Here is a 57671-nt window from a genome sequence, read left to right as displayed (position 1 = left end):
TGGTCCGGCCGGCGAGGGAACCTGCTGCCCTGTACGGGCTTTCAGAAGCATGCAAAGCATCGTCGCTTGAAGTCATGGGACCACTGTAGCCCAAACAAGTTACTCGTGAGTAACATAGAAGAGCGGTTGTTGGAACGGCAGAAAATTGTAGGTTCCCTACAGCTGCGGGCGCCCGAAGCGTCACTAGACTTGCCACCAGGGCTCGTCTTTTGTGTGGAAGCTACTTAAAGCTCCACGCAGCACGGGCGGCCAGCCAACAGAACTGACCTGCTACAGAGCCGGAGACACTTGATGAGCCACGATCTGACAACGACAGCGGGAAAGATTGCCGATTTCCGCGACCGCCAGGCGCGCGCCGAACAGCCCTCCGGCCCTGAAGCCATCGAAAAACAGCACGCACGCGGCAAGAACACTGCCCGCGAGCGCATCGCCATGCTGCTGGACGAAGACTCCTTTGTTGAATTCGACGCCCTGGCCGTGCACCGCTCCACCGCCTTCGGGATGGAAAAGAAGAAGCCGCTCGGCGACGGCCTGGTCTCCGGCTACGGCACGGTGGACGGACGGCTGGTGGCTGTCTACTCCCAGGACTTCACGGTCTACGGCGGCTCGCTCAGCCAGGTCAACGGCGAAAAGATCGTGAAGGTCCAGGAGTTTGCGCTCCGCAACGGCTGCCCCGTCGTCGGCATCCTGGACGGTGGCGGCGCCCGCATCCAGGAAGGCGTGGCCTCGCTGGCCATGTTCGCTGACATTTTCCGCAACAACGTCCACGCCAGCGGCGTGGTGCCACAGATCTCGCTCATCATGGGTCCGTCCGCCGGCGGGGCGGCCTACTCCCCCGCCCTCACGGACTACGTGGTGATGGTGGACAAGACCTCGCACATGTTCATCACCGGCCCCGACGTCATCAAGACGGTCACCGGTGAAGACGTGGACATGGAAACCCTCGGCGGCGCCCGCCAGCACAACGCCACCACCGGAACTTCCACCTACCTGGCCTCGGATGAAACCGACGCCATCGAGTTCGTGCGCGAACTGCTGGACTTCCTCCCCTCCAACAACCTCGCAGAGGCCCCCGTCCTGGGCCACCAGCAGGAGCTGGAGATCGACGACGACGACCTCGCCCTGGACACGCTGGTTCCGGATTCCGCCAACCAGCCCTACGACATGCGTGCCGTAGTGGAGCAGATCGTGGACGACGGGCACTTCCTGGAAATGCAGGCCCTGTACGCCCCCAACGTGATGATCGGCTACGGACGCGTGGAAGGCCACACCGTAGGCATCGTGGCAAACCAGCCCCTGCAGTTCGCCGGGACCCTGGACATCGCCGCCTCGGAAAAAGCGGCCCGGTTCGTGCGCCACTGCGACGCGTTCAACATCCCCATCATCACCCTGGTGGACGTCCCCGGCTTCCTCCCCGGGAAGGACCAGGAGTTCCAGGGAATCATCCGCCGCGGCGCCAAACTCCTCTACGCCTACGCCGAGGCCACCGTCCCCAAGCTCACCGTGATTACCCGCAAGGCCTACGGCGGCGCCTACATCGTCATGGGCTCCAAGAAGCTCGGCGCCGACCTGAACCTGGCCTGGCCCACGGCCCAGATCGGCGTCATGGGCGCACAGGGCGCCGTCAACATCCTCTACCGGCGCGACCTCGCCACGGTCGCCCAGGACGGCGGCGATGTCGAAGCCCGCCGCGCCGAGGTGATCCGGCAGTACGAGGAAGAACTCCTCAACCCCTACCAGGCGGCCGAACTTGGCTACGTGGACGCCGTGATCGCCCCCTCGGACACCCGACTCCAGATCATCAAGGGGTTGCGCGCCCTGCGTGACAAACGCGCCAGCCTCCCCGCCAAGAAGCATGGGAACATCCCGCTGTGACCCCGAGCCCAGATGCGCCTGAGGCCGCCGAAACTCCCGCCGATCCCCTGCTCTCTGTTGTCAAAGGGCAGCCGAACGCCGAGGAACTGGCTGCACTGACCGCCGTCGTCCTCTCCCTGGGCGTCGAAAGCTCTGCCCCGGCACGGACTCCGGGCGTGCGGCACTGGGTGCGGCGGCAGCAGCTCCGGCTTGCCCCGGCCCCCGGGCCGGGCGCCTGGAAGCGCAGCCAGGGCTGACCCTCCCCACCCACCCACCCGGTCGGCCGGGTAGGCTCGGGATGTGACTACCGACACTGCACCCGCCACTCGTCCGCACACCCGCATCGACGCCGTCGCGGACACCTACACCGACACCCTGATCCGGCTCAACCCGACGTTCGCCACCACCCTTGGCCTGCCCGGACATGAAACGGAGTACCAGGACTTCTCCCCGGCCGGCATCGCAGGGTTCGCAGAGGCAGCACGCGATACCCTGGCCGCCCTGGAGGGCCTGGAGCCGGAGGACGACGTGGACGTGGTCACCCTGGACGCCATGCGGGAACGGCTTGGCCTCCAGCTCCTCATCCACGCCTCCGGCTGGGAGTACGCGGAGCTGAACAACATAGCCTCCCCGGCCCAGGACATCAGGGCCATCTTCGACCTCATGGCCACCGGCACCGAGCAGGACTGGGAGCACATCGCCGGGCGCGCGCACAACGTGCCGGCCGCCATCAGCGGCTACACCGAGTCCCTGCGCCTGGCCAAGGACGCCGGCAAGGTGGCCGCCGCCCGCCAGGTGCGGATCGTCATCGAACAGGTGACCAAGTACGCCGCCGAAGACGGCTTCTTCGCCAAGCTGGCGGCGGAAGCCTCCACGGCCTCCGGAGCGTTGCCGCCTGCCCTGCAGGAAAAACTCGACGCCGGTGCTGACGCCGCCCGGCGTGCCTACACCGGGCTGGCCGGATTCCTGCGCACCGAACTGCTCCCCGCCGCGCCCGAAAAGGACGCCGTCGGCCGGGCCCGATACGCACTGGCCTCACGGTCCTTCCTCGGCGCCGAGGTGGACCTCGAGGAAACCTACGCGTGGGGCGTGCAGGAACTCGACCGCCTCATCGCAGAGCAGGAAGAGGTGGCGGCCACCATCAAGGCAGGAGCCTCGATCGCCGAGGCCAAGGAAATCCTCAACAACGATCCCGCGCGCCAGCTCAAGGGCACCGAGGCGCTGCGGGAATGGATGCAGCGCCTATCCGACAAAGCCGTTGCCGAACTCGCCGGAGTTCACTTCGACATCCCCGACGTGATGAAGAAACTCGAGTGCAGGATCGCGCCCACGGACGAAGGCGGCATCTACTACACCGGCCCCTCCGACGACTTCAGCCGCCCCGGCCGCATGTGGTGGTCCGTCCCCGCCGGCGAAGATACCTTCACCACGTGGGCGGAGACCACCACGGTGTACCACGAGGGCGTCCCCGGCCACCACCTCCAGGTAGCCACCGCCACCTACCGCCGCGAACTGCTGAACAAATGGCGCCGCAACGTCTGCTGGACTTCCGGCCACGGCGAAGGATGGGCGCTCTACGCGGAAAAGCTCATGCAGGAACTGGGCTACCTCAGCGACCCCGGCGACCACATGGGCATGCTGGACATGCAGCGCATGCGCGCCGCCCGCGTTGTCTTCGACATCGGCGTCCACCTCGAACTCGAAGTACCGGAACGCTGGGGCTCTGGCACCTGGACCGCCGACAAGGGCTATGCCTTCCTCAAGGAAAACCTCCCCATCAGCGAAGGCCAGCTCAACTTCGAGTTCACCCGCTACCTTGGCTGGCCCGGGCAGGCGCCCTCCTACAAGGTGGGGCAGCGGCTCTGGGAACAGATCCGCGCCGAACTCGAAGCCAGGCCTGGATTCGACCTCAAAGAGTTCCACACGAAAGCCCTCAACATCGGCTCGGTTGGACTGGACACCCTCCGCCGGGCGCTGTTGGGATAGCCCGCCCCTGGAGGGCGGGAGGGCAACATCCTCTGCGTGCTGCTCGTTCCTCGCGGCTGGGCCCACGCCGGCAGGTTCCCTGGCCGAGCTTGCGAGGCTAGGGTGCCGGTGGGGAGCAAGCTGCCGGAAGGCACTTGCGTCGGGCCTTTATCCAAGGAACTAGGGAGATGTTAAGCACACTGGCATCGGGAATAACTTAACAATCACCACCGCATCCCTTGCGATTACAGGGTTCTTATTCGTTGGACTCAATCCAGCGCGCGTAATATTTCTCAATATTCTTTCGACGTGGTATTGCGACGAGGTCTAGCTTGTTCTGGTGAGCACTCAGACAAGCACCCCGTCCCCCGCAGGGAAGACCGGATTCCAGCTGCCCAAGTGGGCGGGCTCCTTCGGCTTCCAGATCATCGCCGCCCTCATCGTGGGCCTTGGCCTCGGCCTGCTGGCGAAGTACACCGGCAGCACCAAGGCGAACCCCAACGCGCTCGGCGCCACGCTGCAGACCATTGGTTCCAGCTACGTGTCCCTGCTGCAGACCGCCGTCGTGCCGTTGATCTTCACCGCCGTGGTCAGCTCCATCTCCAACCTGCGCCAGGTATCCAACGCCGCCAGGCTGGCCTGGAACACGCTGCTGTGGTTCGCCATCACCTCCCTGATCGCCGTGCTGATCGGCATGGGCCTGGGCGTGCTGCTGCAGCCCGGCGCCAACACCGGCATCACCGGGGACGCCAAGTACACCGGCAAGTCCGGTGACTGGTGGGCATTCCTCGTGGGCCTCTTCCCCAAGAACTTCCTGGGCCTGGGTGCAAGCTCCACCGTCGGCGACGCCGGCGCCGTCACCACCTCGATCAGCTTCAACGTCCTGCAGATCCTGGTCATCGCCATCGCCGTGGGCGTCGCGGCCCTCAAGGTCGGCAAGGCGGCGGAGCCGTTCCTGAACCTCAACGCCTCAGCCCTCGCCGTGATCCAGAAGGTCCTCTGGTGGATCATCCGCATCGCACCGCTGGGCACCATCGGCCTGATCGGCAACGCCGTCGCCGTCTACGGCTGGGACACCATCGGCTCGCTTGGCAAGTTCACCGTGGCCATCTATGCCGGCCTGGCGCTGGTGCTGTTCGTGGTCTACCCCGTCCTGATCCGCAGCCACGGCCTCTCCATCAAGCAGTACTTCTCCGGCGTTTGGCCTGCCGTCCAGCTGGCCTTCGTGTCCCGCTCCTCCGTGGGAACGCTGCCGCTGACCCAGCGCGTCACCGAGCGCAGCCTGGGCGTCCCCCGCGCCTACGCCTCCTTCGCCGTGCCCCTGGGCGCCACCACCAAGATGGACGGCTGCGCGGCCATCTACCCCGCAGTCTCGGCAATCTTCGTGGCCCAGTTCTTCGGCATCCACCTGGACTTCAGCCAGTACCTGCTGATCGCGCTGGTCTCCGTCCTCGGTTCCGCGGCAACCGCGGGCACCACCGGCGCCGTGGTGATGCTCACCCTGACGCTCTCCACGCTGGGACTGCCGCTGGCCGGCGTCGGGCTCCTGCTGGCCATTGATCCGATCCTGGACATGGGCCGCACCGCAGTGAACGTTGCGGGCCAGGCTCTTGTCCCCACCATCGTGGCCAAGCGCCAGGGCATCCTGGATGAGACGCTGTACAACGCCCCCCGCAACGGCACCCCGTTCGTCGAGGAGGAAGCTGTGGACGGCGAAAACGCCACCGACGGCACCACAGCCGACACCGCACCCCGCGAACTGCAGGACGCAAAGGCGTAACACCCAAATAACCAAGAGAACGTCCCCGGGAAGCCTTCCCGGGGACGTTCTCTTGGTTAAGGACGGCCTGCGGCTGCACCGCAGCCGACAGCTGCCTGGTTAGCGGCCCCCGCCCCCGATAACGCCGTTCTGGACGGCCTTGGTCACGGCGTCGGCTTCCGCCTGGGTGAGCTTTCCGTCGGTGACGGCCTTGTCCAGGCGCGTCTTCAGCGCTGCTGCCCGCTCGGACTGCTCCCCGCTGCGGATCTCCTGCAGCGCTGCCGTTACCTTGGCTTCATCAATACCCAGCGACTGGGCAAGCGATTTGGCCAGGGCCGCTTCGCGTGCGGCGCGGTCCGGCTTCTGACCCTCAGCGGGCGGAGTAGTGGGCTTGTTGGCGTCACGGAAGGACTTCAGGGCGTCGGCAACCTTGGCCTCGTCCACTCCGAGCTTGGCCGCCAGCGCCGACGCCTGCTCCATGCCCTGGCCGCCGCGGCCGCCGTGCCTTCCCATGTGCTCCTGGTCGGTGCCGGTGTTTCCGCCGGCTGAAGCGCTTGAGCTCGCACTGGGGGTGGGAGTGGGCGTTGTGGTGGTGGCCGAAGCCATTCCGGCAACGCCGATTCCGGCACCAAGCGCCAGCGCTGCCGCTGACAAGCCCAGGGTCATCTTCTTCGTGCGTGTCATCTCTTGTCTCCTGATTCGCCGCCATGGGGACGGCTGCTCGTGTTGTGCCTCTTGGCGAGACATACCAAGCTTCGCCGCCAATGTTCAGGAAAGGCTGTTGTGAACCTTTCGTTCACCTGTGAGTGTTAGTTGCATGCAGTGCAAACTTGCACATAGTGTAAGTACGTGAGCGCGCTCGATTCCCCTGCTGATGCCGACCCCGCGCCTTCCCGGCGGGAGCTGAACAAGGCCGCCACCCGGCAGGCCATCACTGACGCCGCCCTGGCCCTCCTTCGCGGCAAGGGCCCGGGCAACTTCACGGTGGAGGACATCGCAGAGGCAGCGGGCATTTCCCGCCGCACGTTCTTTAACTACTTCAGCAGCACCGACGCGGCCCTGGCCTCAATCGTCCACGGATTCCTGGACAACGCCATCCAGCAGCTCCGCCTCAGGCCGGCGGACGAACCTTTGCTCGAGTCCGCCCAGGCCGCCCTCGTGGCCCTCGCCGGTCCCAAAGCCGTGGCTCCGCTCGCTGAACTGTTCTCGCTGACCCAGCAGAGCCCCCTCATGGCCCACACCGAACTCGAGGCCTGGGACCACTGCCGGGCGCAGGTATTCATGGTTGCCCGCGAGCGCCTGGCCGGTACGCCCAGTGAGGAGGACGAGCTGTACGTCCACGCCCTGGCCGGTTCCGTCATGTCCTGCGGAAAGGCCGCCATGGAGGTCTGGTTCAACCGCCGGGGGCCGGACCTGTCGCCTGCCTCCCTGGGCGAGCTCCGGCAACTGCTCATTGACGCCATGGCCCTGCTGGGCGCCGGCTTCACCACCCCTGCACCATCCACGTCCCGCTCCTCCTGACAAGATCGGTATCCCGCATGGCACTCCTCCTCTACCGCCTCGGCAAGTTTTCCTACCGCCGGCGCTGGCTTGTCATCTCACTGTGGCTTGCCGTGCTGGTGGCCGTTGGTGGCTCGGCTGCGGCCTTCCACGGCACCCTTTCCAACAACTTCCAGATTCCGGGCACCGAAACGCAGCGGATCGCGGACAAGCTCAAGCAGGAGCTGCCCTCAGCCTCCGGCGGCAGCGCCACCATCGTCTTCGAAGCGCCCGACGGCGGCTTCACGGACCAGAGCCGGGCGGCCGTGACGGACGCGCTCAAGAAGCTCCTGGCCCTCCCCGACGTCCGCGGCACCGTGGATCCGTTCGCCACCCAGGCCCAGCTGGACCAGGCAGGCAAGGCCATCACCGATGGCGAACAGCAGTTGGCCGCCGGGCAGGCCCAGCTTGACGCCTCCCGCGCCCAGCTGGAAGCCGGTAAGGCCCAGCTTGCGGCCGCCGAGCAGCAGCTCACCGCTGCCGGCGCCCCGGCGGCGGTGATCGAGGCCCAGCTAGGACAGCAGAAGGCAGCGCTGGCGCAGGGCCAGGCAAAGCTCGACGCCGGCACCCAGGAACTGGCGGCCAACAAGGCAAAGCTGGAACTTGGCAAACGCCAGGCCCAGGCGGCCTCGGCCATCCGCTTCGTCTCCGAAGACAACAAGGCCGCCGTGGCGCAGGTGCAGTTCAACACCTCCATCAACGGGCTGGCTCCGGCTGTCCGCAAACAGGTGCAGCAAATCGCGCACGAGACGTCCTCAGCCGGCGTCAAGGCCTTTGCCAGCAAGGAAATCACCGAGGACATTTCAGCTCTCTTCGGCACGGCGGAAATCGTCGGCATCGCCGTGGCGGCACTGGTGCTCATCCTGATGCTGGGCACGCTGGTCGCCGCGGGTCTGCCGCTGCTGATGGCCATCATGGGCGTCGGTGTGGGCGTCGGCATCACGTTCGCGCTCTCCGGCCTGTTCGACATGAGCTCCATCTCCCCCATGCTGGCCCTCATGCTGGGCCTGGCGGTGGGCATCGACTACTCGTTGTTCATCGTCAACCGGCACCGGACCCAGCTCCTGGCCGGCATGGACCCTGAGGAGTCCGTGGCCAGGGCCAACGGCACCTCCGGCAACGCCGTGGTCTTCGCGGGCCTTACCGTGATCATCGCCCTCGCCGCCCTGGTGGTCCCGGGGCTCCCGTTCCTCACGGTCATGGGCCTCGCTGCGGCGGGAACCGTAGCAGTCGCCGTCCTCGTGGCCATCACCCTGACACCGGCCATGCTGTCCCTGATCGGCCGGCGCATCATCTCCAAGCGGGCCTGGGCCAAGGCTGACGCGCACAACGCCCAGCCGGACCACGAGGCCGCGGACCTTGCCGTTGACCAGGAACGCAGCACCCGTGGCTGGGGCGGCCTGGTCACCAGGCACCCGTGGGTGGCCCTCGTTGCCGGCGTGCTCCTGCTGGGCACTTTGGCCCTTCCCGCCACCCAGCTGCAACTCGCCCTGCCCGACGGCGGCTCGGAGCCCGTGGAGTCCGAGGCCTACCAGGCCTACGACCTGACCGCGCGCAGCTTCGGCGAAGGCGTCACCGGCCCTATCGTGGCCGTGGGCGAGTTCCCCGCGAACCTGGACGCAGCACAGGCACAGAAGCTGCAGTACGACATCGCGGACAAGCTCCGCGCCGTGGACAACGTGGTGGCCGCCGTTCCAGTTGCCCTCAGCGAGGACCGCCGCACCGCCGTTTTCCAGGTCATCCCCAAGGAGGGCCCGGCAAGCGCCAGCACCGTCAAGGTGGTCTCCGACCTGCGTGGCCTCAACGGCGAAATCAAGGCCGACTTTGACGTCACCATGGGCCTGACCGGGCAGACCGCCGGCAACGTGGACGTCTCCACCAAGCTCGGCGACGCCCTGCCGCCTTACCTGGCGATCGTCGTCGGACTTTCCCTGATCCTGCTGTTGCTCGTGTTCCGCTCCATCGTGGTCCCGCTGCTGGCAACAGGCGGATTCCTGCTGTCCCTGTCCGCTGCCTTCGGCGCCGTGGTTGCCGTCTACCAATGGGGCTGGCTGGGGAACGTCTTCGACGTGGCCAACCCAGGCGCGGTGCTGAGCTTCCTTCCGATCATCCTGATCGGCGTGCTGTTCGGGCTGGCCATGGACTACCAGGTGTTCATTGCCTCGGGCATGCGCGAGGCCTACATGCACGGTTCACCGGCCAAGGAAGCCGTGCGGGTGGGCTTCCGGCACGCGGCCGCCGTGGTCAGCGCGGCCGCGATCATCATGGTCAGTGTGTTCTCCGGCTTCATCTTCAGCCACCTCACCATGGTCCGGCCGCTCGGCTTCGCGATGGCCTTCGGCGTGCTGTTCGACGCGTTCGTGGTCCGCATGACCATCGTGCCCGCCGTGATGTACCTGCTGGGCGCCAAGTCCTGGTGGCTGCCGCGGTGGCTGGACCGGATCCTGCCGGACGTGGACGTGGAGGGTGCCAAGCTCAACCGCGGCCAGGCCGCAACCGCTCCGGGCGAACTGGTCCACTAGGCTGAAGCCGTGCTGCATCTGATTCTCGCCTCCCAGTCCCCCGCCCGCACCAAACTCCTGGCGGAAGCCGGCATCCGGCACACCGTGCTGGTGTCCGACGTCGACGAGGATGCCGTCCAGGCGAAGTACGGCGTCACCGACCCGCACGACACGGCGCTGCTGCTGGCCAGGGCCAAGGCGGAGGCCGTTGCGTCGTTGCCGGAAGCGGAAGGCGCCCTGGTGTTGGGCTGCGACTCGGTCTTCGAGTTCGGCGGCGAAGCGCACGGCAAGCCGTACACCGCCGAGGTTGCCCGCGAACGCATGCTCAGGATGAGCGGCAGCGCCGGGGTGCTGCACACAGGGCACTGGCTGGTGGACTGCAGGGACACGGACGACGACGGCGGCGCGGGCCGCGGCTCGGGCGCCACGCTGGGGGCGGTGGCCTCCGCCGAGGTTTCCTTCCAGGACATGGACCCGGAAGAGATCGACGCCTACATCGCCACCGGCGAGCCCCTGCACTGCGCCGGATCCTTCACCATCGACGGCCTCGGCGGGGCCTTCATCCGGAAGGTCGACGGCGACCCGCACGCCGTCGTCGGCCTTTCCGTCTCCACCCTCAGAGGCCTGCTCGCCGCCGCCAACGTGCGCATCACGGACCTCTGGCCGCCGCGGTAAAGCACTCCATTTACTGCCCTCCTTGTAGCTTCCCTACAAAGGAGGGCTGCTTTACACGCGGATTCCGCAAGTAATATCGGCGGAACCCTCAAAACCGCGCTAGGCTCCCTGAAGGAAAGAAGGAGACGCCTTGTCAGCAAATTTGGAGCAGTCCGCAGGAACCACGCAGCCGAGCCTCACAAAGGTGCTGATCGCCAACCGCGGCGAAATCGCCGTGCGGATCATCCGGGCGGCCCGGGATGAGGGCCTTACGTCCGTCGCCGTCTATGCAGACCCGGACCGCGACGCACTGCACGTCCGGCTCGCTGACGAGGCCTACGCCCTGGGCGGCACCACCGCCGCCGAGTCCTACCTGGTCATGGACAAGATCATCGACGCCGCCCGCCAGTCCGGCGCCGATGCCATCCACCCCGGCTACGGCTTCCTCGCCGAGAACGCCGAATTCGCCGCCAAGGTGATTGCCGCAGGCATCACCTGGATTGGCCCCTCCCCCGAAGCTATCTCCGCCCTGGGCGACAAGGTCCAGGCCCGGCACATCGCGGAAAAGGTGGGCGCTCCGCTGGTGCCCGGCACCGCCGACCCCGTCGAATCCGCTGACGAGGTCCTGGATTTCGTGGACCAGTACGGGCTTCCGGTGGCCATCAAGGCCGCCTTCGGCGGCGGCGGACGCGGCATCAAGGTGGCCCGCACCCGCGAGGAAATTCCCGAACTGTACGAATCCGCGGTGCGTGAGGCCACTGCTGCCTTCGGCCGCGGCGAATGCTTCATCGAACGCTTCCTGGACGCCCCGCGCCACGTGGAAACCCAGTGCCTGGCGGACGCCCACGGCAACGTGGTGGTGGTGTCCACCCGTGACTGCTCGCTCCAGCGGCGCAACCAGAAACTCGTGGAGGAGGCCCCGGCACCGTTCCTCACCGAGGACCAGAACCGCCGGCTGTACGAATCCTCCAAGGCCATCCTGAAGGAGGCCGGCTACCTCGGTGCCGGTACCTGCGAATTCCTGGTGGGCCAGGACGGGACCATTTCCTTCCTTGAGGTCAACACCCGCCTGCAGGTGGAGCACTGCGTCTCCGAGGAAGTCACCGGCATCGACCTGGTCCGCGAGCAGTTCCGGCTGGCACGCGGCGAGGAACTGGGCTACGGCGACCCCGAAGTGCGCGGACACTCCATCGAATTCCGCATCACCGGCGAGGACCCGGGCCGGAACTTCCTGCCCGCCCCCGGTACGCTCCGCGTCCTGAAGAACCCCACCGGCCCCGGCGTCCGCGTGGACTCCGGCGTGGAGCAGGGCGACGTGATCAGCGGGAACTTCGACTCCATGCTTTCCAAGCTCATCATCACCGGCGCAAGCCGCCCGCAGGCCCTGCAGCGCGCCCGCCGCGCACTCGAGGAAATGGTGGTGGAAGGCATTCCCACCGTCATCCCGTTCGACCTCGCAGTGGTCTCCGACCCCGCGTTTGCGCCCGCCGAAGGCCCGTTCACAGTCCACACCCGCTGGATCGAAACCGAATTCACCAACAACCTTCCCGCGTGGACTCCGGAGGGCACCGCTGATGCCGACGGTACTGCCGGGGACCGCCAGCGCGTGGTGGTTGAAGTGGGCGGCAAGCGCCTTGAAGTGGTCCTCCCGGCGTCCCTGGGCACGCCTGGCGCCGCAGCAGCCGGCAAGCCGGCCAAGTCCAAGAAGCGCTCCCGTTCGGCAGGCCCCGCCGCCGCCACTGGCAACGCCCTGACCTCCCCCATGCAGGGAACCATCGTCAAGGTGGCCGTTTCCCACGGCGATGTGGTGACCGAAGGTGACCTTGTTGTGGTCCTGGAGGCCATGAAGATGGAGCAGCCGCTCACCGCACACCGTTCCGGCACCATCACCGGACTGACAGCAACCGCAGGCGAAACGGTGTCGGCAGGCGCCATCATCGCCACCATCGAAGACTAGAAAGCGGCCCGGCCAGCCATGCTCGCACCAAGTTTCCAGGAAGAAGTGGACCGCTACCACCAGGCGGTCCCCGAGATCACCCGGGGCAACCCGGCACCCATCAAGGACCTGTACTCCCGGCTGGATGACGTCACCCTTGCCAATCCGTTCGGCGGCATTGCCCGCGGCTGGGCCCAGGTGGAAGCACGGCTGGACCAGGCCGCCCGGCAGTTCCGGGACGGCGAAATGCTGGGCTTCGATACCGTGGTCTCCTATACCGCCCGTGACACCGCCTACCTGGTGGAGACCGAACACTTCCGGGCACGGCTGGACCAGGCGGCCGCCACCGAGGAATTCGCGCTCCGCGTGACCAGCATCTTCCGGCGCGAGGAAGGCTACTGGAAGCTGGTGCACCGCCACGCGGACCCGGCAGCCCGGCCACAGTCCCGCCGGTCGCTGATGCAGCCGCCTGCCTGAGACCGCGCCCTGCCGCCTGCCGCCTGGCTTGGGGCCCGCCTGCCGTGTGCTGGCGGCCGGCTGCGCCAGGAGGCAGACTTAGCACATGCTGCCTTTCCTGCTCCTGGCCTCCCGGGCGGAGGATGCGGCCGCCGAGGACGAGTACGCCGCGTACCTGAGGTACGGCGGACTGGAAGAGCGGGAGCTGCACCGGGTCCGGCTCGAAGCCGCGCCCCTGCCGGCCCTGGACCTGTCACAGTACTCCGGCGTGATCGTGGGCGGCAGCCCGTTCACTTCCAGCGACCCGCCGGAGCATAAGAGCCTGGTCCAGCACCGTGTGGAACGCGAGTTGTCCGCCCTCCTGGACCAGCTGGTCGCCCTGGACTTCCCGTTCCTGGGCGCCTGCTACGGGGTGGGCACGCTCGGCAGCCACCAGGGCGCCGTGATTGACCGCACCTATGGCGAGCCGCTGGGCGCCGTGGAGGTGGAACTGACCGAAGAAGGACTGCAGGACCCCGTCCTGCAGGGGATGCCACAGACCTTCACGGCGTTGACCGGACACAAGGAGGCTGTGACTTTGCTGCCCAGGCACGCGGTACTGCTGGCCAGCTCCGCCACCTGCCCGGTCCACATGTTCCGCATCAGGACCAACCTGTACGCCACCCAGTTCCACCCGGAGCTGGACACTGACGGCCTGGTGACGCGCATAGACATTTACCGGCACGCCGGGTATTTTCCGCCCGAGTCCGCGGAGGAACTGATGGCCAACGCCCGCAGGTTTACGGTCACCGAACCGATGACGGTGTTGAAGAACTTCGTGGCCCGCTACGCCCGCTGAACACAAAAATGCCCGGCAGGCCACCAGGGTCCGCCGGGCATTTTCCAGGGGCGTCAGGCCACGTTGTTCTCGTAGTCGACGTCGCGGGTTTCACGGGTGAGGAACAGCGCGATCAGGGTCAGCACCGCCATGGCGGTCAGGTAGACACCCACCAGGAAGGGGCTTCCCTTTGCCTGCTCCCACAGGGCCACGGCGATGAACGGGGCCACCGCGGCACCCAGGATGCTGGAGAAGTTGTAGCTGATGGCCGAACCGGTGTAGCGGACGTTCGTGGGGAACAGTTCCGGCAGCAATGCTCCCATGGGCCCGAAAGTGAGGCCCATGAGCGAGAACCCAAGGATCAGCAGGCCCATGGTGCCTGCGAAGCCGCCGCTGAACAGCGGGACGAACAGCAGGCCAAAGACGAAGATGCCGGCGGTGACGGCGATCAGCATCTTGCGGCGGCCGTACTTCTCGGCCAGGGGCCCGGAGACCAGGGTGAAGATGCCGAAGAAGACGACGCCGGCGATCAGCATCCAGAGGAAGTCGTTGCGGCTGTAACCCAGGCCGGGAACGAACGCGGCCGCAGCGGCCTCGGTCATGGGCTTCCCTGCCTTTTCGGCTGCCGCCTTGGCGCCTTCCAGGGTGGGCTTGGTGCCGTAGGTCAGCGTGAACGTGGTCATCAGGTAGAAGAGCACATAGGTGGCCAGCATAATGAAGGTGCCCAGGATCAGCTGGCGCCAGCTGGTCCTGAAGACGCGGCCCAGCGGAAGCTTTGCCACCTCGTTGGATTCCACCACCTTGGTGAAGGCGGGGGTTTCGATCAGCTTGAGCCGGACGTAGAGCCCCAGGATGACCATGATGGCGCTGAGCAGGAACGGCACGCGCCAGCCCCATGCCGCGAAGGCCTCCGGCGTCAGGGTGTAGCTGGCCACAAGGAAGATGACGTTGGCGATGATGAAGCCGATCGGGGCACCCAGCTGGGGGAATGTGCCGTAGATGGCGCGCTTGTTGGCCGGGGCGTTCTCCGTGGCCAGCAGCGCGGCGCCGCTCCATTCACCGCCAAGCGCCAGGCCCTGGGCGAAGCGCAGGACCACCAGCAGCGCCGGGGCCCAGAACTCCCAGCCCGGCACCAGGGCCGTGGGCAGGCAGCCGATCAGGAACGTTGCGATACCCATGGTCAGCAGCGACGCCACCAGCGTGCCCTTGCGGCCGAATTTATCGCCGAAGTGCCCGAAGACGATTGAGCCGAGGGGGCGGGCGATGAAGGCCACACCGAAGACGGCAAACGAGCTCAGCAGCTGCGTGGTTTCGTTGGCGCCGGGGAAGAAGAGCTTCGGGAAGACGAGCACTGCGGCTGTGGCGTAGACGTAGAAGTCGTAGAACTCCACTGTGGTGCCGATCAGGCTGGCCACGATGACGCGGCCGCGGGAGTTCACCGGCTGGTGTGCACCAGGCAGCGCGGTGGTATCGGTGGATGACATAGGTAAACGCTTTCGTGAGACCGGCCGGGCACAGGGGAAGCCTGCCTCCCGGCGCGAGTAGTTAGAGTTCGATCTTACTTCGCCCCGTCCAGTCAATGGACGAAACGTCCACTATCCGGACCTGTGTTGCGTGTCTCACTTTCTGCAGGGCGAGGCCGGCCTCACGCAGCCGGAAGCGGGCGGATAGGCAAAAGTCACAGCTCGTTAACAAACATCGACGGTCCGCGAAACGCGCCGTCCCTACCTTGGGAGGAACATCATCCCCCTGAAGGAGGCAACCCGTGACTGTTGACCGCACCGTCGAGGCCGCCGTGCAGCCCGGCCCCGCCCGCACCACAGAGACCCCAGTCCTTGAGTTCCGCCCCGGCCGCTGGATCGCCAACTGGGATGCCGAGAACAAGGAACAGTGGGAGTCAGCCGGGCGCGCCATCGCACGGCGGAACCTGAACTGGTCCATCTTCGCCGAGTTCCTCGGCTTCGTGGTGTGGCAGCTCTGGTCCATTGTGGTGGTCCAGCTGCCCGCCGCCGGCTTTACTTTCTCCACCTCCGAAATCTTCTGGCTCATCTCCATGCCAAGCCTGGTGGGGGCAACGCTCCGCATCCCCTACACCTTCATGGTTCCCCGCTTCGGCGGCCGCAACTGGACGGTCGTCTCCGCCCTGCTGCTCCTGATCCCTTCCACCGGGCTGGCCCTCTGCGTCTCCAACCCTGGGACGCCGTTCGGCGTAATGCTCCTGGTGGCAGCCCTGGCCGGCTTCGGCGGCGGCAACTTTGCCAGCTCGATGGCCAACATCACCTTTTTCTACCCGGCCAGGGAGAAGGGCTGGGCGCTCGGACTGAACGCCGCCGGCGGAAACCTGGGCGCCGCCGTCGCGCAGCTTGCCGTTCCCATCGTGGTCACCCTGCTGGCTGCCGGTACCGTGAACCTTCCCATGGCCGGATGGATGTGGGTTCCGTTCATCCTGCTGGCCGCGTTCGGCGCCTTCAAGTACATGAACAACCTCACCAGCGCCAAGGGAGACGTGGCCGGTTCAGTGGCGGCGCTCAAGGAGCCGCACCTGTGGATCATGGCGCTGCTGTACATCGGCACCTTTGGCTCCTTCATTGGCTTCGCCGGCGTCTTCCCCAAGCTGATCAAGGACTACTTCCCGGCGTTCTCCTCCATCTCGGTGGGGACCGTGGCCCTGTCCCTCGCATTCCTCGGCCCGCTGGTGGGCTCCCTGGCACGCCCCTACGGCGGCCGCATGGCGGACCGCATGGGCGGGGCCAGGATGACCGTCTCCGCGTTCGGGGCCATGGCCGTGATCACGCTGACGATGATCTGGACCCTGCCGTTGAAGAACTTTCCGCTCTTCCTGGTCCTCTTCCTGATGCTCTTCACCGCCAGCGGATTCGGCAACGGCGCAACATACCGGATGATCCCGGTCATCTTTGCCACGTCCAGCCGGGCCGCACGGAAGGGCGCAGATTCCGTGGCCACCCAGCGCCTGGCGTCCTCGGCACTCGGCCTGATCTCGGCCATCGGTGCATACGGCGGCTTCGTGATTCCCCAGGTCCTGAATGCCTCCAGCACCGCAAGCGGCTCGTACACCCCTGCCTTTTACGGATTCGTCGGCGCATACATCCTGATGCTGCTGGTCTGCTGGACCTGCTACATCCGCAAGGCCGGCCGGAACGCGATGGGACACGTCTAACATGCCCAAAAGCGCCGACACGCACTGCCCATATTGCGCGCTGCAGTGCGCCATGACGCTCACTCCCCGCGTGGACCTGGCCCCGGCTGTGCAGCCGGGGCCGGGCCCCGCGCCTGTACTTCCTGGAATTAGGGCAGCGGCACCCGTCCCGGGAGCGCAGATTGAGGTCCAGGGCCGGGACTTTCCCACAAACCGTGGCGGCCTGTGCCGGAAGGGCTGGACGTCGGCTTCCCTGCTGAACCACGCGGGCCGGATCACCGAGCCCCTGCTGAAGGGGGCGGACGGCGTGCACCGGCCCATCGGCTGGGACCAGGCCCTGGATCTGGCTGCCAACGCCGTAAAGGACACCCAGGCCCGCCATGGTGCGGACGCCGTCGGCGTTTTCGGCGGCGGGGGCCTCACCAACGAGAAGGCCTACCAGCTGGGCAAGTTCGCGCGGCTGGCCCTGGGCACCTCCCGCATCGACTACAACGGCAGGTTCTGCATGTCCTCCGCAGCTGCTGCCGGCATACGCGCCTTCGGCGTGGACCGCGGCCTGCCCTTCCCGCTCGAGGCCCTGGATACGGCCAGCGCCATCCTGATGCTCGGATCAAACGTTGCCGAGACCATGCCGCCGTTCGTGCAGCACCTCAAGGGCGCCCGCGACGCCGGCGGACTGATCGTGGTGGATCCCCGCCGGTCCGCCACGGCAGCCTTCACGGCCGACGGCGGCGGGCTCCACCTCCAGCCCCTCCCGGGCACCGACCTCACCCTCCTGCTGGGCCTTTCCCACGTGGTCATCCACGAAAACCTGGCGGACGCCGCCTTTATCCGGGAGCGCACCTCGGGCTACAACGCCGTGGTCCGCAGCGTGAACGCCTTCTGGCCCGAACGCGTCCAGTCCATCACCGGCGTCCCCGCGGAGCTGATCCGCGACACCGCCCGGATGCTCGCCGCCGGCGCCCGCAACGGCGGCAGCTACATCCTCACCGGCCGCGGCGTGGAACAGCATGTGGACGGCACCGACACCGCCACCGCCGCCATCAACCTCAGCCTCCTGCTGGGCCTGCCCGGTTCGGCCCGCAGCGGGTACGGCACCCTCACCGGCCAGGGCAACGGCCAAGGCGGCCGTGAACACGGACAAAAGGCGGACCAGCTGCCCGGGTACCGCAAAATCACCGACCCCGCAGCCCGCGCGCACGTCGCGGCGGTCTGGGGCGTTCCCGAAGACACGATCCCCGGCCCGGGCCTGCCCGCCGTGCAGCTGCTGCAGTCACTCGGAAAGCCCGGCGGCGTCCGGTGCCTTTTCGTCCACGCCTCCAACATCGCGGTGGCAGCACCTGACGCCAACGCCGTGATCCAGGGGCTGCGGAGCCTGGACTTCCTGGTTGTCTGCGACTTCTTCCTGTCCGAAACCGCCGCGGAAGCAGACCTCATCCTTCCCGTCCTCCAGTGGGCCGAAGAGGACGGGACCCTGACCAACCTGGAGGGACGCGTCCTCCGCCGCCGCCGCGCCATCTCCCCTCCCGCCGGCGCCCGCAGCGAACTGTGGATCATGTCCCGGCTCGCGGAGCGGCTGGACGCCCCCTCCACCTACAGCGAGGATCCCGAAACGGTCTTCGAGGAACTGCGGCTCGCCTCCGCGGGCGGACTGGCCGACTACTCCGGCATCGACTACGCCATGCTGGACCGGGGCGAGGCGGCCTACTGGCCCTACCCGGCAGGCAGCACCGGAACCCCACGACTGTTCCTGGACGGGTTTGCCCACCCCGACGGCAAGGCGGTCCTGGTCCCGGTGGCGCCGCGCCGCCGTCATACTCCCCCAGGACTGGCACCGGACCACGCCGGCACACCCATGACCCTCATCACCGGACGGCTCCTGGAGCATTACCAGTCCGGCGCCCAGACCCGCCGGATCGCCGAGCTCCTCGCCGCCCAGCCGGAGGCCAGGGCCCAGCTCCACCCGGCCGCCGCAGAGGGCCTGGGCATCACGGACGGATCACTGGTGTCCGTCTCCAACGGGCGCGGCGAGGTGCTGTGCCGGGCCGAACTGAGTACTGCCATCCGGCCCGAGACGGTCTTCCTGCCCTTCCACTTCCCCGGCTCCGAAAGCGCCAACCGGCTGACCGAAGCCACCACGGACCCCGTCTCCGGGATGCCCGAATTCAAATTCAACACGGTATGGGTGCGGCCGGCGCCTGCGCCCGGTTCCGCCCGCCAACTGCAAACGACGGAGGCCTCATGAGCGAGCAGATTGTCATCGTGGGATTCGGCCCGGTGGCCGCCAGGCTGGTGGACGAACTCCTGCCAGCCGTCCGCGCAGGCCACGTCCGGCTCACCGTGGTGGGCGCGGAGGCTGAAGCTGCGTACAACAGGGTCCTGGTCGCCGACCTCGGCGTCGGCCGGGCCACCGCGGACGCACTGGCCCTTGCCGATGCTGCTGAACTCACCGCGCAGGGTGTGGACGTCCGCCTGGGCCTCCGGGCCAGGCGCGTCGACAGGGCGCGGCAGCAGGTCCTGCTCTCGGACGGTGCGGCGGTCCACTACGACCGTTTGGTGCTTGCCACCGGGTCCCGGCCTGTGATCCCCAACCTCATTGGCATCAATCCGGACCCCTCCTCCCCCGTCCTGCCCGCCGGCGTCACGGCATTGCGGGACCTCCGCGACGCCGCCGTACTCCGGGCGGCGGTGGACGGCGGCAAGAGGGTGGTGGTGCTGGGCGGCGGCGTCCTGGGCTTGGAAACCGCACTGGCTGCAGCGGAGGAAGGCGCCACCGTCACGGTGGTCCACAACGGGCCGCATCCGCTGGGCCGCAGCATCGACCGGGGCGGCGGGGCTGTCCTGGCGGCTGGACTTCGCCGGTGCGGCGTCCGGGTGGCGGGCAATGCCCGCTCTACCGGGGTTGAGCACAACGCGCCCGACGGCGGCTTCTCGGCTTTGCTTCTCGACGACGGCTCCGCGATCGACGGCGACCTCCTGGTCATCTCGTGCGGCGTGCGTCCCCGGACAGAGCTGGCCGAGGGCTGCGGCCTGTCCACCGGCACCGGGATTTTGGTGGACCACCGGCTGCGGGCCCACCACGAACCGCACATCTTCGCCATCGGAGACTGCGCCGAAGTCCGCTGCCCTGATCCGGGCTGCGCCGCCTGCCGCAACAGCAAGGGTCCGTCCGGGCTGGTGGGCCCGGGATGGCGGCAGGCCGAATGGCTGGCCGAATATCTCACCCTCCTCGCGGCGGGCTCAGCCGGGGCGGAACTTCTGCCCGCGCTGCCCCCGGAACAGCCCGGCGTCGTGGTCCTCAAGGCACGGGGCATGAACATGGCCGTTGCCGGCGACAACTCGGCGGACCCCTGGGACGAAGAAGCCCTCACGGCCGGAGCCGCAGCAGGCCGGCCGCGCCTGCAGGTGGCCCAATGGGCGGATCCGGAACATGGCCGGTATGTCAAAATGACTACCCGCGGAGGCGTGCTCGAAGGCCTTGTAGCCGTGGGCATGCCGCGGACCGCCGCTGAACTGGTGGGGCTCTTCGAACGCGGCGCCGAGCTGCCGGCGGACCGGTCACTGCTGCTGCGTCTGGACGGGCCGGACCAGCTGCCCGGAGCCTCCGCCGACCCCGCCGGCACGGTGTGCCGGTGCGCCGGGGTGAGCGGTGCTGCCATCACGGCGGCTGTGGCCGACGGCTGCTCCACGGTTCCGGAAGTTTCCAAGGCCACCCGCGCGGGGACCGGCTGCGGCGGGTGCCACGAGGACATCAAGGGCCTCATCGAACGGCACTTCCAGGCGGCGGCGGCCTAGCTGCTTGCGGGGCTTTGTTCCCTTGGCAGCGGTGTCCCGCAGGAGTTGACTGGCCACAGGATTCCACCGTCTGCAGGAGGCACCGATGTCCTTCCCCGTTATTCTGGCTTTCGCCGCGGTGGTGCTCGCCGCCGTGGCCGGAGTAGTCCTGATCAGGGAGAAGGATCCGCAGCGCCGGGCCCGTGCACTGGTGAAGGCGGGCGCCGTACTCATGACGGTATTCACCGTGCTCCCAGCGGCCTTCACCGGCGGCTACGCCATGGAACAGCCCGGCGGCGTGGCAGGGCTGGTAATGATCCTGTCCTGGGTTGTTCCAATGGTGGCCCTCGCGGCCCTCGCCTGGTTCCTGCCGGGCGGAGCCTCTCCCCTGCTGGGGGCGTTGACCGTGGTCTTCCTCGCGATCTGTGTCTGGTTCGCCCTCGACCCGGCGACGGCCCGCAGCCTCCAGGATTCGAACGGACCGGTCGTGGCGGTCGGCGTCGTCGCCCTGGCCTTCCCGGCCGCTGTCCTGGGACTGAAACGGTCCGGCACGGCCGGCTGGCTGCTGGTGGCGGTTGGTGCGCTGCCGCTGCTGATCACGATCATTGGCCGGTCGGGGCCTGCGGGCTCGCTTGCCGCCGCCAGCGTCGTCCCGCTGATTACCGGCATTGCCTATCTGGTGGCCGCACGGCTGGCCCGTCGAAACCCGGCGGCCCGGAACGCACGCCCGGCCTCAGCCTAGGCACCTGAACGGGCCCCGCTGCCCAGATACCCCCGCCGGGCCCTTGACGACGCCGTCCGCACAGCATGTGATGGACGGGACTGACCCGCGCCCGCCTTCGGGGCCGGACGCCTGCCGTTCGGAACAACGAAAGGACCCCCATGTCCCTGCTCGACTCCGCCCTCTGGGAAGGCAAGATCTACCTCAACGGCTGGCGGGCGGGCGGTGGCGGGACCGGCACCAGCATCGAACCGGCCACCGGCGGGCAGCTGGGCAGCTACGGCGTCGCCTCCGTTGCGGACGTGCGGGAAGCCGCGACGGCCGCTGCAAAGGCGCAAAAGGAATGGGCCGCCCGCAACCCGGAGGACCGGGCCGCAATACTGCGCCGGGCCGGACAGCTCTGGGAGGAGCACGCAGCCGAGATCCAGGACTGGCTTGTCCGCGAATCCGGGGGGATACCGCCCAAGGCCGGGCTGGAAACGCACATCGCCGCCAACGAATGCTATGACGCGTCCGCGCTGCCCTCACTGCCGGCCGGAGACGTTCTCACCTCCAACGAGAACCGCTGGTCCTTCGCGCGTCGCCGCCCCGTTGGGGTCGTCTCCGTGATTGCGCCGTTCAACTTCCCGCTGATCCTCTCCATCCGCGCTGTGGCCCCCGCCCTGGCGCTGGGCAACGCCGTGCTGCTCAAGCCGGACCCCCGGACAGCGGTTTGCGGCGGCGTCACCGTGATGCGAATCTTCGAGGAAGCCGGACTCCCGCAGGGACTGCTCTCACTGCTGCCCGGAGGCGCAGAGATCGGCGCCGCCGTCGTCGAAGCCCCCGAGGTCCGCGTGATCGCCTTCACCGGCTCGACGGCGGCCGGCCGGAAGATCGGCGAGACTGCCGGCAGGCTGCTCAAGCGCGCCCACCTGGAACTGGGCGGCAACAATGCGCTCATCGTGCTGCCCGGAGCTGACCTGGCCAAGGCGGCGTCCGCGGCAGCATTCGGCTCGTTCATGCACCAGGGCCAGATCTGCATGGCGGCCGGCCGGCACATCGTGCATGAAGACATCTACGACGACTACGTTGCCGCATTGTCCGGGAAGGCCTCCCACTTGCCGGTGGGCGATCCGAAGAGCGGCACCGTGGCGCTGGGACCGGTCATCGATGAACGGCAGCTGCAGCGGGTGGACGGGATCGTCCAGGACGCGGTGCGGGCCGGCGCCCGGCTGGCCGCCGGCGGCACCCACGACGGCCGCTTCTACCAGCCCACCGTGCTGGTGGACCTGGCCGAGGACAGCCCGGCGTGGAAGGACGAGATCTTCGGCCCTGTGGCACCGGTCATGAAGTTCTCCACCGTGGACCAGGCCGTGGCGCTGGCCAACGACAACGAGTACGGCCTCTCGATCGGCATCCTGGGGGACGTTGGTCTGGCCATGGCCATCGCAGACCGGCTGGACTCCGGCAAAGTCCACATCAACGAACAAACCGTCTCCGATGAGGCCAACTCCCCGTTCGGCGGGATGAAGAACTCCGGGAACGGTTCAAGGATCGGCGGCCACCACGCCAACATGGAGTCCTTTACCGAGATCCAGTGGCTCACCATGCGCCCGGACATCGCCCCCTACCCGTTCTAGGACCGGGCTGCGGGCCGGCCAGCGGTGGGGTTCATTTGCTGCTCCTGAACTGCAGGCGGAGGTAGGCATCGAACAGGCCGGACCCGAGGAACCGGCGGGACTGCACAATGGCCTTTGCAGCCGGGGTAACGGTGTAACGGTCCCGTGGCCGCCGAGAGGTCGCTGCATGCTCAACGGCCCTGGCGACGGCGTCGGGTTCGGCAGCGAGGACCGGCGACGCGTAGGAGGTGGCCATCTGCTCGTCCGCGGCGGCCCTTAGTGCCGCGTAGGGGCCTGACGTCTTTCCCGAGGCGGCCAGGGTCCGGGCGGCGGTTGCGCCAAAGCCGGTGCGGATCAGGCCCGGGGCGATCAAGGAGGCCTGGATGCCGAAGGGTGCGGTCTCGAAACGGAGCGCATCGGTGATGGCCTCCACGGCGTATTTGGTGGCGTGGTAGTAGCCGCCGACGGGGAAGGTGACCCGGCCGCCCATGGAGCCGATGTTGATGATCCGGCCGGTTCCTACCTTCCGCATCCCGGGCAGGACCAGCTGAATCATCCGGGAGAAACCGAACACGTTGGTCTCGAACTGCTGCCGGACGGCGTTAAGGTCTGCTTCCTCGATCGTGCCGTATTCGCCGTAGCCCGCGTTGTTGATCAGGACGCCAACGCTGCCGTGGTTTTCCTCGACGGCGCGGACGGCCGCCGCCATCGATGATTCGTCGGTCACGTCGAGCGCCAGGACTTTGGCTCCGGCCGCAGCCAGGCCGGCCAGGGTTTCGGTCTGCCGCGCGGTGGCGTACACGGTGAATTCGGGCCGCTGGAGCAGGCGCTCGGCGGTGGCCCTGCCGATGCCGGAGGAAGCTCCGGTGATCAGAACTGCAGTGGTCATGGTTGGTCCTCAGGTGGTTGGGTGTAGGCCTTAAAGCCGGCGGCGAAGATGGCCACGCCCCGGCGCAGCCGGTCCGGCAGTGCGTCGGGGTCGGCGACGCCGGCCTCCAGCCCCCGGGTGAAGGCGAACAGCATTTCTGCCGCGTCCCGGGCGTCGGCGTCGGGGTAGGCGTCGTGGATCGTGCGGGCCAGCAGGGCCAGCATGGCGTCGTCGTACCGGCCAAGAGCCTCGGGCGCCAGGCGGGTCTCCACAGCCAGCAGTTCTGCCGCGTGCGCCGGGCTGTCACGCCAGATCCGCATCACCAATTCGAGCTTGGCCAGCAGTATCCCGGCCAGTCGGCCCGTGGGCTGGTGTTCGGATTTCGCCGCACGCTCGGAGGCAGCGAGGGCATTGGCCAGCAGGCGCTCAACCAGTGCCCTGAACACTTCCTCCTTGCTGCGGAAGTACTGGTAGAGCGCGGGGCGGGAGATGCCGGCCTGCTCTGCCAGGTCCAGCATCGTCGTACGGCGGGCGCCGTGCCGGGTGAAACACACATAGGCGGCATCGATGATTTCGTCCGGTCGGTTCGTCACTCTGACACTATAGGCAGATTTTGTCAGTTTGTATATGGCAGGTCCGCGCTTTCTGGGTACAAAAAAGGGGAACCGGCGGAAGTTTTTCCGCTGGCTCCCCTTTTCGGCCCGGAGAGGGGCAACGGCTACATATGGACGTGCAGGCGGCGTGCAGCCTCGGAGATGGACCCGGTCAGCGACGGGTACACCGTGAACGTGCTGGCGACGTCGTCAACGTGCAGCTTCTGCTTGACCGCGATGGAGATGGGGAAAATCAGTTCGGAGGCGTTGGGGCCCACCACCACACCGCCGATCACCGTGCCGGAGCCCTTCCGGGCAAAGATCTTCACGAACCCGTCCTTGGCGTTGCGCATCTTGGCGCGGGCGTTGCTTTTCAGCGAGAGCTTGATGACGTCGGCCTGGTACTTGCCGGACTCGATTTCGCCCTCGGAGACACCGACGTTCGCGATTTCGGGCGAGGTGAAGATGTTGGATGCCACCTGGTGGAGCTTGAGCGGGGTGACGCCGTCGCCCATGAAGTGGGCCACTGCGATCCTGCCCTGCATGGCGGCCACCGAGGCCAGCGGCAGGACGCCCGTGCAGTCGCCGGCTGCGTAGATGTTGGGCGCGGTGGTGCGTGAGACGCCGTCCACCTTGATGTGGCCGCTGTCGCTGACGGACACGCCGGCCTCTTCCAAGCCGATGCCTTCGGTGTTGGGGATGGAGCCCAGGCACAGCAGGCAGTGGCTGCCGGTGACCTTTGTGCCGTCGGAAAGCGTGACCACCACACCGTCGTCGGTGCGTTCCACCGTCTGCGCGCGGGAGCGGGACAGGACGCGGACTCCGCGGCGTTCGAAGACTTCCTCCAAAACCACGGCGGCGTCGACATCCGAGCCGGGCAGCACGCGGTCGCGGCTGGAGACCAGGGTGACTTTGGAGCCGAGGCCGTTGTAGGCGGAGGCGAATTCGGCGCCGGTCACCCCGGAGCCCACCACGATGAGTTCCTCGGGCAGTTCATCCAGGTTGTAGATCTGGGTCCAGTTCAGGATCCGCTCCCCGTCCGGGCGTGCGGTGTCCAGCTCGCGGGGGTGCGCGCCCACGGCCAGCAGGATGGTGTCGGCCTCGACGGTTTCGGTGCCGTCCGCGGTCAGGACCTCAATTCGGTGGCTGTCCAGGAGCCGTCCGGAACCTTCGATGATGCGCACCCCCTGTTTCTCCAGGCCGTCGCGGATATCCCGGGACTGGTTGCGGGCCAGGTTGAGGAGGCGGTGGTTGATGTGCTTGAGGTCGGCGTGCATCACGGGTACGAAGTCGCCGCCGTCAACGTCGAACTTCACTCCGAGCTCGCCGGCTTCCGCGACACGGGTCATCAGGTCCGCCGTGGCAATGAGGGTCTTGGAGGGGACTACGTCGGTCAGCACCGCGGATCCACCGAGCCCGGCGCGTTCGATGACGGTAACCGTCGCCCCGAGCGAGGCGGCCACCATGGCGGCCTCATATCCGCCGGGACCACCTCCCAGGATTGCGATCCGGGGGGAACTGAAATCTGGATGCGTAGTCACAGTCATCCATTCTCGCCCATTTACCGCCTGACCACCAAGAAAACAGGGTCTCCCGGGGCCAGCCGTGACAGGGCTAACAGGGCCGGCAGGATAACTTGTACTGGTGAGTACAACAGACTTCCTGAACACGGACCCGTTCGCCGCCGCCCGTGCCGCCGCGGACTACATTGCCGAAGAGACAGGCGTGGACCGGCACGACACCGCCCTGGTCCTGGGCTCCGGCTGGGGAGAGGCCGCGGACCTGGTCGGCGAGACAACCGCCACCTTGTCCGCCGAGGAAGTTCCGGGCTTCCACGCGCCTGCCGTCGAAGGCCATGTGGGCACCATCCGCTCCGTGCTGACCACGGAAGGCAAACGGGCGCTGGTTCTCGGCGCCCGCACGCACTACTACGAAGGCAAGGGCGTCCGCGCAGTTGTGCACGGCATCCGCACCGCGGCAGCCGCCGGATGCAGCACGCTGGTCCTCACCAACGGCTGCGGTGGCCTCAACGAGGCCTGGGCCCCCGGCACGCCGGTACTGATCCGCGACCACATCAACCTCACCGCGGCTTCCCCCCTGGAAGGCGCAACCTTCGTTGACCTGACGGATCTGTACTCGCCGCGCATCCGGGAACTCGCCCGCGAAGTCGACCCCACCCTGGACGAGGGCGTGTACGCACAGTTCCCCGGCCCCCACTACGAGACACCCGCTGAGGTGCAGTACGCCAAGCGGATCGGGGCGGACCTGATCGGAATGTCGACGGCGCTGGAGGCCATTGCCGGGCGGCACGCCGGGATGGAGGTGTTCGGCATCTCACTGGTCACCAACCTTGCCGCCGGCATCAGCCCGCAACCGCTGAGCCACCAGGAAGTCATCGAGTCCGGCCGGGCGGCAGGGCCAAGGATCTCCCGGCTGCTGGCGGACATCATCGCCAAGCTGTAGCAGCCGCGGCCGCCGGTTGCCGCGCGCGGACCGGCAATGACGATAGCGTTATGCCCATGACGACTGCCGATGCTGAACTTCGCCTGCTCGCCGAGGCCCGCGGATGGGCTGCCCAGGACCCGGACCCCGCAACCCGGGAGGCCCTCCTTGAGCTGGTCCGCCTTGTGGACGACGGTGATCCCGCAGCCCGGCAGGAACTGGAAGACAGCTTCCGCGGCACCCTGCAGTTCGGCACCGCCGGCCTGCGCGCTGCCCTGGGTCCCGGTCCCAACCGGATGAACCGGGTGGTGGTGCGCCGCGCAGCCGCGGGTCTCGCCGCCTTCCTGGGAGACGCTGTGGGCAAGGCCGCGGCCGGCACCCGGCCCCGCGCCGTCGTGGGCTATGACGCCCGGCACAACTCGGATGTCTTCGCGGCGGAGACGGCTGCTATCTTCACCGCCGCGGGCATCGAAACCTTCCTGCTGCCGGGCGCCCTGCCCACTCCCGTGCTGGCGTACGCCGTCCGGGCCCTGGACTGCGACGGTGGCGTCATGGTCACCGCAAGCCACAACCCGCCGCAGGACAATGGGTACAAGGTGTACCTGGGGCGGCATGCCGTGGCCGCGGATGGGGACGGCGCCCAGATCGTCGCCCCCTACGATGCGGAGATCGCCGCGCGGATCGGCGCGGTGGGAACACTGGAATCAATAGCGCTTGCGGAGGATGGCTGGACCGTCCTGGACGGCTCGCTCGCTGCCGACTACGAACGGGCGACGGCGGGACTCGCCATGCAGGAGCGCTTTCCGGCACGGGACCTGCGCATTGTCCTGACCCCCCTGCACGGTGTTGGCGGCGGCACGGCCGTGGACGTCCTGAAGGCGGCAGGTTTCACGGATGTCACCATGGTGGCGGAACAGGCCGATCCGGACCCCGATTTCCCCACCGTCAGTTTCCCCAACCCGGAAGAACCTGGCGCGCTGGACCTTGCCCTGGAGACGGCGGGCCGCCTCGATGCGGACCTGGTCATCGCCAACGACCCCGACGCCGACAGGGCTGCCGTGGCTGCCAAGGACCCCGACACCGGCGCTTGGCGGATGCTCCGCGGCGATGAGGTGGGGTCGCTGCTGGGGGCACACATGGTGGCCCGGCTCGCCGACGGAACCGCCGGCGCCGGCGCGGACAACCCCGGCGTCTTCGCCAATTCGATCGTCTCCTCGAGGCTGCTGGCCCGTATCGCCGCCGCGGCCGGCTTTGCCCACGAGGAAACGCTGACCGGCTTCAAGTGGATTTCCCGGGTGCCGGGCCTGGTTTACGGCTACGAGGAGGCGCTGGGCTACTGCGTGGCGCCGGACCTGGTGAAGGACAAGGACGGCATTTCCGCAGCCGTCCTGATCGCAGAACTCGCGGCCACCGCCAAAGCAGCGGGCAAAACCGTGTTTGACACGCTCGATGAGCTCTACCTCCAGCACGGCCTGCACGCCAGCGACCAGCTCAGCATCAGGGTGGCAGACCTGGGACTGCTGGACGCCATGATGAACCGCCTGCGGGTTTCGCCCCCGGAATCGTTCGGGCAATCGGCGGTGGAAGTCTTCACCGACCTGGCCCAGGGCAGCGCCGAGTTGCCGCCCACCGAAGGCCTGCTGTACATCACGCGCAACCTGACCCGCGTCATCATCCGGCCCAGTGGGACCGAGCCGAAGCTCAAGTGCTACCTGGAAGTCATTGAGCAGGTGGAATCCGCCGCGGAACTGCCGGCGGCCCGCCAGGCGGCACGGGCCTCCCTGGATGAGGTCCTGCACGACGTCAGCGAGGCCCTGGGGCTGTAAAGGCTGGTTAAAGGCAGGAAGGGCGCCGGGCTTTACGAAGCCCGGCGCCCTTCCTGTGCCGCCTCTGCGGGCGGCCGGCGTTAGAGTTCCACCTCAACGAAGCCGTCCGTGATGCGGGTGCTGTACGCCGCCAGCCGCAGGCCGGGCGCAGTGAAGCATTCGCCGGTCTCAAGGTCGTAGACCTCCTTGTGCAGCGGTGAGGCGATGGTGGGGCGGGTCCCCTTTGAACCGAGGATGCCACGGGCCATGACGTGGGCCCCGGTGGCCGGATCCTCGTGCGCCACGGCGAAAACTTCGGCCGGCCCAGTGCGGAACAGGGCCACCTGGCGGCCTGCCACCAGGGCAGCCTCGCCCCAGGCGGGCTCCAGGTCGTCAACCGCGCAGACACGGTACCAGCCGGTCTCAAATCCAGCGAGGTCTGATTCGGCGGCGAGCGCCCCAAGTTCCAGTGTTGCCGTCATGTCCGGCTCCTTTCCCTGTGCCTGTTGTCCTGTGCCTGTTTGGGCAAGCGGCCGCTTCTGCAGCCGTGTCCCACGCTAGGGTCCGGGTGTTTCAACCGGATGCGGTCAATGTGTCCGGGGGGTAAAAGAGACCTAACGCCGCGCGAAATGCGCCCGTGATGCAGAAGTTAAGTTGGCGAAACAATTGGGAAACTGAGGCGAAACTGCCCCTTCCTAGGCTGGAGGCACAAGCTGCAGAGCACCGTCTGCGGCCCATGCGAAAGGCCCACAGTGACCGAACAGACTTCAAGCACAGAGACTCCGCGCCGCATCGTCGTCGTCGGCGGCGGCCCCGCGGCCCACCGTTTCGCGGACGCCATGCATGCCCGGGGCCTCGACGGCTGGCATGTCACGGTCCTCACCGAGGAAGCGCACCTCCCCTACGACCGGGTGGCACTCTCCAAGGCCCTCACCGACACCGGGGTGGACCTCACCCTCGGCACGGCCTCTATGTGGGAGCACGGATCGCTGGTCCTGAAGACCGGCGAGCGGGTGGTGAAAATCAACGCAGGGGCCAAGACGGTGGAAACCGCTGCCGGGAACAGCTATCCGTATGACGAACTGGTGGTGGCCACCGGCTCGGACGCCGTGCGCCTGCCCATTCCCGGCGCCGACAAGGCCCACGTCTACCGCACCCTCGAAGACGTGTGGGCCATCAACAAAGCCATCGCGGAGCTTAGCGAAAAGCTCGGCCGCAAAATCAATGCCGTCACCATTGGCGGCGGCCTCCTGGGCCTCGAATCGGCTGCCGGCACCGAGCAGCTCGGCGCCACGCCCGTCGTCATCAACGGTGCGCCGTGGCTGATGAACACCCAGCTGGACGAGGGCGCCGGCCAGGCCCTGGGACGCCTCATCGAGGCGAAGGGCTTCGAAGTCCACGGCGGCGTGTTCCCCAGCCGGATTTTGACGGACGACGACGGCCAGGTCACCGGAGTGCTGATGGCGGATGAGCGCATCATCCCCGCAGACCTGGTGATCGTGGCGGTTGGCGTCAGGCCCCGCGATGAACTTTTCCGCGCGGCCGACGGCGGGGAACAGGTCTTCAGTCTGGGTCCGCGCGGCGGCGTGGTCATCAATGACTACTGCGCCACCGAGGTACCGGGCATCTGGGCCATCGGTGAAGTGGCCAACTTCGGCGGCATGTGCCTCGGCCTGGTGGCCCCGGCCAACACCATGGCCGAGATCGTGGCGGACCGGCTGCACGGCGGCGACGCCACCTTCCCGGGCTTCGACACCGCCACCAAGCTGAAGCTGTCCGGGGTGGACGTGGCCAGCTTCGGCGACGCCTTCGCCAGGACCGAACACGCCCTGGAGATCGTGTACGCGGACCCCGCCCGCGGCGTGTACCAGAAAATCGTCACCACCGACGACGCCAAGACCCTGCTGGGCGGCATCTTCGTGGGCGACGCGTCTCCGTACATGAGCCTGCGGCCGCTCCTGGGCCGCGAACTTCCCGCGGAGCCCGGCGCCTTCCTCAGCGCGGCAGGCGGCGGCGAAGCTCCCGAAACCGAACTCCCCGATGACGCCACGCTGTGCTCCTGCAACAACGTCACGGCCGGCAGCATCCGCGACGCCATCAACGGCTGCGGCGCCTGCGAGGGCAATGCCCCGGTCCAGGAACTCGGGGAGCTGAAAGGCTGCACCCGTGCCGGCACCCAGTGCGGTTCCTGCGTGCCCATGCTGAAGAAGCTGCTGGAAACGGAGCTGACCAAGTCCGGCGTCGAGGTTTCCAAGGCCCTCTGCGAGCACATCGAACTGTCCCGGCAGGAGCTGTTCGATGCCATCCGCGTCCTGGAGCTGACCTCCTTCGAAGAGATCATGGCCAAGTACGGCACGGGGGCGGGCTGCGATATCTGCAAGCCCACTATCGCCAACATCCTGGCCAGCCAGAACAGCGCCTACGTGCTCGATGCGGGCCGCGGGACACTGCAGGACACCAATGACCGCGCGCTGGCCAACATGCAGAAGGACGGCACCTACTCGGTGGTCCCCCGCATCGCCGGCGGTGAAATCACCCCAAAGAAGCTTGGCGTGATCGCCGCCGTCGCCGAAAAGTACGGCCTCTACACCAAGATCACGGGCGGCCAGCGGATCGACATGTTCGGTGCCCGCCTGGAGCAGCTGCCCGAGATCTGGAAGGAACTGGTGGACGCCGGCTTCGAGTCCGGCCAGGCGTACGGCAAGAGCCTGCGCACCGTGAAGTCCTGCGTCGGGTCCACCTGGTGCCGCTTTGGTGTCCAGGACTCGGTGGCCATGGCCATCAAGCTGGAGCTGCGCTACCGCGGCCTGCGGAGCCCGCACAAGCTGAAAATGGGTGTCTCCGGCTGCGCCCGCGAGTGCGCCGAGGCGCGCGGCAAGGACGTGGGCGTGATCGCCACCGCTGACGGCTGGAACCTGTACGTGGGCGGCAACGGCGGCGCCACCCCGGCGCACGCCCAGCTCCTGGCCAAGGACCTGGACGACGAAACCCTCATCAAGTACATCGACCGCTACTTCATGTACTACATCCGCACCGCGGACCGGCTGCAGCGCACCGCCCGCTGGCAGGAAGAACTCGACGGCGGCATCAAGCACGTCGAGGACGTGGTGGTCAAGGACACCCTGGGCATCGCCGAAGACCTGGAAGCCGCCATGGCCAAGCACGTGGACACCTACGTCGATGAATGGGCCGACACGCTGAAGGACCCCGAACGGCTCCGCAGGTTCCGCTCCTTCGTCAACGCCCCGGACCAGAAGGACGACTCCATCACCTTCGTCCCGGACGAGCGCGGCCAGATGCGTCCGGCCACCCCCGAGGAGAAAGGGAAAGTCCTGATCGGGGCCTCCATCCCCGTCCGCGCCGCAACCGAAACCACCGGAAACGAGGCATAGCCATGCAGCTCAGTATCGACCTCACCGGCCGGGACGTCCTGGTGACCGGCACCCACGCCGCCGCGCGGCAGGCGGTGCGGCGGTACAAAGCCGCGGGCGCCGTCGTCCACCGCATGGAGACCCCGCACAGCGCCGCCCTTACCCGGCTGCCGGAGCACCTGTTCCTGGTGGCCGCCGTCGAGGACGGCCAGCCCGGGTGGGCAACCCTCCTGGACCAATGCCGGGAAGCGGGGATACCGGTCGCCGCCGAACCGGCTGCCGGCGCGGCGGGCCACGTGACGCTGGTGGGCGGCGGACCGGGCACCAGCGACCTGCTCACCGTGGCCGCCATCAAGGCGCTGCGGGACGCCGACGTCGTGTTTTACGACCGCCTGGCCCCGTACCAGGAACTGCCGCTGCTAACCGCCGCCGAACTGGTGGACGTTGGAAAGAAGCCCGGGCACCACAAGGTCAGCCAGGCCGACATCGAGAAGCTGATGGTGGAAAGCGCACTGGCAGGCAACAACGTGGTCCGGCTCAAGGGCGGTGACCCCTACGTGTTCGGCCGCGGCGGCGAGGAAGTTGCCGCCTGCGTCGCCGCGGGCGTGAAGGTAAAGGTAGTTTCCGGCGTGACCAGTGCCATCTCGGTGCCCGCCGCGGCAGGTATCCCGGTCACGCACCGCGACGTCAGCCACATGTTCACGGTGGTCTCCGGGCACGCCCCGCTCACCGAAGATGAGCACCGGCACCTGGCGGGCCTGGGCGGCACCATCGTGGTGTTGATGGGCATTGGCACCCTCCACCAGCTCGCCGCCGGCCTGCGCCGCGCCGGAATGCGCCCCGACATGCCCATGGCGGTGGTGGAGCGGGGCTACCGGCCCGGCCAGCGCACCACCATCGCGGACCTCGGCACCATCACGTCCGCCGCCGCGGGCTGCAGCAACCCGGCAGTGCTGGTCATCGGCGAGGTGGTGCGGGTGGCTGAAACCAACCGCGGGCACGCCCAGTCGGCCGCCGACCTGGATCTGCTGGCGGCCTCGCTGCTGGGATCATGAAAGGATTGACCCCCATGACCGCACTTGCACCGGCCGAACCACCGCACGCTGAAGAAACTCCCGATGCCGCGGAATCACCGCTGGAGGGCTTCCGCATCGGCGTCACCTCTGACCGGCGCTCCCGCGACCTGATCGAGGCCCTTGAGCGCCGCGGTGCGGAGGTGCTGCACGCCCCCGCGCTGAAGATCGCTCCAGTCCAGGAGGATATGCGCCTCATTGAGGACACCAAGGCCGTCATCGCCGCCAAGCCGGACCTGTGCATCGCCACCACCGCCTACGGCATGCGCCGCTGGTGCGAGGCCGCGGACTCCTTCGGTATCGGCGACGAGCTGCTGGACACGCTGGGGAACTGCCGCATGTTCGTCAGGGGACCGAAGGCACGCGGTGCGGTGCGCGCGGCAGGCCTCGCCGACGTCGGCATCAGCAGCGACGAAACCACCTCCACCCTGGTGGACATGCTGCTCACCGAGGGAGTCCGCGGCAAAACCGTCGCCATGCAGCTGCATGGTTATACGGATGTCCGCCAGATCGAACGCCTGCGCATGTCCGGCGCCACCGTCCTGACCGTCACGCCCTACCGCTGGGTCAAGCCCGACGGCGAGGACAAGCTTCCCCGGCTGATCGAGGCAGCCTGCAGCGGCAACCTGGACGTCTTGACCTTCACCAGCGCGCCGGCGGTGGACGCAATGTGGAGCACGGCGCACGAAATGGGCCTGTACAAGCAGCTCGTGGAGAGCCTGAAACTGAACGTCACCACCGCCGTCGTGGGACCGGTGACGGCGCAGCCGCTCCTGGATGCGGGCGTCACGCCGCTGATCCCGGAACGGTTCCGCATGGGTGCGCTCATCCGGCTGGTGTGCGAACACCTGGCCCTGAACCATGTCCGGCGGCTGGACACCCGCTCGGGGAACATCGAGCTTCGCGGCCGCAGCCTGCGCATCGACGGCCACCAGGTGGAGCTGGCCCCCGCTCCCCTGCTGCTCCTGCGCGCCCTGCTCGGCGCCGGCGGCGCGGTCCTGTCCCGCGAATCCCTGTCCGACCTGCTGGAACTCCGGGGCTCGGTGCACGCGCTGGACATGACCGTGAGCCGCCTTCGCTCATCGCTGCCGGACGGCAAACTGATCGAGACCGTGGTCAAGCGGGGCTACCGGATCCGCGTCTAGCAGCACCTCCAAACGTGGTTTGGCAGCGGCGAATGTGTCGACTTCCCCATGGATGAGAGGTGCGTCACGGGTTCTGTTACCGGCCGGTAAATACTGGCGAACAAGGGGTCCGTAAACGGCAACCGACGGGTAACACAACCGAAAAGGCAGGTCCCTACGCTGGGTCCATCACGAACTTCCGGCCGGTTCCCGGCCACCAGCGAAAGGGCCAGCACATGTCCGCTCCGGCACCCTCAACATCCGTTTCCGCCGCAACCCGCATCGTCATCGCCGGCGCCGGTCCCGCCGCCCAGGCCCTGGTGGCACAGCTGGACCGCGCACAGTTCACCGGGACCATCACGGTGCTGAGCAACCGTGACGACGCGCCCGGGGAGCTGCTGGAGCTCGCCATGCTGCCCCAGGTTTCCGTGCGGTTCGGCCAGCCCGCCAGCCACATCGACGCCGTCAACCGCACCGTTGCCACCACCGATGGCATGGAATTCGCCTACGACCAACTGGTCATCGCCACCGGCTCGGCCCCCGTGGCCGGCCCCGTGGACGGCGCCGCGCAGTGCCTGAGCTACGCCACCATCGACGACGCACCCCGCATCGCCAAAAGCGTGCAGAAGGTGGCCCGGGAGCTCGGGCGCCGACCGGTGGGGATCCTGGTGGGCACCGGCGCTGCGGCCGGACAGGCCGAGGCGGTCCTGCGGGCCAAGGGCGTACGGCCCATCCGCACCACAGCCCGCCCGGCCGCCGTCATTCCGGCCGTCGTCGCCGGTCCGGTTCCCCGGACGGCAGCATCCGCCGTGGTCTTCGAAGACGGCAGCAGCATGACCGGAGACCTGGTGGTCCTGGCCGAGGAACGGGTGTCCCGCGATGGCCTGGCCGCCAGCGCGGGCCTGCGCACCGCTCCGGGGGGCGGCATCGTGATCACCCGCGACTACCGGACCTCCGTCCCGGGAATCTGGGCCATCGGTGACGCCGCAGCGTTCGACGGCGTCCGGCTGGGGCTGCTGGTGGCGGCCGCTTCGGCGGCAGGCGCCTGCGCCACCCAGCTGCTGACGGCAACCTCGGCAGGTCCGGTCCTCCAGGCAGCCGCCTGAGCGGCTGCCTGCTCCCGGCGCCTTCCGCTGTGACAAGATGGTTTCCGAAACCGAGCCAACGCCGGGCCCACAAGGCCCTTCGAGAGGACCATCATGAGCAACGAAGCCACCGTTCACGCCGGCACCGCCGGTCCGGCCGCGGCCGCGAACATCGCCTCCTACATCGACCACACGCTGCTCAAGCCCGAAGCCTCCGAAGCCGACGTCCTGAAGGTCTGCGCGGAGGCGGCGGAGTACAGGTTCAAGTCCGTCTGCGTGAATCCCATCTGGGTCAAGACGGTCAGCACCGCGCTCAAGGGCTCGGGCGTCCTCACCTGCTCCGTGGTGGGCTTCCCGCTGGGGGCCACCCCCACCGATGTAAAGTCGTTCGAGGCCCGCGGTGCCGTGCTGGACGGTGCTGACGAAATTGACATGGTGATCAACATCGCCGCCGCGAGGGCCGGTGACAAGGGCGCCTTGGTGGAGGATATTGCGGCTGTGGCAGAAACCGTCCACGCCGGCGGCGCCATCCTGAAGGTCATCATCGAAACAGCGCTCCTGACGGATGAGCAGAAGGTGCTGGCGTGCCAGGCTGCGGTGGAAGCCGGGGCTGACTTCGTGAAGACCTCCACGGGCTTCAACGGCGGGGGTGCCACCGCTGAGGACGTGGCCCTGATGCGCCGGACCGTCGGCCCGGACCTGGGGGTCAAGGCCTCCGGCGGCGTACGGTCCCTGGCGGACGCGCAGGCTATGATTGCAGCAGGTGCAACACGAATTGGTGCCAGCTCCGGGATTGCCATCGTCAAGGGTGAACAGGGTTCAGCCGCTTACTGACCGGAACCGCGAGCCGCCACAGATCACGCCCCGCGGGGCCGAGGAGGAACACATGTCCAGCCAGATCAACCCGTCCAGCCAGGACTCGGCGTCCAACCGTGAATACGTCCGGACCCCGCAGAACGAGAACAAGCTCGGCGGCAGCATCGTGCTCTTCGTGATCTGCTTCGCCCTGTTCCTGGGCGCCATCTACTCGCTGTCCTTCCTCAGCCTGGGCAACCCCTGGCCGATGGCCGTCTGCCTGATCCTCTTCGCGCTGGCCTTCTGGCTTCCGCAGACCATCTTCGGCCGCTCCGACTCCGCAGGCGAGCACTAGGTTTAACGCGCAGCCGCAAGACAGCAACGGACCCCGGACACACCGTCCGGGGTCCGTTTTCACAGCAGCTGTTCCGCTGCTAGAACCAGAGCCTGATCCAGGCCCCCGCGGCAGCGGCCACACGGCCCCAGTGGTGCTGGGCGAGGGCCCAGCCGGCTACTGACATGCCCACCATCGCATAGGCGCTCACCGGGATCAGCACCAGCCACTCCCGTTTGGAGCCGGCCCGCCCCAGCAGGGGTACGGACAGGGCACCGTTGGCCCGCCATACATTCCGCAGGAGGGGCAGGCGGCGCAGCACCTTGGGGGGCCGGAGTACCAGCGGCCACAGCAGGGGCACTCCCCCGGTGGTGATCAAATCACCGACTATGTGCACCACCACGCCAATCAGCATCGAGGTGGGGAGCCACGTCCACTGCTCCGGCGCGTAGACCGTGACCAGGCCCGCCATGACCAGCGCAAAGATCCAGTTTGAGATGAAGCCGCTCTTGGGAAACAGTTTCAGTGCCTTCGCGGCAATGTTGATCAGGAACATGCACAGCAGGCCGGCGCCGACGGACAGCCGCCCCCAGCCGGTGTCCATATGGACCTGCGAGGCCAGCCCTGCAAGGAACACAAAGAACGCTGCCCCAAGGATGGAGTGCGTGCCCTGGCGGTGGCCCCCGCTGGCGTTCTCAATGCCGCGCGCGATCACGTTGGACAGCGGCGGCAGGGAATGGGCCACCGTGCTGGAACGGTGGTCCCAGTCGCAGACCAGGGCCGTGCCCGCGGTGGCCATGCCGCCGATCAGGATGCCCGTGGGATCCAACGGATACCAGCCCAGGGTGTAGGGCCCGGTAGACGCAACAGCAACCCACGCCGCGGCTCCCGACGCGGCGTGGTGTCCTCCCATCAAGTGCTAACTCACCGCCAGCGGGGCATCGGAGAAGATATTCCGGATCACGCCGTTGGCCCACTCCAGAATCTCGGCGTCCTGCAGGTCCCGGCCCCCGATCCGCGCGGTCTTGGGCTTGGGGATCAGGACCGCGTCCAGCGCAGGCTTGGCCTGCGACCCCGGGTACATCCGGTTCAGCCGCATGGTCTTGGACTCGGGAAGCGTTGCCGGGGAGAACTTGATGAAGTTTCCCTGCAGCGCGACGTCGGACAGGCCGGCTTCCCGGGCGCCAACCCGGAACCGCGCCACCGCCACCAGGTTCTGGGCCGGCAGGGGCAGTTCACCGTAGCGGTCCACCAGCTCCGCCTGGACCTCGTCGATGGCCTCGTTGGTGAGGGCCGCGGCGAGCTTCCGGTAGGCCTCCAGGCGCAGCCGCTCCCCTGGGACATAGTCATGCGGCAGGTGCGCGTTGACCGGCAGCTCGATCTTCATCTCCGCGGCCTTCTCCTCGGCTTCGCCGCGGAAATCCGCCACGGCCTCGCCCACCAGCCGGATATACAGGTCGAAGCCCACGCCCTGGATATGGCCCGACTGTTCACCGCCCAGGAGGTTGCCGGCGCCGCGGATCTCCAGGTCCTTCATGGCCAGCTGCATGCCGGCGCCGAGCTCGTTGTGCGCGGCCACGGCCTTGAGCCGTTCCAGCGCCACCTCGCCCAGCGGCTTCTCGGAGGGGTACAGGAAGTACGCGTAGGCGCGTTCACGGCCGCGGCCCACGCGGCCGCGCAGCTGGTGCAGCTGGGACAGCCCGTACTTGTCCGCGCCGTCCACGATCAGGGTGTTGGCGTTGGAGATGTCCAGGCCGGTCTCGATGATGGTGGTGCAGACCAGTACGTCGAACCGGCGTTCCCAGAAGTCGACGATGATCTGTTCCAGCCGGCTTTCGGACATCTTGCCGTGCGCCACCTCCACGCGCGCCTCGGGTACCAGTTCACGGATCCTGGCCGCTGTCCGCTCGATGGTGGACACCCGGTTGTGGACCAGGAACACCTGGCCCTCGCGCATCAGTTCGCGGCGGATGGCGGCGGAGGTCTGCTTGTCCGTGTAGGGGCCCACATAGGTCAGCACGGGGTGCCGTTCCTCCGGCGGGGTGGCCAGGGTGGAGGTTTCCCTGATCCCCGTCAGCGACATTTCCAGGGTGCGGGGAATCGGGGTGGCGCTCATGGCCAGGACGTCCACGTTGGTGCGCATCTTCTTCAGCGCTTCCTTGTGTTCGACGCCGAACCGCTGTTCCTCGTCCACGATCACCAGGCCCAGGTCCTTGAACTCGAAGTCCTTGGACAGCAGCCGGTGGGTGCCGATCACCACGTCCACGGCGCCGCTCTTGACGCCTTCCGCCGTTTCCTTGGACTCCTTGGCTGACTGGAACCGGGACAGCGGCTTCACCCGCACGGGGAAACCGGAGAAGCGTTCGGTGAAGGTTTCGTAGTGCTGCTGGGCCAGCAGGGTGGTGGGCACCAGCACGGCCACCTGCTTGCCGTCCTGGACGGCCTTGAAGGCGGCACGCACCGCGATTTCGGTCTTGCCGTAGCCCACGTCGCCGGACACCAGCCGGTCCATGGGAATCTCCCGCTCCATGTCGGCCTTGACCTCGTTGATGGTGGTCAGCTGGTCCGGGGTCTCCACGTACGGGAAGGCTTCCTCCAGTTCACGCTGCCACGGGGTGTCAGGGGCAAACGCGTGGCCGCGGGAGGCCATGCGGGCGGAGTACAGCCGGATCAACTCGCCGGCGATCTCCTTGACGGCCTTGCGCGCCTTGGACTTGGTGCTGGCCCAGTCCGCGCCGCCCATCTTGCTCAGGACGGGGGTGTCGCCGCCCACGTAGCGGGTCACCTGGTCCAACTGGTCGGTGGGGACGAACAGGCGGTCGCCGGGCGCGCCGCGCTTGGCGGGCGCGTATTCCAGCACCAGGTATTCGCGCACCCCGTCACCGCCGCCGGCCACCTTGCGCTGGATGAGTTCCACGAACCGGCCGATGCCGTGCTGCTCGTGGACCACGTGGTCCCCCGCCACCAGCTGCAGGGGGTCGACGGCGTTGCGCCGCTTGGAGGGCATCCGCCGCATGTCCTTGGTGGACCCTGCGGAGGTGCGGCCCAGCAGGTCGGCTTCGGTGAGCAGGCCGAGCTTGAGCCCATCGAGGACAAAACCACGGCCGACGGCGGCGGTGGTCACTTCGATGATGCCCGCCTGCGGCTCGTGGTCCAGGCTGTCCACCCGGGCACAGGGGATGTCGTTCTCGTGGAACAGCTCGGCCAGGCGCTGGGCCGGGCCCGGACCTTCGGTTGCCACCACGATCCGCCACTGGTCCCGGACGTGGGAGCCGATGAAGTCCATCATCTCGGCAACGTCACCCTGGTAGCCCCGGGGTTCGCGGGCGTGCAGGTTCAGCACGTCGATCTCGGGCAGCAATTCGGCGTCCTGTGCCAGCGACGTGATGGACCACCAGGACACCCCGTGACCCAGCGCAGAGCCGCGCGTTTCGGCCAGGGACCGGAAGCTCGCCGAGTGCAGCGCGGCGCTGGCCTGTGAGCTGAGGTCCAAAGGTGCCGCCCCGCCGTCGGACGCCGTGGACCAGGCCGCCTCAAGGAATTCCTCGTTGGTGGCGGAAAGGTCATGGGCGCGGGTGCGGACCTTCTCCGGTTCGATCACCACGGCGATGGAATCCGCCGGCAGCTGGTCCACGAACGGCACCATGGCGTCCACCAGGACCGGAGCCAGTGACTCCATGCCTTCCACGGCGATGCCGCCGGCGATCTTTTCCAGCATGTCCGCCGCGGCGGGAAGCTGGGCTTTCAGGGTGGCGGCGCGGGACATGACGGAGGGGGTGATGAGGATTTCGCGGCAGGGCGGCGCATGCAGCTCCGTGGGGTGGTGGATCCCGGGTGCTGACAGCGAGCGCTGGTCGGCCACGGCGAACCAGCGCATCTGGTCCACCTCGTCCCCGAAGAATTCCACCCGGATGGGGTGGTCTTCGGTGGGCGGAAAGACGTCGATGATGCCGCCGCGGACAGCGAACTCACCGCGGTGGGTCACCATGTCCACCCGGGCATAAGCCGCATCCGCGAGGCTCTTCACCACGTCGCTGAACGGAACGTCCTGGCCCACTTTCAGGGTGACCGGAACCAGGTCGCCAAGGCCGGCCACCACCGGTTGGACCACGGCGCGGACGGGCGCGACGACGACGCGGAGCCTGCCCGCCGTCGAACTTGCCGGATGTGCCAGCCGGCGCAGGACGGACAGGCGCCGGCCAACAGTGTCTGAGCGCGGCGACAGCCGCTCGTGCGGGAGGGTCTCCCAGCTGGGGAACTCGGCCACCGAATCGGCGGGCAGGTAGGCGCGCAGGGCCGCGGACAGATCCTCCGCTTCGCGGCCGGTGGCCGTGACGGCCAGGACCACACCCGGCTCTGCCCCTTCTGCCGCCGCCGCGAGCCCGTCCGCCATCTCTGCCAGCAACACCGGCCGCAGGCCGGCAGGAGCACTGATCTGGTAATCCTGCCCGCGGACCGCGAAGCCGCGGGCAGCCTCTGCCCGGACCCGGGCGAAGGTCTGGTCCGGCTCCAGGGCGCGGCGCAATCCGTCGAGCGACGGGCGCGGGACGCCGGACGTGCCCGTGCTGGATGTGCCGGCGGCGGACTGGCCGGGAAGACTCATGGCAGAAGCTCCTGTGGTGTTCATCGAAGACAAGCAGGCAACGCGAAAACCCGAAATTCGCTGCGAATCCCGGGTACTCCCAGCCTACCGCGCAGGAACGACATGGCAGCGCGGCACAAACCATCTAGGCTGGCAGGACCGGGCCTTTCCGCCGGGCCTTCTCCGCCGGAGCAGCCGTCCTGACCGGCCGCCGCTCCGAACTCCAAGGGACGAACAGGAGCAAGCATGACCGCAATGAGTGCCCAGCCAACACCAACCACCGTCCTTGTCACCGGCGCCACCGGCTACATTGGAGGCCGCCTGGTGCCCAAGCTCCTCGAGGCCGGCCACACCGTGAAGGTCCTGGTCCGCTCCCCCGACAAGATCGCCGGCGTCCCGTGGCGGGACAAAGTCGAGGTTGTGGAAAGCAGCCTGGACGACGGCGACGGCCTCCGCGAAGCCCTGGCCGGCGTCGACGTCTTCTACTACCTGGTGCACTCGATGGCCGCCGGGGCTGGATTCGAGGCGAAGGAACAGGCCATGGCCCGGACTGCCGCCGACGCAGCTGCCGCCGCGGACGTGCGGCGGATCGTCTACCTTGGCGGGCTGCACCCGCAGGGCGTGGAGCTCTCCACGCACATGCGCTCACGCGAGGCAGTGGGCAAAGTGTTCCTGGACAGCCCGGTGGACGCCATCGTGTTCCAGGCGGGTGTGGTGATCGGCTCCGGCTCGGCCTCCTTCGAGATGATCCGCCACCTCTCCGAAACGCTGCCGCTGATGCCGGCTCCCAGCTGGGTGCGGAACCGGATCGAGGCCATTGCGGTGCGCGATGTCCTCTACTACCTGGTGTCCGCCGCGTCCCTGGAGGGCCCATCAACCGGACCTTCGACATCGGCTGCCGGCAGGTGCTGACTTATGCGGGCATGATGAAGGAGTATGCCGCTGAAGCAGGCCTGCCCTACCGCGTGGTGCTGGCCCTGCCGGTGCCGGCGCCCAAGCTGGCAGGCATGTGGGTGGCGCTGACCACCCCCATCCCGCTCGCCATGGCCGTTCCCCTGGTCCAGTCCCTGCAGCACGATGCCGTGTCCAACGAACACGACATCGACCAGTACATTCCCCAGCCCGACGGCGGCCTGACAACCTACCGGACAGCGGTGGCCCTGGCGCTGGGCAGGGAGCGGGACGGCCAGGTGGAGACCACGTGGGCCAATGCCGGCGCCGACTCCGATCCGCTGCCCAGCGACCCGGAGTGGGCCGGGCACAAGGTGTACATCGACGAACGGACGTTCCACGGCGATGTGGACCCCGCCCACGTGTGGACCATCATCGAGGGCATTGGCGGCCGCAACGGCTGGTACTCACTGCCCCTGGCCTGGCAGGTCCGGGGGTGGCTGGACAAGCTCACCGGCGGTGCAGGCCTGCTCCGCGGCCGCCGGCACCCGCACACGCTGGCCGCAGGAGAGGTTGTGGACTGGTGGCGGGTGGAACGGATCGAACATGGCAGGCTGCTGCGGCTGCGGGCAGAGATGCGCGCGCCGGGACGGGCGTGGCTTGAGCTGTCCGTAGAGCCCGACGGCGGTGGCAGCCGCTACCGGCAGCGCGCCATTTTCTTTCCCAAGGGCTTGAGCGGACGGCTCTACTGGCTGGCTGTGCTTCCCTTCCACAGCCTGATCTTCCCGGCCATGGCACGGAACATCACCACGGCGGCACAGAAACTGGCCGATGCGGACCGCGCCCAGGTGACACCGTAGGATGTTGGAGGCTTAATCCATTCCCCACGTCCCAGGAGGACCCATGGCGCTGAGCGCAACCACCACCCTTCCGCATTCCGTCGACAGCGTGGCCGCCGTGCTGGTGAACGAGGATTTCCAGCGCCACGTCAGCCAGCTGGTGGGCGGCAGCCTGGAATCCTTCACCGTGGACGGAGACATTGCAGGCGCATTCAACGCCACCTCCGTGCGCACCCTTCCCACCACCCGCCTGCCGGAAATCGCCCGCAAATTCGTGGGCGAGCACCTCAAGGTGACCCAGGTGGAAAACTGGGAAGCACCCGCGGCAGATGGCTCGCGCCAGAGCAACATCTCCCTGAAGATCGCAGGCGCACCGGTGGACGTCACCGCCGTGCAGCGGCTGGTGGCCGACGCCGGCGGAACCCGGGTGGAGCTTGAGGGCGCCGTAAAGTCCTCCGTTCCGTTCCTCGGCGGCAAGATCGCCGACGCCGCGGAGCCCATGGTGGCCAAGGCACTGAACCTGCAGGCCGCACAGGCACAGGCCTGGCTGGAAAGCCACTAACCCGTGCAGCTTCCCGTCTTCGCCGCCCTGGTCCTGATCGTGGCCGGCATCTGGTCCCTGGTGGTCTGGCCGCAGTTCCTGCGCCGGGTGATGAAGGATCCCCGCGCCCGCGATACGGCCGGTAAAGCAACAAAGTTCCTGACCGTCCATGTGGTGCTGGTCAGCATCTCCATGGTGCTGGGACTCGCTACAGCTGTGATTGGCATCCTCGGCCTGATCGGCTGACGGAAACATACAGAACAGCCCGGGCCTTCCTCCTGACGGATGAAGGCCCGGTCTGTTTGCTTTTCGGGCTCAGGCGGCCTGGTTGAGGGCGTCTTCGGCGGCCACCCAGGAAATCATGGCGCACTTGACCCTCGCGGCATACCGGGCCACGCCCTCGAACGCGGCGGCATCTCCCAGCAGCTCGGGATCGGCGTGGACCTTGCCGCGCGAGCGGAGCACCTCCCGGAAGCTGTCGATAACCTCATGCAGTTCTGCCAGGGTCATGCCCTGGGCAAGGTCGGTGAGGACCGAGGCGGAGGCCATGGAGATGGAGCAGCCCGCCCCGTCCCAGGCGATCTGCGCCACCTTGCCGTCCTGCACCGCGAGCCGAAGGGTCACTTCGTCCCCGCACACCGGGTTGAGCTGGTGCGACTGCCCGGTTGATGTGCCCTGGGGCGCTTCCGTCGCAGCGAGGCCGCTGCCATGGCGGGCCTTGGAATGGTCCAGGATGATCTGCTGGTACAGCTGGTCGAGGCTCATAGTGCCACCTTTCGTCTTCTCCGCTACGCGCGGAAGTAGGCCCGGACGCCGGCCACGGCTTCGAGGAAGCGGTCCACGTCGTCCGTGGTGTTGTAGAGGTAGGCGCTGGCCCGTGTAGTGGCCGTCAGTCCGAGCCGCCGGTGCAGAGGCTGGGCGCAGTGGTGCCCCACGCGGACGGCGATTCCGCGGGAGTCCAGGAACTGCCCCACGTCATGAGCGTGGACGCCCTCGACGTCGAACGCGGCCAGGCCGATCCGTTCTTTTCCGGCGGCCGGGCCGAGGACCCTGATGCCGGGAATGCCTTCGAGCCCGGACACCATGCGCTGGCCCAGTCCGGCCTCCCAAGCGTGGATGCGCTCCAGTCCGGTTTCGGTGAGGTAGTTGGCGGCGGCGGCCAGGGCCACTGCCTGGGAAATCCGCTGGGTGCCGGCTTCGAAGCGTTGCGGTGCCGGAAGGTACTCGGCCCGTTCCATGGTGACCGTGGTGATCATCGATCCGCCGGTCAGGAACGGCGGCAGGATGTCCAGGAGCTCCTGCCGTCCGTAGAACACGCCGATTCCGGTGGGAGCCAGCATCTTGTGGCCGGAGAAGACAGCGAAGTCCACGCCGAGTTCCTTGACGTTCAGGGGCAGGTGCGGGGCAGACTGGCAGGCATCCAGGACCACCAGGGCGCCGGCGGCATGGCCCAGCGCTGCAAGTTCCGTCACGGGGTTGATGATGCCAAGGACGTTTGACGCGTGCGTGAAGGCCAGGACCTTGGTGCGCGCGCCGATGATGGCCGCGGCCTGGTCCATGCGGAGGCTGCCGTCGTCTGCGATGGGGATGTACCGGAGCGTCGCCCCGGTGCGGAACGCCAGTTCCTGCCAGGGAATGAGGTTGGCGTGGTGTTCCATCTCGGTCACCACGATCTCATCACCCGGGTTCAGCGCCAGTTCCTTGAGCCCCCGGTCACCGCGTCCCTGGGCGGCCCACAACCCCGCGTTGGACAGCGCGTAGGAGAGGAGGTTCAGTCCTTCCGTGGCATTGGACGTCCAGATCGTTTCCTCGTAATCCGCACCGATGAAGTCGGCAATGGTCTGCCGGGCATCTTCGAAGACCTCGGTAGCCTCGACTGCAAGGTGGTGGGCTCCCCGATGAACCGCGGCGTTGCGCTGTTCATAGAATTCCTGTTCGGCCTCAATGACGCTGAGCGGGTTCTGGGAGGTGGCACCGGAGTCGAGGTAGACCAGCGGCTGTCCGTTGACCAGCTGGTTGAGGACCGGGAAGTCGTTCCTGATGCGCAGCACCTCGGCGTTGTCCATGGCAGGTACGGCGCGTTCCAGTGTGGCTGGCGTTGATACTACGGCCAAAACGAACTCCTTGGGCTGCCAATGTCTGACATCCAATTGTCCCACACACGGCGGTGGCGGCCGCCCCGGAGGGGTAGCCGCCACCGCTGCCCCGGGCTTCAGCCGAGGGAGCAGAGGGCCGGCGACGGCTGGGGGGAGAGTCTCGGTCTCAGAAGACTCTGACGTCGCCGGCCCCGTCCATGCCCGGTCCGCGGGGACCGGAAAATTGAAAGGGCCTCAATGTGTCCGTGTGGCTGCTCTGCGGCCTCCAGCCTGCCGCTTCGCTTTGCCTCCTTAAGTAAATCCGGGAGTGCCCTCCCGTACACGAGTAGGAAGTACTCGATTCCTCCCGCCCGTACTACTAGCCCACGGTGCTCCTACGCGCTGTAAGACCCGGGAACGGCGGTTCAGGACGCCTCCGCCCCGGGTAGGCGCGCAAAAACCAGGCGCCGGGCGCCTGGGCGGGCTTGCATTGGGAAGCGCCTACTTGGGGAGTGCCGATTCCAGTTCGTCGCGGCTGCGTACCCCGAGCTTGACGTAGGTGCGGTACAGGTGGCCTTCAACCGTCCGGACCGATACCATCAGCCGCTGGGCTATCTCCCGGTCCGTGAGGCCCTGCACGGCCAGTTCAACGATGTCCTGTTCCCGGCGGGTGAGCCGGATGGTGGGTGCCGCCGCTATGAAGCGTCCTTCACGGAACCGCTCACCAAGTTCGTGGTCGCACTTCTCCCGCTGGGCAACGGCCTGCCGCGACCGGCGGCGTTCGCCGGCCTGCTCCAGTACGGTGCTCGCGCGCGCGTAGGCCTCCCGGGCCAGGTTGACAAAGCCTGCCTCCTCCAGCAAGGCAGCCGTCGCCATGAGAGTGTCGCCATCGGCGTTTTCCCATGCGGTGGCCAGCGTCAGCATCGACTCAGCCCACCGGCCTTCCACTTCCGTGGCCACTGCCTGGACCATGGGAACCACCGAAGGGTCCCCGAGGTCCCAGCACATGGCCAGGACTTCCAGGAGGTTTCCGCTCCTGGCCGAGGCCTCGGTGGTGGTCATCAACGTCTGCAGGGCCGCCAGGCCCTTGCCGTCACGGGCCAGGTATTCGCCGGCCGCTGCCACGTAGGCTTCAGCGGGAAGATCATGGGCTGGCCAGCCGGTATCGGCGTCCTTGTGATCCTGTTCCAGTCGTTTTGCCTGCTCGGAATCTCCCAGCCGGGCGGCGGCGTAAAAGCCCAGTGCGGTGCCGAAGCGGTACAGGTGCAGCGGATCATTCAGCCTGAGCGCTTCCACGGCGGGCAACAGGATCTGGTAGGCGCGCTCCATCCTGCCCTGCCGCAGCAGCGAGTAGCCCTGAAGCAGTTGGAGGCTGCCGTTGAAGGTGGCCCCGCCCGGTGCATGGCCGGCACCGTAGTGGTGGATTTCCCGCTCTGCGGACTCCCACTCGCCCATGGCCAGATAGTCGGAGACGAGCCGTCCCAGCACGAACTCGGGGAAGAAGAACAGGCTGCCTTCCAGCGGGGGCAGCTCCGATGCGGCCAACAGGGCGGCCTCGAGTCCCTGGACGGGCCGCCCTGCTGCGGCAAGGGCATGGGCCAGGAGGCCCTCGGCCAGGGCGCGGAGGGGTTCTGCCCCGACTGCCCGCGGACGTGTGCGCAGGGCCTCCACCTCGTCACCCAGCGCCTGGACGTTCACCTCGGCTCCCAGATGAAGCAGGTGCAGGAGCTCTTCCTGCCAGCTCTTTTCGCCGTCGCCGCCGGGCGCGGAGTGCTTTTCGACATCCCCGGCAACCGCACCCAGGGGGTGGCCGACGCCCTGATGCGCGGAAACCCGGAGCAACAGCACGGCGGGCCCCTGGGCGTCGTCGGCCAGCGGGAGCCAACATTCATCGAGGAGGGCGGCGGCCTGGTGGTAGGCGCCTTCGTTATAGAAGGCGCGGGCCTGGATCGCCTGGGCCAGCGGAACCAACGCGGGCAGGTGGATCCGCGCCGCAATGGTCCGCGCGCTCTGGTTGCGGAACCTGGACAGCGCTTCTTTTGCCGCCGCCAGCATCTCCTCATCGGTGACCCGGACACCGCACTCCAGGGCCCACTCGACGGACCGCAGCCGCCCTTCCCCGTGCAGCAGGGCCGGGTCCTGGTGCGCCTTGACCTTTTCCAGCAGCTGAAGGCTGCGGGAGACCGACACGGTGTTCCTGATAGCCCCGGCAAAGAGGCCGTTCCAAATGGAAAGCTCGGCCGGAACCCCCGGCGCTTCGACGATCATCTGCTGGTCCAGGAGTGAGCGGACCACTGCCGCACCGCTGATGTCTTCGATGACTTTCCTGCCCACCGGACCCGCCAGGGCGATGAGCTTCAGTGCTTCCTGTTCCTCCGGCCGCCGCCGAAGGTGGTCTTTGGCAACCACCGCTGCCAGCCGTACCCCGTCGGAGGGCAGGGCGCCCAGGAGCATCCAGATTCCGTTGCGCTTGGCGAGGACGCCTGCTTCCGCTGAATCGTGGAGCAGGGCATCAAGGATCCGCGGATTGCCACCCGAGGCGTTCCAGATGGCGTCCACCGTTGCGCCGGGGACCGTCCCGTCGAGAGCGTGTTCCAGGACCTCTTCAACCTGTTCCCGGTTGAGGGGGCGCAGGTCCACCCGTTCGGCCAGGCCGTCGTACCAAAGCTGGTCCAGCGGCTGGGGCAGGCCGGGGCGGGGACGGGCGGCCGCCACCACCGTTGCCCAGCCGGCCGAAATCACTTCGGCCAGCACTCCGGCCGAAGCGTCATCCAGGTGGTGGGCATCGTCCACGGCAAGCAGCACTGCCGCCCCGTTGCCGGCCTTCAACTTTTCAAAGTATGACCACATGGACCGGAGCACAGCCACGGGCGAGACGGATTCCTCGGCCGTGAGTTCGCCCGTGTACGGCGTCAGGACACCGAACGGGACGCCGGCCAGGGCCGAACTGGCATGGATGCGCAGGATGTTCATGTTCCCGGCAAGCCGCTCCGTCACCGCGTCAGTCACCGCCGACTTTCCAATGCCGGGGGCGGCCATGATGAACACAGCGTGGTGGGTACCGTTCCCAAGCACGGCGCAGATACGGTCCACCGGTTCGCGGCGGCCGGTCAGGAGCCGGTGCGAAGACGAAGGCTTGTGGCCGTTAGACGAGTCCAGTCAGATCACCCCTTGAAGTCACGCCAAGCTTGGTGAAGACCTGGTACAGGTGGCCTTCGACGGTGCGGACGGAGACCCCCATCTCCATGGCGATGTCCCTGTTGGACGCTCCACGCCCGGCCATGCGGGCAATCTGCCGCTCCCGGCTGGTCAGGAGCGGGCTTCCGCTGCTGGGCACGATGGGAAGGTTGGCCACGGTGGCCGCCAGGATGTCCAGCCGTGCCTGTGCGGTCCGCGCCGAGAGGGCGTCACCGTCCTGGCGGGCGAAGTCCACGGCCAACGCCATGCACCTGGCTTCGACGGCGTCGAGTTCCAGGGTGGCAGCGAGTTCGCCGCCCGCCAGGAGGGATTTGGCGTCCTTCGTCCTGCTTCCGACGGCGATCAGTCGCGAAACTTCGGCCAACGGGCCCTGCCGGTGGCCCGCAATGTCCTCGAGAAGCCGGAAGTCGGAGTCGCTGCCGTTCACGGTGGCCGCCAGCAGGGAAATCCCTGCCACCGTGTACCGTCCCGCCTCCAGGTCCCGCCGGGCTGCCTGCTTTAATCCCGCGACAGCTTCCGCATCCCCCAGCCAGCGCCCGGCAACGAGGGCGCAGAAATCCACGATGCTTTCAGCCACGAACCCGGACCGGCCTGGTATCCGTTGCAGTTTGGCGAGGTTCTTGCGGGCCATGGTGGCATTTCCCGTCTGGGCGTAAGCCAATGCGGTAGCCGCATATGCCGTGCGCAGCGCGGACTGGACCGGCTGCAGCTCCAACTGGGCAGTGGCGGAAATCAAGGGCTCCAAGGCGGCCTCGCCGCGGCCGGAAAAAGCGAAGGCGACGCCGGCCGCGAGTTCGGTGGCCGCGCTGCGGTACGGAAGCCGGTGCACCTGGCCGGAGCCGAAGGGGCTGAGGAGGTCGATGCAGCGCCGCCACTGGCCGGCCATGAGCAGGACGACGTAAGCCTCCCTTGTATAGCGCTCCCGCAGGCCCACGATGTGCGAGGCGTCGGTGAGTTGACCACCAAGCTTGCGCATGAGGCCAAGGGCATCCATTTCGCGTCCCGTCAACGCAAGGGCGCCCATCAGGATGATCGCTGACTGGATTCGGAATGCGGTGTCGGGGTTGGCATCAGGATCGGCCGCTTGCTCGAGCGCCGGGATCATGGCTGCAATGTCACCGGCATGGGCACGGTACTCGAATTCGCTCAATGCGATGCGGTTGGCAGCCACCGACGCCGGCTGGGGCCAGGAGGAATGGCGGGCTGCCGGGTCCAGGTGTTCGCGCGCGTCCGCCAGGAGCTTCGGGACGCTGGCGGCCCGTTCCGGAATGGAGAGCATGACCCGCGCCTTCGCAGCAACCACCTGGGCGTACTCGTCGGGGTCGAGGGCCTGGAGCTCGGGCTGGGAGATATCTTCCAGGGCGGACAGCGCCTGGACCGGCATGTCCAGCTGGAGATATGCGGCAGCTTTTTGCCGCTGCGCGGGCGCCCACTGGGCGTCCGACCGCTGGAGCATGCCGGCGTAGGCCAGGGCAAAACGGGGGTCGAAGAGCTGGACGGCTGCCTGGGCGGCCGCGAGCGCGAGCGCCGGGCTCAGTTCGGCCTCGCACTCGTGGGTCCAGGCGGCGAAGGACATCAGTTCTTCCACGGTCATGTGCGCCGGGTCCGGTTCCTCGCCGCCAAGCAACATGCTGCGGAGTTCACGGCGGCGCGAAATACTCAGCCAGGTCCTGACAACGTCTCCGATGTATTTCTCCCGCAGCGACACCCAACGGTATTCGGAATCGTCGATCTCCAGCAGGCCGCCGTCTTCCATGTCGGCAATGACATCCGAACCGTAGATGGCGGTGAGGCTGGACAGTTCCACCCGCCGTGCGCAGGAGAGCATCTCGATGACTTCCCGGGTTTCGGGTGTTTCCCGTGACCATCGGGAGCGGACGATGTCATCCAGGCTCGCTGCGCCGTCCAGCACCACCTTGTCCCGCAGCGTCCAGACAGAGTCCGACAGGACCAGGTTGCCGGAGAGCTGCTGTTCGGTGACCAGGGCTTTGAGCAGCAAGGGATTGCCGCCCACCATCTGGTGGTAGGTGCTGACCAGCGAGGAAGCTACCCGGTGCCCCAGCAGGGACAGCAGCACCTGCCGGGTCTGGAGTTCGTTGAGGTTGCCCAGCCGTACCTCGGTCAGCTTCCGGTCCGTCAGCAGCCAGTGGAAATCCGCCGGCAGGTCACTGGAGTTGGGCGCGACTGCGACGATCTTCGCCGTACCGGTCAGCAGGACGTTCAGCAGCACCCCCGCACTCATGTCGTCGATGCTGGCGGACGTGTCCAGGGTGATGATGCACGGCCTTCCCGCGGCGTCACTGCGGATCAGCGATGTGATACCGCGAAGGATGGCCGTGGGCGACCCCATATAGGCCTGCGGCAGCCTGGCCAGCAGGAATGAAAGGCAACCGTAGGGCGTGGTGGATCCGGCAGGGCCGTTGCGCAGCTGCAGGGACCAGATATTGGGACCCAGGTCCGCCACTGCCGCGCGGGCAAGCGAGGATTTTCCCACTCCCCTGGCTCCGGTGATGACGACACCCAGCGAATCCTGGCTGGTCAGGGCGGTGCGGACGGCGTCGAGGTTGGCGCTTCGAGCGGGCATGGACCATTGCTGGCCCTCCGGTGCCGCGGAGGGGGGCGTGGGCAGCCCGTCACCTTGAGGTGTTGACCCACGTCCCCAGCTGAGTGGCTCGATTGACATGAACTTTTTCCCCTACATCCTGCAATAGCGGGATGTAGCCCCATTGCTCCCCCGCATAGGAAGAAGAGTACCCCCTGCCACAGACAAGGAAACAGGGTAGAAGGGAACTTTTACGATTCCGGTTGGCGTGATCCGGACTTGGCCGGATGGAACCTCTGCTGCGCGGCGGTCAGCCCTTCCTTGAGCAAGGACTCGACGGCGTCAGCGGCATCATCGAGCAGGAAGGGCAGTTCCTTCTTCTCCGCGGTGCCGAAATCCCGCAGTACGTAGTCTGCGGTGTCCATCCTGCCGGGCGGCCGGCCTACCCCTACACGCACCCTCAGGTAGTCCTTGGTGCCCAGGGCCTTGGAGATGTCGCGAAGCCCGTTGTGGCCGCCTTCCCCGCCGCCGAGCTTGAGTTTGACCGTGTTGAAGGGGATGTCGATCTCGTCATGGACGGCCACCACGTGGTCAGCCGCGATGCCGTAGAAGCCGGCAAGGGAGGAAACCGGCCCTCCCGAGACGTTCATATAACTCATCGGTTTGGCCAGGACCACCCGCGGGCCCCCGATGCCCAGCCGGCCCTCCAGGACCTGGGCGCGGGCTTTGTGGGTCTTGAATCCTGCCCCGATCCGGCCGGCAAGTTCATCGAGCACCATCTGGCCCACGTTGTGCCTGTTGCCTTGGTACTGGGTGCCGGGGTTGCCGAGGCCAACGATCAGCCAGGTGTCTGTCATGGAATCAATCCTATTGATGCGGTGCGGGTGGACCGGAAACTGCGGGGAGGGACACCGCAGGCGGAAACGAACAGTGGCCGGACCCAGGCGGGTCCGGCCACTGCGCAAACGGCGGAGTCGTTACTCGGCTGCGGCTTCTTCGGCTGCGGGAGCTTCCCCGGCTTCGGCCTCGGCGGGAGCTTCGGTTTCTGCTTCCTCGGCGATTTCGACGGCCTCGGAGATGTTGACCACGAGTGCTTCGGCGTCGGTCAGGAGGGTGGTGCCCTTCGGCAGGACCAGGTCGGAGGCGTGGACGTGCTCGCCGGCGGCGCGGCCTTCGACGTTGACCTCGATAGCGGTGGGCAGGTGGGTTGCCTCGGCTTCCAAGGACACAACGGTCAGTTCCAGGTTGTGCACGGTGCCGGGAGCGGTTTCGCCCTCAACGTGGACCGGAACGTCAACCGTGACCTTCTCGCCCTGGCGGACGGTCAGGAGGTCGATGTGCTCGATGATCTGCTTTACGGGATCGCGCTGGACGTCCTTGACCAGGGCCAGGTGGCCTTCGCCGTTGATGTCCAGGGACAGCAGGGCGTTGGGGGTGCGGACGGCCAGGGTGGTGGCCTTTGCCGGCAGGGTCACGTGGATGGGCTCTGCACCGTGGCCGTAGATGACGGCGGGGATCTGGTGGTTCGCACGGGCACGGCGGGCGTAGCCCTTGCCGAATTCGGTGCGCAGTTCTGCTGCGAGCTTCTGCTCAGACATGGATATCTCCTTGAAACTAAACGGTGTTCAGCAAGGGCGGAGGTCTGATGTGACCTTCAACGCCGGGCGGCCGGAAGGCGGCCCTTCAAGAAGGCGGTCCCCACGGGGACCAGCAGACCCAGTCGATAACGGAGGCTATGCCCTCCCTCGCCAAGGTATCGGAAAGAGTTTACCAGTGCGGGGACCCTTTCCTTAAATCCCCACCGGCCCCCCGAGCTCGCAAGCTCGGCCAGGGAACCCTGCCGGCGTGGGCCCGAACCCCGCCGGCCTGTGCCAGCGGGGTTTCGCAGCGTACTGTCTTACGCCTTGCCGTCGAACAGGCTGGTGACCGATCCGTCGTCGAACACTTCGCGGATGGCCCTGGCGATCAGCGGCGCGATGGAAAGCACCGTGAGCTGCGGGAAGCGTTGGGATGAAGTCAGCGGGAGGGTGTTGGTGACCACTACTTCGCGTGCGCCGGACTCCGAGAGACGGCGGGCGGCCGGGTCGGAGAAGACTGCGTGCGTGGCCGCGATGATGACGTCCTTGGCCCCGGCGTTCTTCAGGACCGTGACGGCGCCTGAGATGGTTCCGCCGGTGTCGATCATGTCATCGATCAGCACACAGGTGCGGCCCTCGATCTGGCCCACCACCGTCTTGGAGACGGCCTGGTTGGGAACGGTCAGGTCGCGGCTCTTGTGGACGAAGGCCAGCGGCGCGCCGCCGAGGCGTTCGGCCCACTGCTCGGCAACGCGGACGCGGCCGGTGTCCGGGGAGACGACGGTGATGTTGTCGGCCGCGACGCGGGTGCGGATGTAGTCGGCAAGCAGCGGGATGGCCATCAGGTGGTCAACCGGCCCGTCGAAGAAGCCCTGGATCTGCGAGGTGTGCAGGTCCACGCTCATGATGCGGTCCGCGCCGGCGGTCTTGTAGAGGTCCGCCACCAGGCGGGCGGAGATGGGCTCGCGGCCGCGGCCCTTCTTGTCCTGCCGGGCGTACGGGTAGAAGGGCGAGACCACGGTGATGCGCTTTGCCGAGGCCCGCTTCAGCGAATCGATCATGATCAGCTGTTCCATGAGGTGGTTGTTCAGCGGTGCCGGGTGTGCCTGGATCACGAAGGCATCGGTACCGCGGACGCTCTCGCCGGCGCGGACGTAGATCTCGCCGTTCGCGAAGTCGTAGGCGTCAACGGGAAGGAGGTCGGTGCCCAGTTCCTTTGCGATTTCCCGGGCCAGCTCCGGATGGGCCCGCCCGGTGGCGAGCACCAGCTTCTTCTCGCCGTGCGCCGTAATTTCGCTCATTGTTACTTGCCCTCTTCTGTAGATGCCGGGGTACTTGAGGAGTCATTGGTGGCCGCCTGGGCCAGTTCGGCGGAGCGGGTTCCCGGACGGTGCTCGGGAACCCAGCCTTCGGCGTTGCGCTGGGCAGCCACGCTCAGGGCCAGCGCTCCGGCCGGTACGTCTTTGCGGATCACCGCGCCGGCGCCGCTGTAGGCGCCGTCCCCCACGGTGACCGGGGCAACAAAGACAGTATTGGAGCCTGTACGGACGCCCGAGCCGATCACCGTGCGGTGCTTCTTCTCGCCGTCGTAATTGGCCGTGATGTTGCCACAGCCGATGTTGGTGTCTTCGCCGATTTCGGCGTCCCCTGCATAGCCCAGGTGGGACAGCTTGGAGCCGCGGCCGATGGTGACGTTCTTGGTTTCGTAGAACGCGCCGATCTTGCCCTTTTCACCCAGCACGGTGCCGGGGCGAAGGTAGGTGAAGGGGCCGACGGCGGCGCGCGGGCCGATGACCGAGCCGGAGCCGTGGGTGCGGACCACTGTGGCGCCCTCGCCGACCGTGACATCGGTCAGGGTGGTGTCGGGGCCCACGACGGCGTCCCTTGCCACCGTGGTGGCGCCGTGCAGTTGGGTGTTGGGGAGCAGGCGGACATCCTCATCGAGAGTGACGGAGGAGTCGATCCAGGTGGTGGAGGGGTCGACGACAGTGACGCCGGCACGCATCCAGGCTTCCACGGTGCGGCGGTTCAGTTCCGCGCCGAGGGCGGCGAGCTGGACCCGGTCGTTGGCGCCCTCGACCTGCCAGCGGTCGGCGGTGACGACGGCGGCAACCCGGCCGCCGGCCTCCCGGGCCAGTCCCAGGACGTCGGTCAGGTATTTTTCGCCCTGCGCGTTGTCGGTGGTGACCTTGGCCAGGGCCTCGCGGAGCACGGCGGCGTCGAAGGCGTAGATTCCGGAGTTCACTTCCCGGATCAGCTTTTCCGCGTCAGTGGCATCCTTGTGTTCGCGGATTCCGGTGACGGAGCCGTCCCCGCCACGAAGGATGCGGCCATAGCCGGCGGCGTCGTCGAGGACTGCTGTGAGGACCGTGACGGCGTTGCCTTCGCGTTCGTGGGTGGCGACCAACTCGGTCAGCAGTTCACCCGAAAGCAGGGGCACGTCGCCGTAGGTAACCACTACGGTTCCTGCCAGGTCCTGGTCGGCGTGCAGCGCCTCAAGCGCAGCTTCGACGGCGCGGCCGGTGCCGGGGACATCGTCCTGGTCAACGATGACGGCCTGCGGGTCAAGGGCAGCGACGTGGCTTTCCACCAGGTCCCGTTCATGGCGGACCACAATGGCCAGCCGCTGCGGGTTGATGCTGCGGGCCGCCCGGAGGGCGTGGCCCACCATGGACAGGCCCCCGATTTCGTGGAGGATCTTGGGGGTACGCGATTTCATCCGGGTACCGGCGCCTGCTGCCAGAACGATTACAGCGGCCGGGCCGGTATTCTCGGGGATCACGTACGGGCTCTCCTTGCTTGGTTGTGCTGGCGCTTCGCGGTGTTCTGCGGGCCAGGCCGCTGCGCACCGGGTGCCATCCTCATGATCGCTCCTTGCCCAGCAGTTCCGCCCATAGGATTCGAACCTATACTCCACGGCTCCAAAGGCCGGGGTGCTGCCGTTACACCAGAGCGGACCGTGCCGGAAGACTCAAGGCCCGGGCACAAGTCCCTATTTTGCCACGGGTTCAGGGCGCCGCGCGACACGGTGGGTCCGGCGGCGGCGTTGAGCCGGGAATCCAGCCAGCGGCAGTGGGGCATGATGGGAAGGTGAGCAACAACCTTCCGCGGATGCGGATGACTGGCCTGCAGCGCAGAAGCCAGCTGATCGACGTCGGCCGCGGGCTTTTCGCCGCACGGGGGCTGGACGGGACCACCATTGAGGAAATCGCGGCCTGCGCCGGAGTGTCCAAGCCGGTCATCTACGAGCATTTCGGTTCCAAGGAAGGGCTGTACACCGAAGTGGTGGACTGTGAGTTCCACATCCTCCTGGCCGCGATCAACGCAGCCCTCACCGAGGAAGCCAAGCCCCGCGTCCTCGTGGAGCGTGCAGCACTCGCCCTGCTCACCTACATCGAGGAGCGCACTGAGGGTTTCCGCATCCTGATGCGCGACGCTCCCCCGTCGCAACCGGAAGGCGCCTTCTCCACCCTGCTTTCCCATGTCACAGCACGCGTGGAGCACATCCTGTCCGACGAGTTCTCGCGCCGCGGCTTCAGCGGCGAGGACGGCGCCATGTACGCCCAGATGCTCGTCGGTATGGTGGCCATGACCGGCCAATGGTGGCAGGACAGCCGCCAGCCCGACAAGCAAACCGTCGCCGCGCACCTGGTCAACCTCGCCTGGAACGGCCTGACCGGCCTCAAAAGGGACCCTGAGCTGCAGTCCGAGGGGTGAGTTGTCACCTTCGTGAGCGGGGCACCTGCGTCCGGTCCGGGTCCGCGGCACAGGAGCCCTTCGCCGTCGCTTAGACACAACGCATAGGGGCACCTGCGGTCGCTGGGCGACCTACGGCGCCCGCTGCGCCGCGATGCGCGACTACACGAAGGCCTCCTGCGCCGCTGGTGCCCGCGTCGCCTTTGTCAGTCGCCCAGGAGTTCTGAGGACTCCAGCCACCCCATTTCCAGGGCGTCCTTTTCGTCCGTGAGCTCCTTGAGCTGCTTGTTTTGGTCGGCGAGCTTGTCGAAGTCGCCGGCCTCGGTGGTTTTCACCATGGCGTCGTGGAGTTTCTTTTCCTCCTGATCGAGCTTCTTGAGCTGCCGCTCGATCCGGTTGAGGGCTTTGCGGGCCTCGCGCTTCTCGGCTTCGGTGGGGCCGCCACCGACGCCACTGACTGGCTGCGCCTGCCCGGCGCTGGTAACAGGGTTTCCGCCGCCGGTAACGGTGGACCCGGCCAGGGCCGCTTCGCGCAGTTCAAGGTACTGGTCCACGCCGCCCGGCAGGCCACGGAGCTTTCCGTCGCCAAGGAGGGCCATCTGGTGGTCCGTCACGCGTTCCAGCAGGTAGCGGTCGTGGCTGACCACCACAAGGGTTCCGGGCCAGCCGTCCAGGACGTCCTCGACGGCGGCCAGTGTGTCGGTGTCGAGGTCGTTGGTGGGTTCGTCCAGCATCAGCACGTTGGGCTCGCCCACCAGCAGGCGCAGCAGCTGGAGGCGCCGCCGTTCACCGCCGGACAGGTCCCGCACAGGGGTCCACTGCTTCTGGTTGGTGAACCCGAGCTGCTCCACCAGCTGGCCGGCCGTGAATTCCTTGCCGCCAACATTGAAGGAGCGCTTTTCCCGTTCGATGACCTCGATCACGCGCAGGTCCGCGACGTCGTCGAGTTCCTTGACCTCCTGCGTGAGGACGGCGGTGACCACGGTTTTTCCGCGCTTCAGCCGTCCGGCGTCGGGGGTGATCTCGCCGTTGAGCAGCTTCAGGAGGGTGGTCTTGCCGGCACCGTTGACACCTACCAGGCCCAGCCGCTCCCCCGGCGCCAGGCGGAGGGTGATGTTGTCGAAGAGCTTCCGGCCGGCGTCGCCGCCCTGGAAGTTGAGGGAGACGTTTTCCAGGTCCAGGACGTCCTTGCCCTGCCGGGCGGTGGCCATCTTGCTCAGCGCCATGGAATCGCGCGGAGCGGGAACGTCGGCGATCAAAGCGTTGGCTGCCTCGATCCGAAATTTCGGCTTGGCAGTGCGGGCGGGCGCGCCCCGGCGCAGCCAGGCCAGTTCCTTCTTGACCAGTTGCTGGCGCTTGCCTTCCACCACGGAGGCCATCCGGTCGCGTTCAGCCCTGGCCAGGACGTACGCCGCGTAACCGCCTTCGAAGGGGTCCACGATCCCGTCGTGGACCTCCCACGTCTTGGTGCAGACTTCGTCGAGGAACCAGCGGTCGTGGGTGACCACC

At 67.5% G+C, this 57671-nt stretch carries 44 protein-coding genes, 1 tRNA gene and 1 pseudogene (2 of these 46 running past the window's edge); 27 read left to right on the top strand and 19 right to left on the bottom strand.

Translation table 11 applies throughout. The features are described 5' to 3' along the window. Nucleotides 1-76, bottom strand: the beginning of a protein-coding gene (locus VXJ37_RS06015) for an SDR family oxidoreductase (RefSeq protein ID WP_331322142.1). It extends 812 nt beyond the left edge of the window; the window shows 76 of its 888 coding nt (coding positions 1-76); it begins with the start codon at nt 74-76; the stop codon falls past the left edge of the window. Between the two features lie 215 nt (nt 77-291). On the opposite strand from VXJ37_RS06015, the gene VXJ37_RS06010 reads away from it, so the two are divergent. The 4 genes from VXJ37_RS06010 (at nt 292) to VXJ37_RS05995 (ending at nt 5599) form a co-directional block, all read left to right on the top strand. Continuing rightward, the gene (locus tag VXJ37_RS06010; protein ID WP_331322141.1) at nt 292-1875 is read left to right on the top strand and encodes an acyl-CoA carboxylase subunit beta; all 1584 of its coding nucleotides are present in this window, start codon (nt 292-294) and stop codon (nt 1873-1875) included. Continuing rightward, the gene (locus tag VXJ37_RS06005; protein ID WP_331322140.1) at nt 1872-2111 is read left to right on the top strand and encodes an acyl-CoA carboxylase subunit epsilon; all 240 of its coding nucleotides are present in this window, start codon (nt 1872-1874) and stop codon (nt 2109-2111) included. The genes VXJ37_RS06010 and VXJ37_RS06005 overlap by 4 nt, the downstream gene beginning before the upstream one ends. Before the next feature lie 43 nt (nt 2112-2154). Then, the gene (locus VXJ37_RS06000; RefSeq protein WP_331322139.1) at nt 2155-3840 is read left to right on the top strand and encodes a DUF885 domain-containing protein; all 1686 of its coding nucleotides are present in this window, start codon (nt 2155-2157) and stop codon (nt 3838-3840) included. Between the two features lie 319 nt (nt 3841-4159). Next, on the top strand, nt 4160-5599 hold the full coding sequence (locus tag VXJ37_RS05995) for a dicarboxylate/amino acid:cation symporter (RefSeq protein ID WP_331322138.1): 1440 nt from the start codon (nt 4160-4162) through the stop codon (nt 5597-5599). Nucleotides 5600-5698: 99 nt separating this feature from the next. On the opposite strand, the gene VXJ37_RS05990 is transcribed toward VXJ37_RS05995, so the two are convergent. Further along, entirely contained in the window at nt 5699-6262 is a 564-nt protein-coding gene (locus tag VXJ37_RS05990; RefSeq protein WP_331322137.1) for a hypothetical protein, read from the bottom strand. A 165-nt stretch (nt 6263-6427) separates the two neighbouring features. Between VXJ37_RS05990 and VXJ37_RS05985 the strand changes: the two genes are divergently transcribed. From VXJ37_RS05985 to VXJ37_RS05960, 6 genes are all read left to right on the top strand, one after another. Beyond that, complete coding sequence (locus VXJ37_RS05985) at nt 6428-7099, top strand: TetR/AcrR family transcriptional regulator (protein ID WP_331322136.1); 672 nt, start codon at nt 6428-6430, stop codon at nt 7097-7099. A 17-nt stretch (nt 7100-7116) separates the two neighbouring features. Beyond that, nucleotides 7117-9639 (top strand): MMPL family transporter, encoded by a 2523-nt coding sequence (locus tag VXJ37_RS05980; RefSeq protein ID WP_331322135.1) that lies wholly within the window; start codon nt 7117-7119, stop codon nt 9637-9639. Between the two features lie 9 nt (nt 9640-9648). Beyond that, entirely contained in the window at nt 9649-10293 is a 645-nt protein-coding gene (locus VXJ37_RS05975) for a Maf family protein (RefSeq protein ID WP_331322134.1), read from the top strand. A gap of 130 nt (nt 10294-10423) precedes the next feature. Continuing rightward, nucleotides 10424-12229 carry an acetyl/propionyl/methylcrotonyl-CoA carboxylase subunit alpha gene (locus VXJ37_RS05970; protein ID WP_440589777.1) on the top strand — a complete coding sequence of 602 codons (1806 nt, stop codon included), beginning with the start codon at nt 10424-10426 and terminating at the stop codon, nt 12227-12229. Nucleotides 12230-12247: 18 nt separating this feature from the next. Further along, nucleotides 12248-12685, top strand: a complete 438-nt coding sequence (locus VXJ37_RS05965; RefSeq protein WP_141940647.1) for a YybH family protein — start codon at nt 12248-12250, stop codon at nt 12683-12685. Between the two features lie 85 nt (nt 12686-12770). Then, complete coding sequence (locus VXJ37_RS05960) at nt 12771-13502, top strand: glutamine amidotransferase (protein ID WP_331322133.1); 732 nt, start codon at nt 12771-12773, stop codon at nt 13500-13502. A 53-nt stretch (nt 13503-13555) separates the two neighbouring features. On the opposite strand, the gene VXJ37_RS05955 is transcribed toward VXJ37_RS05960, so the two are convergent. Next, nucleotides 13556-14965, bottom strand: a complete 1410-nt coding sequence (locus VXJ37_RS05955; RefSeq protein ID WP_331322132.1) for an MFS transporter — start codon at nt 14963-14965, stop codon at nt 13556-13558. Nucleotides 14966-15246: 281 nt separating this feature from the next. Here VXJ37_RS05955 and VXJ37_RS05950 point away from each other — a divergent pair, with 281 nt between their 5' ends. From VXJ37_RS05950 to VXJ37_RS05930, 5 genes are all read left to right on the top strand, one after another. Then, nucleotides 15247-16659, top strand: coding sequence for an MFS transporter (locus VXJ37_RS05950; protein ID WP_331322131.1), 1413 nt, complete (start codon nt 15247-15249; stop codon nt 16657-16659). Between the two features lies 1 nt (nt 16660). Then, nucleotides 16661-18883, top strand: a complete 2223-nt coding sequence (locus VXJ37_RS05945) for a molybdopterin oxidoreductase family protein (RefSeq protein ID WP_331322130.1) — start codon at nt 16661-16663, stop codon at nt 18881-18883. After that, complete coding sequence (locus tag VXJ37_RS05940; protein ID WP_331322129.1) at nt 18880-20433, top strand: FAD-dependent oxidoreductase; 1554 nt, start codon at nt 18880-18882, stop codon at nt 20431-20433. Before VXJ37_RS05945 ends, VXJ37_RS05940 begins: the two co-directional genes overlap by 4 nt. Nucleotides 20434-20518: 85 nt before the next feature. Then, entirely contained in the window at nt 20519-21154 is a 636-nt protein-coding gene (locus VXJ37_RS05935) for a hypothetical protein (RefSeq protein WP_331322128.1), read from the top strand. 140 nt (nt 21155-21294) lie between these two features. Further along, nucleotides 21295-22752 (top strand): benzaldehyde dehydrogenase, encoded by a 1458-nt coding sequence (locus VXJ37_RS05930; protein ID WP_331322127.1) that lies wholly within the window; start codon nt 21295-21297, stop codon nt 22750-22752. A 31-nt stretch (nt 22753-22783) separates the two neighbouring features. Here VXJ37_RS05930 and VXJ37_RS05925 read toward each other — a convergent pair whose 3' ends face one another. The 3 genes from VXJ37_RS05925 to VXJ37_RS05915 form a co-directional block, all read right to left on the bottom strand. Continuing rightward, the gene (locus VXJ37_RS05925; protein ID WP_331322126.1) at nt 22784-23620 is read right to left on the bottom strand and encodes an SDR family NAD(P)-dependent oxidoreductase; all 837 of its coding nucleotides are present in this window, start codon (nt 23618-23620) and stop codon (nt 22784-22786) included. Next, nucleotides 23617-24192 (bottom strand): TetR/AcrR family transcriptional regulator, encoded by a 576-nt coding sequence (locus VXJ37_RS05920; RefSeq protein ID WP_331322125.1) that lies wholly within the window; start codon nt 24190-24192, stop codon nt 23617-23619. Before VXJ37_RS05920 ends, VXJ37_RS05925 begins: the two co-directional genes overlap by 4 nt. Before the next feature lie 125 nt (nt 24193-24317). Further along, nucleotides 24318-25733, bottom strand: a complete 1416-nt coding sequence (locus tag VXJ37_RS05915) for an NAD(P)H-quinone dehydrogenase (protein WP_331322124.1) — start codon at nt 25731-25733, stop codon at nt 24318-24320. Nucleotides 25734-25836: 103 nt separating this feature from the next. On the opposite strand from VXJ37_RS05915, the gene VXJ37_RS05910 reads away from it, so the two are divergent. Together VXJ37_RS05910 and VXJ37_RS05905 are read left to right on the top strand one after the other, a co-directional pair. Continuing rightward, complete coding sequence (locus tag VXJ37_RS05910) at nt 25837-26655, top strand: purine-nucleoside phosphorylase (RefSeq protein ID WP_331322123.1); 819 nt, start codon at nt 25837-25839, stop codon at nt 26653-26655. 56 nt (nt 26656-26711) lie between these two features. Then, nucleotides 26712-28460, top strand: a complete 1749-nt coding sequence (locus VXJ37_RS05905; protein WP_331322122.1) for a phospho-sugar mutase — start codon at nt 26712-26714, stop codon at nt 28458-28460. An 80-nt stretch (nt 28461-28540) separates the two neighbouring features. Here VXJ37_RS05905 and nirD read toward each other — a convergent pair whose 3' ends face one another. After that, entirely contained in the window at nt 28541-28921 is a 381-nt protein-coding gene (gene nirD / locus VXJ37_RS05900; protein ID WP_331322121.1) for a nitrite reductase small subunit NirD, read from the bottom strand. A 270-nt stretch (nt 28922-29191) separates the two neighbouring features. On the opposite strand from nirD, the gene nirB reads away from it, so the two are divergent. The 6 genes from nirB (at nt 29192) to VXJ37_RS05870 (ending at nt 36242) form a co-directional block, all read left to right on the top strand. Continuing rightward, the gene (nirB, locus tag VXJ37_RS05895) at nt 29192-31831 is read left to right on the top strand and encodes a nitrite reductase large subunit NirB (protein ID WP_331322120.1); all 2640 of its coding nucleotides are present in this window, start codon (nt 29192-29194) and stop codon (nt 31829-31831) included. A 2-nt stretch (nt 31832-31833) separates the two neighbouring features. Then, a complete protein-coding gene (gene cobA / locus VXJ37_RS05890) occupies nt 31834-32865 on the top strand; it encodes a uroporphyrinogen-III C-methyltransferase (protein ID WP_331322119.1) in 1032 nt (343 codons plus the stop codon). A 14-nt stretch (nt 32866-32879) separates the two neighbouring features. Continuing rightward, nucleotides 32880-34028 (top strand): uroporphyrinogen-III synthase, encoded by a 1149-nt coding sequence (locus VXJ37_RS05885; RefSeq protein ID WP_331322118.1) that lies wholly within the window; start codon nt 32880-32882, stop codon nt 34026-34028. Between the two features lie 215 nt (nt 34029-34243). Next, the gene (locus tag VXJ37_RS05880; protein ID WP_331322117.1) at nt 34244-35113 is read left to right on the top strand and encodes an FAD-dependent oxidoreductase; all 870 of its coding nucleotides are present in this window, start codon (nt 34244-34246) and stop codon (nt 35111-35113) included. A 93-nt stretch (nt 35114-35206) separates the two neighbouring features. Beyond that, nucleotides 35207-35926, top strand: a complete 720-nt coding sequence (deoC, locus tag VXJ37_RS05875; RefSeq protein ID WP_331322116.1) for a deoxyribose-phosphate aldolase — start codon at nt 35207-35209, stop codon at nt 35924-35926. 52 nt (nt 35927-35978) lie between these two features. Further along, the gene (locus tag VXJ37_RS05870) at nt 35979-36242 is read left to right on the top strand and encodes a hypothetical protein (RefSeq protein WP_141940632.1); all 264 of its coding nucleotides are present in this window, start codon (nt 35979-35981) and stop codon (nt 36240-36242) included. Nucleotides 36243-36321: 79 nt separating this feature from the next. Here the strand turns inward: VXJ37_RS05870 and VXJ37_RS05865 are convergent, their stop codons facing one another. Both VXJ37_RS05865 and mfd read right to left on the bottom strand, forming a co-directional pair. Continuing rightward, a complete protein-coding gene (locus VXJ37_RS05865; protein ID WP_331322115.1) occupies nt 36322-37134 on the bottom strand; it encodes a metal-dependent hydrolase in 813 nt (270 codons plus the stop codon). 6 nt (nt 37135-37140) lie between these two features. Next, nucleotides 37141-40824 carry a transcription-repair coupling factor gene (mfd, locus tag VXJ37_RS05860; RefSeq protein ID WP_331322114.1) on the bottom strand — a complete coding sequence of 1228 codons (3684 nt, stop codon included), beginning with the start codon at nt 40822-40824 and terminating at the stop codon, nt 37141-37143. 225 nt (nt 40825-41049) lie between these two features. Between mfd and VXJ37_RS05855 the strand changes: the two are divergent. The 3 genes and pseudogenes from VXJ37_RS05855 to VXJ37_RS05845 all read left to right on the top strand — a co-directional run bounded on the left by VXJ37_RS05855 (nt 41050) and on the right by VXJ37_RS05845 (nt 43320). Beyond that, nucleotides 41050-42554, top strand: a pseudogene (locus VXJ37_RS05855) (SDR family oxidoreductase). Nucleotides 42555-42597: 43 nt separating this feature from the next. Continuing rightward, nucleotides 42598-43095 carry a DUF2505 domain-containing protein gene (locus VXJ37_RS05850; RefSeq protein WP_141940629.1) on the top strand — a complete coding sequence of 166 codons (498 nt, stop codon included), beginning with the start codon at nt 42598-42600 and terminating at the stop codon, nt 43093-43095. A 3-nt stretch (nt 43096-43098) separates the two neighbouring features. After that, on the top strand, nt 43099-43320 hold the full coding sequence (locus VXJ37_RS05845; protein ID WP_331322113.1) for an SCO4848 family membrane protein: 222 nt from the start codon (nt 43099-43101) through the stop codon (nt 43318-43320). 69 nt (nt 43321-43389) lie between these two features. On the opposite strand, the gene sufU is transcribed toward VXJ37_RS05845, so the two are convergent. From sufU to VXJ37_RS05800, 9 genes are all read right to left on the bottom strand, one after another. Further along, entirely contained in the window at nt 43390-43839 is a 450-nt protein-coding gene (sufU, locus tag VXJ37_RS05840) for a Fe-S cluster assembly sulfur transfer protein SufU (protein ID WP_331322112.1), read from the bottom strand. Nucleotides 43840-43862: 23 nt separating this feature from the next. Beyond that, a complete protein-coding gene (locus VXJ37_RS05835) occupies nt 43863-45188 on the bottom strand; it encodes a SufS family cysteine desulfurase (protein ID WP_331322111.1) in 1326 nt (441 codons plus the stop codon). 462 nt (nt 45189-45650) lie between these two features. After that, nucleotides 45651-48188, bottom strand: coding sequence for a LuxR C-terminal-related transcriptional regulator (locus VXJ37_RS05830; protein WP_331322157.1), 2538 nt, complete (start codon nt 48186-48188; stop codon nt 45651-45653). 106 nt (nt 48189-48294) lie between these two features. Further along, nucleotides 48295-50931 carry a helix-turn-helix transcriptional regulator gene (locus tag VXJ37_RS05825; protein ID WP_331322110.1) on the bottom strand — a complete coding sequence of 879 codons (2637 nt, stop codon included), beginning with the start codon at nt 50929-50931 and terminating at the stop codon, nt 48295-48297. Nucleotides 50932-51140: 209 nt separating this feature from the next. Further along, complete coding sequence (gene pth, locus VXJ37_RS05820) at nt 51141-51746, bottom strand: aminoacyl-tRNA hydrolase (protein WP_331322109.1); 606 nt, start codon at nt 51744-51746, stop codon at nt 51141-51143. Between the two features lie 120 nt (nt 51747-51866). Continuing rightward, a complete protein-coding gene (locus VXJ37_RS05815) occupies nt 51867-52487 on the bottom strand; it encodes a 50S ribosomal protein L25/general stress protein Ctc (protein ID WP_331322108.1) in 621 nt (206 codons plus the stop codon). 299 nt (nt 52488-52786) lie between these two features. After that, complete coding sequence (locus tag VXJ37_RS05810) at nt 52787-53767, bottom strand: ribose-phosphate diphosphokinase (RefSeq protein ID WP_018770131.1); 981 nt, start codon at nt 53765-53767, stop codon at nt 52787-52789. Nucleotides 53768-53769: 2 nt separating this feature from the next. Further along, complete coding sequence (gene glmU, locus VXJ37_RS05805; protein ID WP_331322107.1) at nt 53770-55248, bottom strand: bifunctional UDP-N-acetylglucosamine diphosphorylase/glucosamine-1-phosphate N-acetyltransferase GlmU; 1479 nt, start codon at nt 55246-55248, stop codon at nt 53770-53772. 103 nt (nt 55249-55351) lie between these two features. Continuing rightward, nucleotides 55352-55423: transfer RNA gene (locus VXJ37_RS05800), tRNA-Gln, on the bottom strand. Between the two features lie 133 nt (nt 55424-55556). Between VXJ37_RS05800 and VXJ37_RS05795 the strand changes: the two genes are divergently transcribed. Then, a complete protein-coding gene (locus VXJ37_RS05795; protein ID WP_331322106.1) occupies nt 55557-56183 on the top strand; it encodes a TetR/AcrR family transcriptional regulator in 627 nt (208 codons plus the stop codon). Nucleotides 56184-56368: 185 nt separating this feature from the next. On the opposite strand, the gene VXJ37_RS05790 is transcribed toward VXJ37_RS05795, so the two are convergent. After that, nucleotides 56369-57671, bottom strand: partial view of an ABC-F family ATP-binding cassette domain-containing protein gene (locus VXJ37_RS05790; RefSeq protein WP_331322105.1) — the 3' portion only. It continues 530 nt past the right edge of the window; the window shows 1303 of its 1833 coding nt (coding positions 531-1833); the start codon falls outside the window, past its right edge — the gene reads right to left on this strand; its stop codon occupies nt 56369-56371.

Source organism: Pseudarthrobacter phenanthrenivorans (assembly GCF_036455295.1).
In the GTDB taxonomy this organism is placed as follows: Bacteria; Actinomycetota; Actinomycetes; order Actinomycetales; family Micrococcaceae; genus Arthrobacter; species Arthrobacter phenanthrenivorans_C.
The sequence above is the reverse complement of the archived record's forward strand: the minus strand, read 5'-3'. Positions and strand labels throughout refer to the sequence as shown.

Bases quoted from the DNA above. Each gene is read 5' to 3' on its own strand.
- VXJ37_RS06010 (WP_331322141.1), top strand. From the start codon at position 292: ATGAGCCACGATCTGACAACGACAGCGGGAAAGATTGCCGATTTCCGC.
- VXJ37_RS05990 (WP_331322137.1), bottom strand. From the start codon at position 6,262: ATGACACGCACGAAGAAGATGACCCTGGGCTTGTCAGCGGCAGCGCTG.
- VXJ37_RS05980 (WP_331322135.1), top strand. From the start codon at position 7,117: ATGGCACTCCTCCTCTACCGCCTCGGCAAGTTTTCCTACCGCCGGCGC.
- VXJ37_RS05965 (WP_141940647.1), top strand. From the start codon at position 12,248: ATGCTCGCACCAAGTTTCCAGGAAGAAGTGGACCGCTACCACCAGGCG.
- VXJ37_RS05960 (WP_331322133.1), top strand. From the start codon at position 12,771: ATGCTGCCTTTCCTGCTCCTGGCCTCCCGGGCGGAGGATGCGGCCGCC.
- VXJ37_RS05955 (WP_331322132.1), bottom strand. From the start codon at position 14,965: ATGTCATCCACCGATACCACCGCGCTGCCTGGTGCACACCAGCCGGTG.
- VXJ37_RS05945 (WP_331322130.1), top strand. From the start codon at position 16,661: ATGCCCAAAAGCGCCGACACGCACTGCCCATATTGCGCGCTGCAGTGC.
- VXJ37_RS05940 (WP_331322129.1), top strand. From the start codon at position 18,880: ATGAGCGAGCAGATTGTCATCGTGGGATTCGGCCCGGTGGCCGCCAGG.
- VXJ37_RS05935 (WP_331322128.1), top strand. From the start codon at position 20,519: ATGTCCTTCCCCGTTATTCTGGCTTTCGCCGCGGTGGTGCTCGCCGCC.
- VXJ37_RS05930 (WP_331322127.1), top strand. From the start codon at position 21,295: ATGTCCCTGCTCGACTCCGCCCTCTGGGAAGGCAAGATCTACCTCAAC.
- VXJ37_RS05925 (WP_331322126.1), bottom strand. From the start codon at position 23,620: ATGACCACTGCAGTTCTGATCACCGGAGCTTCCTCCGGCATCGGCAGG.
- VXJ37_RS05905 (WP_331322122.1), top strand. From the start codon at position 26,712: ATGACGACTGCCGATGCTGAACTTCGCCTGCTCGCCGAGGCCCGCGGA.
- nirD (WP_331322121.1), bottom strand. From the start codon at position 28,921: ATGACGGCAACACTGGAACTTGGGGCGCTCGCCGCCGAATCAGACCTC.
- cobA (WP_331322119.1), top strand. From the start codon at position 31,834: ATGCAGCTCAGTATCGACCTCACCGGCCGGGACGTCCTGGTGACCGGC.
- VXJ37_RS05885 (WP_331322118.1), top strand. From the start codon at position 32,880: ATGACCGCACTTGCACCGGCCGAACCACCGCACGCTGAAGAAACTCCC.
- VXJ37_RS05880 (WP_331322117.1), top strand. From the start codon at position 34,244: ATGTCCGCTCCGGCACCCTCAACATCCGTTTCCGCCGCAACCCGCATC.
- deoC (WP_331322116.1), top strand. From the start codon at position 35,207: ATGAGCAACGAAGCCACCGTTCACGCCGGCACCGCCGGTCCGGCCGCG.
- VXJ37_RS05870 (WP_141940632.1), top strand. From the start codon at position 35,979: ATGTCCAGCCAGATCAACCCGTCCAGCCAGGACTCGGCGTCCAACCGT.
- VXJ37_RS05865 (WP_331322115.1), bottom strand. From the start codon at position 37,134: ATGGGAGGACACCACGCCGCGTCGGGAGCCGCGGCGTGGGTTGCTGTT.
- mfd (WP_331322114.1), bottom strand. From the start codon at position 40,824: ATGAGTCTTCCCGGCCAGTCCGCCGCCGGCACATCCAGCACGGGCACG.
- VXJ37_RS05850 (WP_141940629.1), top strand. From the start codon at position 42,598: ATGGCGCTGAGCGCAACCACCACCCTTCCGCATTCCGTCGACAGCGTG.
- sufU (WP_331322112.1), bottom strand. From the start codon at position 43,839: ATGAGCCTCGACCAGCTGTACCAGCAGATCATCCTGGACCATTCCAAG.
- VXJ37_RS05830 (WP_331322157.1), bottom strand. From the start codon at position 48,188: ATGGCCGCCCCCGGCATTGGAAAGTCGGCGGTGACTGACGCGGTGACG.
- VXJ37_RS05825 (WP_331322110.1), bottom strand. From the start codon at position 50,931: ATGCCCGCTCGAAGCGCCAACCTCGACGCCGTCCGCACCGCCCTGACC.
- pth (WP_331322109.1), bottom strand. From the start codon at position 51,746: ATGACAGACACCTGGCTGATCGTTGGCCTCGGCAACCCCGGCACCCAG.
- VXJ37_RS05815 (WP_331322108.1), bottom strand. From the start codon at position 52,487: ATGTCTGAGCAGAAGCTCGCAGCAGAACTGCGCACCGAATTCGGCAAG.
- VXJ37_RS05810 (WP_018770131.1), bottom strand. From the start codon at position 53,767: ATGAGCGAAATTACGGCGCACGGCGAGAAGAAGCTGGTGCTCGCCACC.